The 51,826-nt window shown below is 70.4% G+C and carries 39 protein-coding genes, 1 tRNA gene and 2 pseudogenes (1 of these 42 running past the window's edge); 25 read left to right on the forward strand and 17 right to left on the reverse strand.

All coding sequences use genetic code 11. The features are described from left to right. From ACYVD1_RS10810 to ACYVD1_RS10840, 7 genes are all read left to right on the forward strand, one after another. On the forward strand, window positions 1-33 hold the final stretch of the coding sequence (locus ACYVD1_RS10810; protein ID WP_460770881.1) for a non-heme iron oxygenase ferredoxin subunit. 303 nt of this gene lie to the left of the window's left edge; only the last 33 of its 336 coding nucleotides appear in the window; its start codon lies off the left edge, out of view; it ends in the stop codon at window positions 31-33. Window positions 34-41: 8 nt separating this feature from the next. Beyond that, window positions 42-803: a Fe-S cluster assembly ATPase SufC gene (gene sufC, locus ACYVD1_RS10815; protein ID WP_460770883.1), complete on the forward strand. Its 762-nt coding sequence runs from the start codon at window positions 42-44 to the stop codon at window positions 801-803. A gap of 3 nt (window positions 804-806) precedes the next feature. Continuing rightward, complete coding sequence (locus ACYVD1_RS10820) at window positions 807-2,093, forward strand: aminotransferase class V-fold PLP-dependent enzyme (RefSeq protein ID WP_460747090.1); 1,287 nt, start codon at window positions 807-809, stop codon at window positions 2,091-2,093. Window positions 2,094-2,113: 20 nt separating this feature from the next. Then, window positions 2,114-2,587 carry a Fe-S cluster assembly sulfur transfer protein SufU gene (sufU, locus tag ACYVD1_RS10825; protein WP_460747089.1) on the forward strand — a complete coding sequence of 158 codons (474 nt, stop codon included), beginning with the start codon at window positions 2,114-2,116 and terminating at the stop codon, window positions 2,585-2,587. Then, the gene (locus ACYVD1_RS10830; protein WP_460747088.1) at window positions 2,588-2,965 is read left to right on the forward strand and encodes a metal-sulfur cluster assembly factor; all 378 of its coding nucleotides are present in this window, start codon (window positions 2,588-2,590) and stop codon (window positions 2,963-2,965) included. A gap of 199 nt (window positions 2,966-3,164) precedes the next feature. After that, window positions 3,165-3,581 carry a hypothetical protein gene (locus ACYVD1_RS10835; protein ID WP_460770885.1) on the forward strand — a complete coding sequence of 139 codons (417 nt, stop codon included), beginning with the start codon at window positions 3,165-3,167 and terminating at the stop codon, window positions 3,579-3,581. Between the two features lie 99 nt (window positions 3,582-3,680). Further along, entirely contained in the window at window positions 3,681-4,079 is a 399-nt protein-coding gene (locus ACYVD1_RS10840) for a TMEM45 family protein (RefSeq protein ID WP_460770887.1), read from the forward strand. A gap of 21 nt (window positions 4,080-4,100) precedes the next feature. Here the strand turns inward: ACYVD1_RS10840 and ACYVD1_RS10845 are convergent, their stop codons facing one another. Beyond that, the gene (locus ACYVD1_RS10845) at window positions 4,101-4,850 is read right to left on the reverse strand and encodes a DUF2470 domain-containing protein (RefSeq protein ID WP_460770890.1); all 750 of its coding nucleotides are present in this window, start codon (window positions 4,848-4,850) and stop codon (window positions 4,101-4,103) included. Between the two features lie 173 nt (window positions 4,851-5,023). Beyond that, window positions 5,024-7,372: a hypothetical protein gene (locus ACYVD1_RS10850; RefSeq protein ID WP_460770892.1), complete on the reverse strand. Its 2,349-nt coding sequence runs from the start codon at window positions 7,370-7,372 to the stop codon at window positions 5,024-5,026. A gap of 695 nt (window positions 7,373-8,067) precedes the next feature. Here ACYVD1_RS10850 and ACYVD1_RS10855 point away from each other — a divergent pair. Next, window positions 8,068-9,009 carry an SGNH/GDSL hydrolase family protein gene (locus ACYVD1_RS10855; protein ID WP_460770894.1) on the forward strand — a complete coding sequence of 314 codons (942 nt, stop codon included), beginning with the start codon at window positions 8,068-8,070 and terminating at the stop codon, window positions 9,007-9,009. Between the two features lie 117 nt (window positions 9,010-9,126). On the opposite strand, the gene ACYVD1_RS10860 is transcribed toward ACYVD1_RS10855, so the two are convergent. The 5 genes from ACYVD1_RS10860 to ACYVD1_RS10880 all read right to left on the reverse strand — a co-directional run bounded on the left by ACYVD1_RS10860 (window position 9,127) and on the right by ACYVD1_RS10880 (window position 14,183). Next, the gene (locus ACYVD1_RS10860; protein WP_460770968.1) at window positions 9,127-10,299 is read right to left on the reverse strand and encodes an EAL domain-containing protein; all 1,173 of its coding nucleotides are present in this window, start codon (window positions 10,297-10,299) and stop codon (window positions 9,127-9,129) included. A 242-nt stretch (window positions 10,300-10,541) separates the two neighbouring features. Then, entirely contained in the window at window positions 10,542-11,780 is a 1,239-nt protein-coding gene (fabF, locus tag ACYVD1_RS10865) for a beta-ketoacyl-ACP synthase II (protein ID WP_460770896.1), read from the reverse strand. 131 nt (window positions 11,781-11,911) lie between these two features. Beyond that, complete coding sequence (locus ACYVD1_RS10870) at window positions 11,912-12,151, reverse strand: acyl carrier protein (RefSeq protein ID WP_460747081.1); 240 nt, start codon at window positions 12,149-12,151, stop codon at window positions 11,912-11,914. An 89-nt stretch (window positions 12,152-12,240) separates the two neighbouring features. Further along, entirely contained in the window at window positions 12,241-13,197 is a 957-nt protein-coding gene (locus ACYVD1_RS10875; RefSeq protein WP_460770898.1) for a beta-ketoacyl-ACP synthase III, read from the reverse strand. A 2-nt stretch (window positions 13,198-13,199) separates the two neighbouring features. Further along, window positions 13,200-14,183 carry an ACP S-malonyltransferase gene (locus tag ACYVD1_RS10880; protein ID WP_460770900.1) on the reverse strand — a complete coding sequence of 328 codons (984 nt, stop codon included), beginning with the start codon at window positions 14,181-14,183 and terminating at the stop codon, window positions 13,200-13,202. A 313-nt stretch (window positions 14,184-14,496) separates the two neighbouring features. On the opposite strand from ACYVD1_RS10880, the gene ACYVD1_RS10885 reads away from it, so the two are divergent. Both ACYVD1_RS10885 and ACYVD1_RS10890 read left to right on the forward strand, forming a co-directional pair. Further along, the gene (locus ACYVD1_RS10885; RefSeq protein WP_460770902.1) at window positions 14,497-15,738 is read left to right on the forward strand and encodes a PucR family transcriptional regulator; all 1,242 of its coding nucleotides are present in this window, start codon (window positions 14,497-14,499) and stop codon (window positions 15,736-15,738) included. A 302-nt stretch (window positions 15,739-16,040) separates the two neighbouring features. Next, window positions 16,041-16,979, forward strand: a complete 939-nt coding sequence (locus tag ACYVD1_RS10890; protein WP_460770905.1) for a hypothetical protein — start codon at window positions 16,041-16,043, stop codon at window positions 16,977-16,979. A gap of 68 nt (window positions 16,980-17,047) precedes the next feature. On the opposite strand, the gene ACYVD1_RS10895 is transcribed toward ACYVD1_RS10890, so the two are convergent. The 3 genes from ACYVD1_RS10895 to ACYVD1_RS10905 form a co-directional block, all read right to left on the reverse strand. Next, window positions 17,048-17,920: a lysostaphin resistance A-like protein gene (locus ACYVD1_RS10895; RefSeq protein WP_460770908.1), complete on the reverse strand. Its 873-nt coding sequence runs from the start codon at window positions 17,918-17,920 to the stop codon at window positions 17,048-17,050. A 109-nt stretch (window positions 17,921-18,029) separates the two neighbouring features. Next, window positions 18,030-19,037, reverse strand: a complete 1,008-nt coding sequence (locus ACYVD1_RS10900) for a phosphotransferase family protein (RefSeq protein WP_460770910.1) — start codon at window positions 19,035-19,037, stop codon at window positions 18,030-18,032. Between the two features lie 122 nt (window positions 19,038-19,159). After that, the gene (locus ACYVD1_RS10905; protein WP_460770914.1) at window positions 19,160-20,854 is read right to left on the reverse strand and encodes an alkaline phosphatase D family protein; all 1,695 of its coding nucleotides are present in this window, start codon (window positions 20,852-20,854) and stop codon (window positions 19,160-19,162) included. Between the two features lie 128 nt (window positions 20,855-20,982). On the opposite strand from ACYVD1_RS10905, the gene ACYVD1_RS10910 reads away from it, so the two are divergent. From ACYVD1_RS10910 to ACYVD1_RS10925, 4 genes are all read left to right on the forward strand, one after another. Next, entirely contained in the window at window positions 20,983-21,393 is a 411-nt protein-coding gene (locus ACYVD1_RS10910; RefSeq protein WP_460770917.1) for a secondary thiamine-phosphate synthase enzyme YjbQ, read from the forward strand. A gap of 179 nt (window positions 21,394-21,572) precedes the next feature. Next, a complete protein-coding gene (locus ACYVD1_RS10915; protein ID WP_460747070.1) occupies window positions 21,573-21,998 on the forward strand; it encodes a DUF3052 domain-containing protein in 426 nt (141 codons plus the stop codon). A gap of 132 nt (window positions 21,999-22,130) precedes the next feature. Next, window positions 22,131-22,598, forward strand: a complete 468-nt coding sequence (locus ACYVD1_RS10920) for a peroxiredoxin (protein ID WP_460770919.1) — start codon at window positions 22,131-22,133, stop codon at window positions 22,596-22,598. A gap of 49 nt (window positions 22,599-22,647) precedes the next feature. Further along, window positions 22,648-22,721 (forward strand) — tRNA-Val (locus ACYVD1_RS10925). Window positions 22,722-22,911: 190 nt separating this feature from the next. Here the strand turns inward: ACYVD1_RS10925 and ACYVD1_RS10930 are convergent. After that, window positions 22,912-25,362 (reverse strand): M14 family metallopeptidase, encoded by a 2,451-nt coding sequence (locus tag ACYVD1_RS10930; protein ID WP_460770922.1) that lies wholly within the window; start codon window positions 25,360-25,362, stop codon window positions 22,912-22,914. A 544-nt stretch (window positions 25,363-25,906) separates the two neighbouring features. On the opposite strand from ACYVD1_RS10930, the pseudogene ACYVD1_RS10935 reads away from it, so the two are divergent. From ACYVD1_RS10935 to ACYVD1_RS10975, 9 genes and pseudogenes are all read left to right on the forward strand, one after another. Beyond that, window positions 25,907-27,568, forward strand: a pseudogene (locus tag ACYVD1_RS10935) (ABC-F family ATP-binding cassette domain-containing protein); the annotation flags it as partial. A 177-nt stretch (window positions 27,569-27,745) separates the two neighbouring features. After that, window positions 27,746-28,567 carry a transporter substrate-binding domain-containing protein gene (locus tag ACYVD1_RS10940; protein ID WP_460770924.1) on the forward strand — a complete coding sequence of 274 codons (822 nt, stop codon included), beginning with the start codon at window positions 27,746-27,748 and terminating at the stop codon, window positions 28,565-28,567. Then, window positions 28,564-29,316 carry a 5-formyltetrahydrofolate cyclo-ligase gene (locus ACYVD1_RS10945; protein WP_460770926.1) on the forward strand — a complete coding sequence of 251 codons (753 nt, stop codon included), beginning with the start codon at window positions 28,564-28,566 and terminating at the stop codon, window positions 29,314-29,316. The genes ACYVD1_RS10940 and ACYVD1_RS10945 overlap by 4 nt, the downstream gene beginning before the upstream one ends. A 277-nt stretch (window positions 29,317-29,593) precedes the next feature. Continuing rightward, on the forward strand, window positions 29,594-35,116 hold the full coding sequence (locus ACYVD1_RS10950; RefSeq protein WP_460770929.1) for an ATP-binding protein: 5,523 nt from the start codon (window positions 29,594-29,596) through the stop codon (window positions 35,114-35,116). 119 nt (window positions 35,117-35,235) lie between these two features. Continuing rightward, the gene (locus ACYVD1_RS10955; RefSeq protein WP_460770932.1) at window positions 35,236-36,021 is read left to right on the forward strand and encodes a metallophosphoesterase family protein; all 786 of its coding nucleotides are present in this window, start codon (window positions 35,236-35,238) and stop codon (window positions 36,019-36,021) included. A gap of 283 nt (window positions 36,022-36,304) precedes the next feature. Beyond that, window positions 36,305-37,747, forward strand: a complete 1,443-nt coding sequence (gene rox, locus ACYVD1_RS10960) for a rifampin monooxygenase (protein WP_460770934.1) — start codon at window positions 36,305-36,307, stop codon at window positions 37,745-37,747. A gap of 98 nt (window positions 37,748-37,845) precedes the next feature. Beyond that, on the forward strand, window positions 37,846-38,847 hold the full coding sequence (locus ACYVD1_RS10965; protein WP_460770936.1) for a bile acid:sodium symporter family protein: 1,002 nt from the start codon (window positions 37,846-37,848) through the stop codon (window positions 38,845-38,847). Between the two features lie 146 nt (window positions 38,848-38,993). Further along, window positions 38,994-40,511 (forward strand): aldehyde dehydrogenase family protein, encoded by a 1,518-nt coding sequence (locus ACYVD1_RS10970; protein ID WP_460770938.1) that lies wholly within the window; start codon window positions 38,994-38,996, stop codon window positions 40,509-40,511. Next, window positions 40,508-41,344, forward strand: coding sequence for an SDR family NAD(P)-dependent oxidoreductase (locus ACYVD1_RS10975; RefSeq protein ID WP_460770940.1), 837 nt, complete (start codon window positions 40,508-40,510; stop codon window positions 41,342-41,344). Before ACYVD1_RS10970 ends, ACYVD1_RS10975 begins: the two co-directional genes overlap by 4 nt. 55 nt (window positions 41,345-41,399) lie before the next feature. Here the strand turns inward: ACYVD1_RS10975 and ACYVD1_RS10980 are convergent, their stop codons facing one another. Genes ACYVD1_RS10980 through ACYVD1_RS11000 form a run of 5 tightly spaced genes read right to left on the reverse strand, consistent with a single transcriptional unit; the run spans window position 41,400 to window position 47,979 of the window. Then, window positions 41,400-42,833 (reverse strand): amidase, encoded by a 1,434-nt coding sequence (locus ACYVD1_RS10980; RefSeq protein WP_460770942.1) that lies wholly within the window; start codon window positions 42,831-42,833, stop codon window positions 41,400-41,402. Between the two features lie 56 nt (window positions 42,834-42,889). Next, the gene (locus tag ACYVD1_RS10985; RefSeq protein ID WP_460770944.1) at window positions 42,890-44,590 is read right to left on the reverse strand and encodes a dipeptide ABC transporter ATP-binding protein; all 1,701 of its coding nucleotides are present in this window, start codon (window positions 44,588-44,590) and stop codon (window positions 42,890-42,892) included. Then, window positions 44,587-45,480, reverse strand: coding sequence for an ABC transporter permease (locus ACYVD1_RS10990; RefSeq protein WP_460770947.1), 894 nt, complete (start codon window positions 45,478-45,480; stop codon window positions 44,587-44,589). Before ACYVD1_RS10990 ends, ACYVD1_RS10985 begins: the two co-directional genes overlap by 4 nt. 4 nt (window positions 45,481-45,484) lie before the next feature. Continuing rightward, window positions 45,485-46,432 carry an ABC transporter permease gene (locus ACYVD1_RS10995; protein ID WP_460770950.1) on the reverse strand — a complete coding sequence of 316 codons (948 nt, stop codon included), beginning with the start codon at window positions 46,430-46,432 and terminating at the stop codon, window positions 45,485-45,487. Next, on the reverse strand, window positions 46,429-47,979 hold the full coding sequence (locus ACYVD1_RS11000; protein WP_460770952.1) for an ABC transporter substrate-binding protein: 1,551 nt from the start codon (window positions 47,977-47,979) through the stop codon (window positions 46,429-46,431). The genes ACYVD1_RS10995 and ACYVD1_RS11000 overlap by 4 nt, the downstream gene beginning before the upstream one ends. Window positions 47,980-48,149: 170 nt before the next feature. On the opposite strand from ACYVD1_RS11000, the gene ACYVD1_RS11005 reads away from it, so the two are divergent. Beyond that, entirely contained in the window at window positions 48,150-48,938 is a 789-nt protein-coding gene (locus ACYVD1_RS11005; RefSeq protein WP_460770956.1) for a FadR/GntR family transcriptional regulator, read from the forward strand. 798 nt (window positions 48,939-49,736) lie between these two features. Further along, entirely contained in the window at window positions 49,737-51,173 is a 1,437-nt protein-coding gene (locus tag ACYVD1_RS11010; RefSeq protein ID WP_460770959.1) for an HNH endonuclease signature motif containing protein, read from the forward strand. Window positions 51,174-51,563: 390 nt separating this feature from the next. On the opposite strand, the pseudogene ACYVD1_RS11015 reads toward ACYVD1_RS11010, so the two are convergent. Beyond that, window positions 51,564-51,826 (reverse strand): annotated as a pseudogene (locus ACYVD1_RS11015) (hypothetical protein); the annotation flags it as partial.

Genomic DNA, 51,826 nt, shown 5'->3' on the forward strand with positions numbered 1-51,826 from the left:
GTGCTCGTGTCGCTGGATGAGAAGAATTCCTGAGGCCTGAAATGACGAAGTTCGAAATCCGCGGTCTGCGCGCCGACGTCCTCATCGGTGAGGACGAGCGGCAGGAGATCCTCAAGGGCGTCGACCTCACCATCAACTCCGGTGAGACCCACGCCATCATGGGCCCCAACGGCTCCGGCAAGTCCACCCTCGCCTACGCGATCTCCGGCCACCCGCGCTACGAGATCACCGAGGGCGAGGTCCTCCTCGACGGCGAGAACGTCCTGGACATGGAGGTGGACGAGCGGGCCCGCGCCGGCGTCTTCCTGGCCATGCAGTACCCGGTCGAGGTGCCCGGCGTGTCCATGTCCAACTTCCTCCGCAGCTCGGTCACGGCCGTGCGCGGCGAGGCCCCCAAGCTCCGCCACTTCTCCAAGGAGCTGCAGGGCGCGATGAAGGGCCTGTCCATCGACTCGGCCTTCGCCGCCCGCGGCGTCAACGAGGGCTTCTCCGGCGGTGAGAAGAAGCGCCACGAGATCCTCCAGCTGGAGCTGCTCAAGCCGAAGATCGCCATCCTGGACGAGACCGACTCCGGTCTGGACGTCGACGCGCTCAAGATCGTCTCCGAGGGCATCAACCGCGCCCAGGCCGACAACGACCTGGGTGTCATGCTCATCACGCACTACACCCGCATCCTCAATCACGTGAAGCCGGACTACGTGCACGTCTTCTCCGAGGGACGTATCGCCGAGTCCGGTGGTGCGGAGCTGGCCGACGCCCTCGAGGCCGACGGCTACGAGCGGTTCGTGAAGGCGGGCGCATAACACATGAGTGATCGCGAGCTGGGACAGCTCGACGTCGCGGCGATCCGGGGGGATTTCGAGATCCTCTCCCGGACCGTCCGTGACGAGCGCCCGTTGGTGTACCTGGACTCCGGGGCGACCTCGCAGAAGCCGCGTTCGGTGCTGGACGCCGAGCGCGGGTTCTACGAGCGCCACAACGCTGCGGTGCACCGTGGGGCGCACCAGCTCGCGGAGGAGGCCACCGACGCCTACGAGGCCGCGCGGGAGACCATCGCCCGATTCATCGGCGCCGACTCCGACGAGGTGGTGTTCACCAAGAACGCCACCGAGGCGGTGAACCTGGTCGCGTACGCGATGAGCAACGCGGCCACCGCGGAACAGGCGCTGAGCGGTTTCCAGGTGGGTCCGGGCGACGAGATCGTCGTCACCGAGATGGAGCACCACGCCAACCTGGTGCCCTGGCAGCAGCTCTGCCAGCGCACCGGTGCGACGCTCCGCTGGTTCCCGGTGACCGACGAGGGTCGTCTGGACCTGTCGGACATCGAGGAGCTGGTCAACGAGCGCACCAAGCTGGTGGCCTTCGCGCACCAGTCCAACGTGCTCGGCACCGTGAACCCGGTCGACACGATCACCGCCCGGGCCCGGGCGGTCGGCGCGATGGTGCTGCTGGACGCCTGCCAGTCGGTGCCGCACATGCCGGTCGACGTCGCCGCACTGGACGTCGACTTCCTGGCCTTCTCGGGGCACAAGATGCTCGGTCCCAACGGGATCGGGGTGCTCTGGGGGCGCCGGGAGCTGCTCGCCGCCATGCCGCCGTTCATCAGTGGCGGATCCATGATCGGCGTGGTGCACATGAGCCACTCCACGTGGGCGGACCCGCCGCAGCGCTTCGAGGCTGGTGTGCCGATGGCTCCGCAGGCCGTCGGTCTGGCCGCGGCCTGTGACTACCTGTCGAAGGTGGGCATGGACCGGGTCGCCGCGCACGAGCACGCACTCACCGAATACGCCCTCAAGCACGTGGGCGCGATCGAGGGTGTGCGGATCGTGGGCCCGACCGAGGCAGTGGACCGGGGAGGGGCGGTGTCGTTCGTCGTGGACGACATCCACCCGCACGACCTGGGCCAGGTCCTGGACGACAAGGGTGTCGAGGTCCGGGTGGGCCACCACTGTGCCTGGCCGTTGCACCGCAAGCTCGGTATCGTCGCGACCACGCGCGCGTCCTTCTACCTGTACAACACCTTCGAGGACGTGGACGCGCTCGTGGAGGCCATCCGGGCCGCCCAGAAGTTCTTCGAACGCCCTGGGCTCTAGTACGAGGATTCTGCCTGACCATGCAGTTGGACGCGATGTACCAGGAAATCATCCTGGACCACTACCGGAACCCGCACCACAAGGGGCTGCGGGATCCGCACAACGCCGAGGCACACCACATCAACCCCACCTGCGGGGACGAGGTGACGCTCCGGGTCACGTTGACCCCCGCCACAGGTTCGGAGCTGGACGAGAAGGCGGTCGTCAGCGACGTCTCCTACGATGGGATGGGCTGCTCGATCAGCCAGGCCAGCACCTCGGTGCTCACCGAACTGCTCATCGGCAAGACGGTGGCTGAGGGTATGACGACCCTGGACGCGTTCACCGAGCTGATGCAGTCCAGGGGGCAAGGCGAGCCCGACGAGGACGTGCTGGAGGACGCCGTGGCGTTCGTCGGCGTGTCCAAGTACCCGGCTCGGATCAAGTGCGCCCTACTGGGGTGGATGGCTTGGAAGGACGCGGTGTCGCAGTCCTTGGAGAAGGAAGGCGCCTGAATGAGCGACAACGAGAGCACGACGACCGAGACGGTTGAGAAGCCTGAAGCGGCTCCGCTCACCCCTGAGCAGGAGGCGCTGGCCGAGGAGATCGGTGAGGCGCTCAAGGACGTCATCGACCCCGAGCTGGGCATCAACATCGTTGACCTGGGTCTGCTGTACGGGGTGAACCACGACGACGAGTCGATCACCCTGGACATGACCCTGACCAGCGCGGCCTGCCCGCTGACCGACGTGATCGAGGACCAGACCAACAGCGCCCTCGAGGAGTTCGAGCGCGAGGTCAAGATTAATTGGGTCTGGATGCCGCCGTGGGGTCCGGACAAGATCACCGACGACGGTCGGGACCAGCTGCGCATGCTGGGCTTCAACGTCTGATCTGATGTGACGTGCGTACGGGCCGGGCCCTGGAGGGATTCCAGTGGTCCGGCCCTTTCGTGTGGCCGGGCCCGGTACCGACGGGTGGGGCGGACGCGGGATGGCCGATCCCGCATGAACGGGCGCGCTGCTGGCCGGACCCGGCCAACTGAGTACGGGTACTGATGTGCTGGCCGCCTTCACCGGGGACGCTGTTCCCATGAGACCTCACGAATCCTTCCCCAACAGCCCGGCCGCGGCGCCCTACCAGGCACACCACGCCTACCAGGCTCAGGTGGGAACGGGGGACAGGACCTCGCCCTGGTTCATCGTGCTGTGGCTTCTCGTGGCCGTGCCGGTGGTCTTCCTAGGGTTGTACATCTTCGGAGGCGTCGCGCTCTCAGCGGCGATGACCGAGGTTCCGAGTGGGGTCGGTGCGCTCGCGATCTTCTCGATGCTGTTCCTGGCGCTGTTCGGTATCCCCCTGAGCCTGTGGCACTTCGGCCTGGTGTGCTCGCTCCGGCGGAGCCGCGCGCGCAAGTTGCTCCTCACGCTCCAGTCGGTGTACGTCCCCCTGTTCTTCGTCATCGGGTGGGCCCTGATCCAGTACGCGAACCAGTTCCCGGTCTCCACGTAGGGATTCAGGCCTAAGTCCCGGTCAGTAGCGGCGGCCGGGCCCGGTCAACTGAGTACGGGTACTGATGTGCTGGCCGCCTCGTCCGAGGATGCTGGTGCCATGACACTCCACGAATCCTCCCCCAGCAGCCAGGCCGACCTCCCCACCTTCACCTCGGCGGAACCGGGTGAGCGGACCTCCGCCGGGCTCATCGTCGTGTGGCTGCTCCTGGCCGTGCCGGCGGCCCTCTCCGTGTTCTTTGCCTTCGTCGGCGCCCTGATCTCCATAGGGATGTCCGGCCTGCCCCTCTGGGTCATGCCTGTCGCACTCTGGACGATGCTGGCGGTGGCGCTGTGCGGCATCGTCGTGAGTCTGTGCCACTTCGGGCTGGTGTGCTCGCTTCGGCAGAGCCGCGTGCGCAGCATCCTCGTCAGGGTCCAGTCGGTCTACCTGGCCGTGCTCCTCATCGTCGGGTTCGGCCTGGCCTCGTACGCGGAGAGCGTCCCGCCCGCCCATTAGGGGTGCACGAGTACACCCTGGTCAGCAGCGGTGGTGGAGCCCGGCCATGTCCTGGATCTCGGCGGCGACGTCCTGGGGGGCCCGGGCGGGCCTGCGGAAGGGAATGCGGACGTCGTGGTCGCCGCCGGGGCCCTCCAGGCGCAGGCGCAGGCCGTAGCGGTCGACTCCGAGCGGTCGCGGGCGGCCCTGGGGCAGTGGTGCGGCGCAGCGGGTGACCAGGGCCCAGAGGACGTCGGGGTGGTCCTGTTCCAGGTGGCGCAGCCACGGCCCCTCCCAACGGCCGAAGGGGTCCGGGGCGGCCTCCGAGAACTCGCCGGGGTGCAGCAGGTGGCAGCCCTCCTGGTCGGAGTGGACCAGCAGGTAGGGGGTCAGCGAGACCATCGTGCGGCCGTGTCCGAGGTCGAGCAGGCGTTCGTCGGGGTCGTCGTCCAGGACGTCGAGGGAGCGGGCCCGGGCCTCCGGGAGGGGGAGGACGCACAGAGTCCCGCTGATCCAGAGCAGGGAACGCGTGGGGTCCCGAAGGTCGACCGGTGCGGTGTCGGTGAACTCGACGGTCGCCTCCAGGTCCCCGCTGCCGATCTCGGCCAGAACGCGGTGCTGGTCGGGTACCAGCAGGGTGACCTCGTCATCGGCTCCGGTGTGGCAGGCGGCACCGGTGAGGTGGAGCGAGAGCTCCGCGGTCGTGACCGTGGCGGGGTTGGGGCGGGACAGGACGGAGCGCGCCCGCTCGGCGGGGGAGGGCGTGTGCTGTGGCGGATGCAGGAGGACCACCTCAAATCTATTAGGTAAGCCTAACCTACATCTTCCATGTGGATTTGGCATCCCCCGATACGCAGAAGCAGAAACGGCACTCCGACCCGGCCCGCGCACACGACTAGGCCCCCGGGATCCGGGGGCCTAGTCATGAGCTGTGTGCGATGGTGCGGCAGCAGGCGGGCGGCGGGCTAGTGGGTGGCGAACATGCCCGCGCGCAGCTCTCCGGCGATGTCGTCGTCCCCGCGCAGGGCCAGCATGTCCAGCAGGGCTTGGGGATCGGCGAGCGACTCGTCGCCGTTGTCGGTGATCCGCCGGGACATGATCTTGAGCGCCTCGTCCGTGGCGGCCGGGGCGGTGTAACCGATCAGATGCAGTGCCCTGGCCGCGGGCGGGTACCCGCTCAGGTCCCCGGAGGGGAGCTTGCGCGCGTCCAGGCGGTCGCCGGAGACGGTGATGAACACCCGGTCTCCCGGCTGTGCGGCCTGACGGCGAAGCAGCGGACGCAGGGAGTCGAAGGCCGGCTGGTCGCGCCAGACGAGCACCAGCAGGTCGGCGCCGGGCGCCGTGAGGCACAGTAGGCGTCCGGGCTGCAGGCCCAAGTGGGTCGCGTAGCCGGTGGGCACTGCTACGGGGGCGCCGTTGAGGTGGTCGGCGGTGATGTCGATGCGGTGCCACCAGCGCCCGTCGGGGGCGCGGAAGCATCGGGCCGACATGGCCGGGTCGCTCGCCCCGGGGTGGCCGGGTGCGCTGTGCGCCACCGCAGGGGCAGGCCCCGGGCCCTGCTGCGGCTGCTGCTGCGGCATCGGGGGAGCGCCGTGACCTGGCTGGAAGGATCCCTGGTCCGGTCCGGGTCTCTGCTGGTATTCCTGCTCGGGCCGGTTGGGGGGCGGGTCCGTGGGGGCCGATGAGTGCTGCCCGTCGGGCCGACGGCGGATCGGGAGCCCGTTCTCGGTCGTGGCGCCCCCCGGAGTGTCGGGGGAGTGCCCGCCGGGTGCCTCCATGGGGATGGTCTGGTCCACGAACACGTATCCGTCGCGCAGACTCACCCCGGGGGTGCTCAGCAGCCAGGCGCGCAGGTCCTGCTGGCGGATGCCGATCCGGCCCAGCCGGATCCCCGCTTCGGTGAGGTTGGGCGCGTCACCCAGAAGTTCACGGGTCTGCCAGCGCAACCGGTTCGGGTCGTCCGCGATGAGCCAGCCGTTGTGCATGCGCCGGTCGGTGAACAGGGTGATGATCACGCGCCACAGCGGGGTGTTCAACGTGGGGACGTCCGCCGGGTGGTCCGGGTGCGCGTTGATGAGCCGGTCGATCGTGGTCGCCGAACCGAGCTGCTCGGAGAGCTCGCGCAGGTGCTTGGTGATGGCCGCGCCCTCGGGGGAACCCAGCCAGCGCAGGAGGCGCTCCTCCACCTTGCGCTGCGCGCCGCGGATGTCGGTGACGTCCACCGCGATCTGCTCCGACAGCACGCGGATGCTGATGGGGTCGGTGGCGAAGAGCCGTTCGGCGGCCACCGTGCGTTCCAGGTCGGGCCAGGAACGGAACATCTCCTCGACCTGGTCCACCAGGGGGTGCTGCCCGAGAACGGGTGCGGCGGGGTGCTCGTCGGCCTGTTCTGCGCGCGGCGCCTTGGGCCTGCTGAAGCTGGGGCGGCGCAGAGTGCGGCCGGGGCCGAGAAGGGAACTGCGGAACTGGGAGCGCAGGTCGCCCACGCCGTCGGTCCCGGTGGCCTGCTGTTCCTCTCCGCCCGGGACCATGGCCGAATCGGGCAGCATCGCCGCGGAGCTGACCATGCCGCCCGCGGCGGGCTCGTGCGGGGTCTCGGGGGACGACCCCCTGTCGGGCTGGGTCGGCTGCGGTGAATGCAGCTCCTGGTCCCTCTGGGCGCGCAGCGCCCGAAGGGTCCGGATAGCTCGGGTAGCCGGGGTCTGGGGCGGTGCCGGTTCGGCCGCGCCGTCCTGGGAGGCCTCGGCTGTACAGCTCGCGCCAGAGGCGCTGTTGAGGTAGTCGAGCGCGTTGCGCACGTGTTCGGGTGCCGATTCGGGGAGCCAGTGCGCGATGGTGCGCACGGCTTCCAACATCAGTGCGGGCGAGGGGGTGGGGCCCGTGGGGAGCTCGCAGCAGGGCTGAAGCGCCCGCCAGGAGACCGTGCTCACGATGTCGAGGACTCCGCAGCCCTGAAGGTGCCATTCGCACAGGTCCTGGGGCGAGGCGCTGATGAGGCGCTCCCAGTCGCCGGCGGTGGCGACCACGGCGCCGCGGACGGGCTCGGAAAGCTCTGCGCAGTCCACCGGCTGGGTGCGCAGGCTCGGCAGGAACTCCGCGAGGGGCACGTGTCCCCACTGTTCCACCGCCAGGCGGGCCAGTCCGTTGGCCAGCCACGGCGGTCCCGCGATGTCCAGGACACGGGCGACCGGCAGCGAGTGCCACCAGCCGTCGATCAGGCGGTCATGGTGGAGCAGGGGTGCCACGTCCGGCGACCTCGACCACCGCAGGGCGGGAGCGAGGTCGACGAGGCAGATCGGAGAGACGGCGTTCATCCGCTGGGGACCTCGACCTCCTGGTGTCTGCACGTGAATTGGGGAGGAACCGCACGGGCCTTCGGTTCGGTGCTCTACAGTACGCGCCCTGGACCCGGAGGGGGACGGGTCGGAATCCGGCTCGGCCTGTTCCGCACGGGGGTGCGGCGAGCCGAGGGGCAGAGGTGCCGTGAGCACTTCTCCGAGATCGTACGTGGCTGGGGGCCACATGGGTAGCCCCAGGCCGTCCTGGTCCACCGGTTCAGGGGTGTGAGCACAGGGTGTGATGGCGGTGACTGAGGGATTCAGGAGATGTGAGTGGAAACAGATGTGATCTACCGCATAGTGGGCATGCGGCTCGTCACGCGACCCCCGGGCGTTGTTCGTCCCGTGTGCCCTTCGTGTTTCGCCTCGAGCCCGGCGGAACGGCTGTGCTGTGCGGGGGGACGACGGGTGGGTGAATCCGGAGTGTCGGGACACCACCAAGTCCGGCGCGCGGGAGCCGGTCACGGGTATGCTTGGAGGGCACTGTCCTCGCCCGAGCGCCCTTCGGCCGGGTGGTCGCAGCGCGGCCCGCCCCGGGGCCGACGGTGCTCGGACATTCACGGGACCGCGGCCCGCCGCGGCCCGCCAAGACTTCCGTTCCCGCGCACCCCGGCGCATGGCAGGCTCGGGACGGTCGATCCGGATGATTGGTTGACGTGACAGACCTTGAGATGAATCCCCCAGCCGCCGCGCCCGCGGCCGGGCCGGAACTGATCCGGTCCTACGTGGCGATCGGCGACAGCATCACGGAGGGGATGGAGGACGACAGTGGCCCGGGTGGCGAATACCGGGGTTTCGCGGATCGCTTTGCGGAGCACCTCGGTACGCTCTCGCCGGACTTCCGCTACGCCAACCTCGGTGTGCGCGGACGCAGGATGAAGCACATCTTCGGTGAACAGCTCGAACAGGTTCTCGAGTGGAAGCCGGACCTGGTGACCGTTCTCGCCGGAGGCAACGACGTCCTGCGCCCCGGGGGCGACCTGGACGCGCTGGCCGAGAAGTTCGAGTGGGGGGTGCGGCAGCTGCGCGACGCCGGAATCCGGGTCGTGATCCTCGCCGGACACGACACCGGGTGGATCCCCGTCCTGCGCCTCTACCGCGGCCGCATCGCCGTTTTCAGCATGCACATGCGCGCCGTGGCCGAACGGACCGGTACCGAGATCGTCGACCTGTGGGCGCTCAACGCCCTCAATGACCCGCGTGCCTGGAGCGACGACCGGCTGCACCTCAACGGTGCCGGACACCAGATCGTCGCCGCCCGGGTGGCCGACCTGATCGGCCACCCGATGGGCCCGCGGGAATCGTGGGCCGACCCCTGGGCGACTCCGCCCCAGCAGCTCCCGCGGATCCTGCGTCGCCGTGAGAACCGCCGTTGGGCCCGTCAGTACCTCGTCCCGTGGCTGCGCCGCCGGGCGATGGGCCGCTCCTCCGGTGACGGCCGGATGGCCCGGCGTCCGAAGCTGGACTACCTGCACGACGAGGAGACCCGCGCGGCCCTCCGCCAGCAGCTGCGGGAGGTCGGTGCGGACACGCACTACAACGACTACGCCGCGGACGACACGCCCCCGACCAGCAGCCCCTCGGGCACGAAGGGCCCCGAACCCCTGCGCTGAGCCGGGAGGCACCGTCTTCGAGGACCCCGTCGGGCCCCGCACCGGAGCCGTTCCGGTACGGGCCCGCTTCGTGTTCCGAGGCGCGCCGGAGGCGGGGGTGCTGCCGGGGCAGGGGCGTCAATGCCGGGACAGGGACTGGATGAGGTCGCTGACGTGCACGACCCCCATGCACTGGCCGTACGGGTTGGTCACGATCAGGTCGTCGTAGACGCGCTCGCGGTCCTGTCCGGCCACGCGCAGCGCCGAGATCGCCGACATCCACGCCGGAACCGTCCGCGGTGACTCGGCAAGGCGCAGCGCCGGGCGTTTGGCGTGCAGCGCGTGTCCGTAGCGCCCCGTCACCGACAGAAGGAACCTGGTCCGGTCGATCACGCCGATCGGGCGCTCCCGGTGGTCGATGAGCACCACGCTGTTGAGGGCGGTGTCCCCGGTGAAGGCCTCCAGTATTTGGTCCCCGGTGGACTCGGCGTCGAAGTCCACCGGCGGCACCATGAACTCGGTGACCCGAGGGCCGGTGTCGGCGTCGTCCAGGGCGGCGGCGGTCGGCTCTGGTACCGCCGTCACCTTCTCCCCGGGGCGCCAGTGCGGTTCGGCGAAGAACGCGCCACTGCCCAGCCGCACACCGCACTGGCGCAAGCAGACGATCTCCGCACCCCGGGTCACCCCCGTGGCCAGCGCGTACACACCGCTGCTCCGACCGACCCGGGCCAGCCCTTCGACGATCCCCCGGTGGCGGTGGTCGCCGTCGATACCCGACACGAGTGCGGGGTCCAAACGGCTCAGGAAGGGGGCGGCTTCCACCACCATGTCCGGCCGGGCCGTCGCGGTTCCGAAACCGCACCGGAACCCGACCGCGCGCAGGTCCGCGACGCCCGCGAGCACGGTGGACCTGGGCAGGTCCACCAAGTCGGGTGAGAGCATGAGGGTGACGTCGCGCGGTCGTCGTCCCGTACGGCGCAGCGCGCTCTCGACCAGCGTCGGAAGGTCCGCCCCTTCGGCGAGGACGGCGGCGGGCAGCGGTAGGACCAGCGGGAGCAGGCTCTCGGCCCCGCCTCCGGCACGCACCAGGGAGGCCAGCCACTCCGCCGCGAGCGCGGCTCCGTGACCACGTCCCCCCGGGCGGCCCATGCCTTCCGGGACGGGGGCGACGACCTCCACTGCCACGACGGCACCGGAGTCCAGGTCCACGACGGGACGGAAGGACGGGCCCCGGCGTGGACGCGGCGCGTGTTCGTCCGCGCCGACGGCCGGGTGTGTTTGCTGGGGATACGGGGTGGACACGCGTTCCATGGTGGCGCGCGGGGAGCGCTGACCTGAAGACCCGTCCACCGATGTTCAACACACCTTCACGGTGTGTTGAGCGCACCGCTCCCCGCGCACGCGAACGGCCCGGGCCTCAGCGCTTCCACACATTCACCCTCGTGCACCGCTCCCCGCGCACGCGAACGGCCCCCACACGCGGTGGGGGCCGTTCGGGAGCTGCGGGGCCGCAGGGAGGCCTCCGAGGCCGCGGTGTGCTCCGGGGCGGGTTCTCAGGCGCGGCGGAAGGCCAGGGCGATGTTGTGGCCGCCGAACCCGAAGGACTCGTTGATGGCGGCGATGTCACCGTCCGGCAGCTCCCGCGGCTTGTCGCGGACGATGTCCACGGCCACCTCGGGGTCGAGTTCTTCGATGTTGATGGTCGGCGGGATCCGGCCCTCGTGCAGTGCCAGGATCGTCGCGATCGACTCCACCGCGCCCGCGCCGCCCAGGAGATGGCCGGTCATGGACTTGGTGGAGGTCACGGCGACCTGGTCGGCCGCGGCGTCGCCCAGGGCCGCGCGGATCGCCCGGGTCTCCCCGACGTCTCCGGCGGGGGTGGACGTGGCGTGCGCGTTGACGTGCGCGATGTCGCTGGGCTTGAGGTCGCCGTCGGCCAGCGCCTGGTGGATGGCGCGCGCCTGGCCGGCGCCCTCGGGGTCGGGCATGACGATGTCGTGGGCGTCATCGGTGTAACCGGAACCCGCGGCGCGGGCGTATACCTTGGCGCCGCGCTTGGCGGCGTGCTCGGCCGATTCCAGGATCACGATGCCGGCGCCCTCGCCCATGACGAAGCCGTCGCGCTCGGCGTCCCAGGGGCGGGAGGCCCCCTTCGGGTCGTCGTTGCGCGTGGACAGGGCGCGCATGGAGGCGAAGGACGCGATGTTCAGCGGGTGGATCGCGGCTTCGGTGCCTCCCGCGATCACGATGTCGGCCCGACCTGCGCGGATCATGTCCATGGCGTTGCCGATGGCCTCGGCGCTGGAGGCGCAGGCGCTGACCGGTGCGTGGGCACCGGCACGCGCGGTGAACTCCAGGGCGACGGCCGCCGCCGGGCTGTTGGGCATGAGCATGGGCACGGTGAACGGCGAGACCCGCTTCCAGCCCTTCTCACGGAAGGTGTCGTACTGCTCCAAGATGGTGAGGATGCCGCCGATTCCGCTGGAGACCACCACCCCGAGGCGGACGGGGTCGATCTCCGGGGCGCCCGCGTGGTCCCATGCCTCCTGCGCGGCGATGAGGGCGAACTGCTGGGTCCGGTCCAGGCGGCGCAGCCGCGGGCGCGGCAGCTTCTCGGAGGGCTCCTGCGCCACCTGCCCGGCGAAGTGCACCGGAAGCTTCTCGTGCCAGTCCTCCGGCAGCATGCTGATACCGGAGCGGCCGTCGAGGAGCGCGGACCATGTGGTCGCGACGTCACCCCCGAGGGGGGTGGTGGCGCCGAGGCCGGTGACGACGACATCGGTCTTGGACATGATCCAATCGCCCTTCTCGTGGGTCGTTCCCGACTCTGTGCGCCGGGGGTGGCGGGATTGTTGGTCTGGGCGTCCATGGTGCGGACGGGCGGGCCGCCGGAACGGGGACCCGATCCGGCGGCCCCACAGGCCTACTTCTGGATGAAGTTGATGACGTCCTGGACCGTCTTGAGGTCCTTGAGCTGGTCATCGGGGATCTCCACGCCGAACTTGTCCTGCGCGGCGACGGCGATCTCCACCATGGACAGCGAGTCGATGTCCAGGTCGTCCACGAAGCTCTTCTCAGGCGTGACCTCGGAAGGCTCGGTGCCGACGATCTCCTCGATGATCTCGCCGAGGCCGGCCAGGATCTCCTGCTCGCTGTGAGCCATGTCTTGTATCTCCTTGATTGACGATTGTGGTGTCGGGCAAACCGCCCCGTTCGGGGCGGGCGGAACCGTGCTCGGTTCCTGGATCTGGTTCAGGGGATGCGGATCACCTGTGCGGCGTAGACCAAACCCGCACCGAATCCCAGGGTGAGCACGGTGCTCCCCGACGGCAGTTCTCCTCGCTCGACCATGCGCGAGAGCGCGAGAGGGATCGAGGCTGAGGAGGTGTTGCCAGCGGTGACGATATCGCGGGCCACAAGTGCCTGGGGTGCCCCCAGCTTGCGCGCGATGGACTCGACGATCCGCAGGTTGGCCTGGTGGGGTACGAAGGCGGTGAGCTCGGCGGGCTCCACGCCCGCCCGCTCCAGAGCCTCCAGGGCCACCCGGTGCAGCTCGGTGGTGGTCCACCGGAAGACGGCCTGGCCCTCCTGGTACAGGTACTTGCCCTCACGCAGGTAGATCTTGTCGGCGCGGTCCCCGGAGGAACCCCACACGATCGGTCCGATGCCGTGGTCCTCGGAGGCCGAGACCACGGCGGCCCCGGCTCCGTCGGCGAAGATCACGCAGGTGGACCGGTCCTCCCAGTCCACCCAGTCGGTGAGCTTCTCTGCCCCGATGACCAGGACGTTCTGTGAGCTGCCGACGCGGACGGAGTCCGAGGCCAGTCCCAAGGCGTAGCAGAACCCCGCGCAGGCGGCGTTGACGTCGAAGGCGCCGGGGGCGACGATGCCCAGCTTGGCGGCGACGGTGGCCGCGGCGTTGGGGATCTGCTCCTGCGCGGTGCAGGTGGCCACGATCACCAGGTCGATGTCCTCGGGGGAGAGCCCGCTGGTGGCCAGGGCCTTGCCCCCGGCTGCCACGGACATGCTCACCACGGTGTCGTCGGGGCCCGCGATGCGGCGCTCCTTGATGCCCACGCGGCTCTGGATCCACTCGTCGGTGGTGTCGACGCGGGCTTCCAGGTCGGCGTTGGTCACGACCTGGGAGGGCTGGTACTCGCCGAAGGAGCGGATCGCGGCGCCGCCGAGCGTGCTCGGGGAGTTGAACATGGTCACCCTTCCCGCTGGGAGCTCGCGGAGGAGGGGGTGCCCGCGTGCTCCTTGATGAGGGCGCCTGCGCGCTCGAGGTCGTCGGGGGTCTTCACCGCGAGGAGCTCGACACCGCGCAGTGCGCGCTTGGCCAGGCCGGTGAGCGTGCCCGCCGGGGTCAACTCGATGAGTCCGGTGACGCCGAGGTCGGCGAGCGTCTGCGTGCACGCGTCCCAGCGCACCGGCGAGGAGATCTGGGCGACCAAGCGGTCCAGGTACTCGGCACCGGTGTCCACCACGGCGCCGTCGTTGTTGGACAGCAGACGCACCGAGGGGTCGCCGGTCGTCAGGTCCTGGGCGGCGGCCCGCACCCGCTCCACGGCCGGGGCCATGTGCACGGTGTGGAAGGCTCCGGCGACGGGCAGGGGGCGCAACCTGGCGCGCTCGGGCGGGTTCTCGGCGAAGGCGGCCAGCTGTTCCATGGTGCCGGCGGCCACGACCTGGCCGGAGCCGTTGTCGTTGGCCGGGGTCAGCCCGGCCGCCTCGACGGCGGCCAGGACTTCCTCGCGCTTGCCGCCGAGGACCGCGGTCATACCGGTCCCGGTCTGGGCGGCGGCGTCGGCCATCCCCCGACCGCGTTCGGCGACCAGCGCCATCGCGGCGTGGGGGGAGAGCACGCCGGCGAGCGCCGCGGCGGTGAACTCACCGACGCTGTGGCCCGCGACGGCGTCCACGAGCGAGGGTTCGACGGGCAGCGGGGACTCGGGGCTGGAGAGCGAGCCGAGCATGGCGGAAGCCGCCGCGAGGCCGGCGCCCACCAGCAGGGGTTGGGCGACGGCGGTGTCACGGATCTCTTCCGCGTCCGCTGTGGTGCCGTAGCGCACCAGGTCGAGGCCGGTCACCTCGGACCACGAGGCGAACGTCTCGGCGATGCCGGGGAGTTCGAGCCACGGGGAGAGGAAACCGGGAACCTGGGCACCTTGGCCGGGAGCAACGATTACAAGCACAACAACAACCTTGCCCTGTAGGAGATCACCAGTTGGATGGGGAGAGACACGAAGTTGCCGGGACGTCGTTTGTAGGTACCCCACAAAAAGCTGTCCGCAATGTGTCCCGAAGCCCTGAACGGGTGGAGGAGATCACTCTCTGACGGTACGCGTAGGCCCGGATCCATCGCCCAGGGTGCCCCCGCGAGGACGGTTGACCACGGCTGCGGCGACCGCTGAGAGACAGTGGACCCAGGCGCATTGACCGGGGAACGGACCCAGGAGCGGGGTGGCGGGTCCTCAGCGGGGGAGGTGGGGATGCGAACCTAGAAGAGTGAGCACCGAACCCCAACCGACCGAGGACGACGCGGCCGCGCCCACCGGGGCCGACAGCCCTGAGGACCTGATCCGCGCCGAGACCGTCCGCCGCCTTGAACGCTCCATGGGAGTGCTGGGCACCGCGGCCGTCAGCCGTATGGAGGAGCGGCTCGGCTGGTTCCGCCGGATGTCGGCGCAGGACCGTTCGTGGATCGGGCTGGTGGCCCAGTCCGGGGTCGCCGCCTTCGTGGACTGGTTCCGCGACCCGGGTCGGGGCCGTCCGGCGATCACGGTGGAGGTCTTCGGCACCGCACCCCGCGAACTCACCCGCTCGGTCTCCCTGCAGCAGACCGTCGACATGATCCGCGTGGTCATCGAGGTGGTCGAGAACCAGGTCGAGGACCTCGCCGCGCCCGGCGGAGAGCAGCAGCTCCGCGAGGCCATGCTCCGCTACACCCGCGAAGTGGCCTTCAGCTCAGCCAAGGTCTACGCCCGTGCCGCCGAGTCCCGCGGCGCCTGGGACGCGCGGTTGGAGGCGATGGTCGTCGACGCGCTGCTGAACGGCGACCGGGAGGACGGCCTGCAGTCATGGGGCTCGGCGCTGGGCTGGTCCCACACCTCCGTGCTGGCGCTGGCCGGCGAGGCGGGCGAGGAGAACGGAAACAAGGTCATGGACGACCTGCGCTCCGCGGCCCGGCGCCTGCGCCACGACGTCATCGCCGGAATGCAGGGGCGCCAGGTGATCGTGGTGGTCGGGGTGGGCGACCGCTATCCACCCGACGACCTTCCGGCCGCCGCCGCTGAGCCTCTCGCCGGCCTGTTCGGCCCGGGTCCCGTAGTGGTGGGGCCGGTGGTGGCCGACCTGCACTCCGCGGGGGCCTCCGTGCGGGCGGCCGTACGGGGGCTGCGGTCAGCCGTGGCCTGGCCCGACGCGCCAAGGCCGGTACTCGCGGACGACCTCCTGCCCGAACGCGCCTTGGAGGGTGACACCGAAGCCCGGAAACAGCTCGTGACGGAGGTGTACCTGCCGTTGCGCGGTGCGGGTTCCCCCCTCCTGGACACGCTGTCCGTGTACCTCGAACACGCGTCGTCCTTGGAAGCGACAGCGCGCATGCTCTTCGTGCATCCGAACACCGTGCGCTACCGCCTCAGTCGAATCTCGGAGCTCACCGGACACATCCCCTCGGACGGGCGCGGTTCGTTCGTGCTCCGCGTGGCGGTGGCGCTGGGCAGGTTGTCCGAAACCCGAGACGGATGACCCGGATGGGCGGTATCACCGTGGGAGTGGCGAGGATCTCAGGCGCTTCGTAACCTGATCGTTGCCTGTCATATCGGCTCTCTTATGGAAGTTTCACCAGCGTCGGGTATGTCTGTGACTGACCGTGTGCGCCCGGGGACCACGCGAGAAGAGATAGCTTTGATACGGGCAGTGTGCTGGTGGAGCCGTGAGGCGACGAAAACCCTCGGGCGTCGCTCCCCGCACCGCCCCGTCACGACGTTCTTGGGGGGTCCAACGCTGTGGTCGAGCGACCGAGGAAGAGGTTCCGGATACTACGCCCGGTGATCGATTTCGTACTTCAGCCCACGCAGGAAGGCGAACTGCGCAGACGCGTGCTGTTCTGGCTTCCCGCACCGATCCCGGTCATAGGGCTGGTCTACCTCCTGGTGGGCGGGGCGTTCTCCGCCGCCGGGTGGACGATCCTGCTGGCCGCGAGTGTCGGAGTGGGCACACTGCTGCTCGCGATGATCGTGCAGCCCACACCGCTGCCGGAGGGGCTCGCCCCGCCGGTCTCGGCCCGCCGCTCCCTGCACCGCTTCCGGCAGTTCACCCAGCTGCGGGTGGCGCTGTCGCTGGTGCCGATGGTCATCGGCGCGTCCGCCGCGCTCATCGGCGGCGGCATGTATCCGCTGTTCGCCTCGCTGGCTCTGGCCTGGCCGCAGCTGCTGATGGCCATGCCCACCTTCTTCACCATCACCAGGGCACGACGTGCCATGGAGGCCTGGGGCACCACGGCCTACCTGTGGCACGCGCTCTCCCGTCCGGCCAAGGTCACGTGGCCGATCGCCACTCCGCTGGCCCGCTCCTACCGCTCCTGGAAGGCCGACCGCGCCCGGCGCCTGGCCCAGCAGAAGGAGCAGGACCAGCAGCAGGAAAAGGCGTGGAAGGAAGCCGTCCGGGAGGAGAAGGCCAACCCGACCGAGGCCTCGGCGCCAGCGGACGAGCCCGCACCGGACGCGGAGCCCTCGCTCGAACGCACCCGCAAGCTCCAGGCGCTGCCGGAGGAGAACGCGGACCAGGACAACGAGCCCACCGCGCTCATCCGCAAGCCCGAGCCGCTCGGGACCGAGGGCGCACCGTCCACGGCCACCGGCCCCCAGGGCTCGGTGAACCGGGCCGCCCGCCAGATCCTGGAACGGGGTGGCGCGCTCGGCCTGGGCGTACGCCAGAGACGGCGTGGCGGCCAGTCCAACCGTCGACCGCACTCCAACAAACCCTGATCGCCCCGGCGGTGCCTCGGCGCCGCCGAGGCGGTTCCTGGCCGCAGGGCAGCGGGCACTCGGGTGGGTCAGCTGAGGAGAACGGGCACGATGAGGGCGGACAGGTTGATCCCGCTGTGCGCCGCCATCGCGGGCAGGATGCTGCCCGAGCGGATCCGGATCCAACCCAGGGCCAGGCCCGCGATCCCGGAGAAGGCGAACAGGGGCACGTCCACCGTCAGCGACAGGTGCGCGTCCAACACCAGCCCGTGGATGAGGGCGAAACCCAGAGTGCTGACGAGCAGCGCCCACCCCTGGCCTCCGAACCGTCGTGTGTGGGGCAGGGCCTGGAGGAGGAACGCCCACAGGATTCCGCGCCAGACGACTTCCTCTTCCAGGCTGGGCATGGTCGCTTGGAAGAGGAGGGCCTCGGCGGCGACGTTCAGGGGCGGATCCTCGGAGGTGGCGGCTGCCCAGAAGAGCGCGGCCGCGCCGGTGACCAGCAGCGCGGGCCACCACCCGGCCCATCCCGGAACCGTGAACCCTACGCCTCGCCGGGACAGCCCGGGCCACAGCGCCACGAAGACCAGCATGACCGCGAGGGCCACGATCTTGCCCTGCCAGTTGAACTCCAGGGAGGCGTGAACCGCGAGGTTCGGCGCGTTCAGCAGGAGCAGGTCGGCCAGCAGGACCAGGGCCGCGACGACGAGCGGTGCTGACTGTATCCGGGCGGAGCTCTCGGACACGGGGCCGAGCGCGGGTGCGTGACTCGCCGCGCGACGGTCGGCCAGCCACAGCAGTGGGCCGACCAGCATGACGACGATGAGGACGTAACCGAGCCACATCAGAGTGCCGCTCGCGAGAAACCACGAGCCCGCGGCCAGGGTTCGCCACAACAGATAGGCGAGTGCTAGGGAGAGCAGGGACAGGAGGCCGGGGCCAAGCGTCTTTTCGGGGGACACGGTCCCAAGCTACGGAGTCGGCGGCGGCAGGGAAATCCTGCTGACACGACGTTTCCGTTCGTGGGTACCGGCCGCCCCCGGTGGTGTTGGCACGAGGCCGCGGCGGTGTTCAGGCGGGTAGGGCGCCCGGGGCGGGCCATCCGCCGTCCAGGAGGCGCCTCAGGCGGCGCCCTGAGTGGGTCACCGGCAGCTCGGACCACGGGCGTGAGGGTCGGAGGAGGGCCACCTGCCGCAGGGCGCACAGGAGTGAGTACAGGCGCAGCAGGTCTAGGAGCCGGGGTGCGTCGAACAGTTCGGGGTAGTGCTCGGCCAGTCCGCGCAACACCTCGGGATACGGCCCTCCACCGGTCAGCACGTCGTTGTCGGCCTGATCCACCATGTCCTGGAGATCAAGAGAGGGCGGCCCGAAACGTACCCATTCCCAGTCCATCAGTGTCAGAGCGCCCCCGTGCCACCACAGGTTGGCCATGTGGCCGTCACCGTGGACGAGCCCGTGCCTGGCCGGATCGTCCACGGCCGGTTCCAGCGCGCGCAGCTCCTCGACCGCTTTGACGGCCTCCGTGACCAGCCCGGTGTCGGCGCCGGGGAGTTGGGCGGCGTACCCTCCCAGCGCCCGACCCCGGTCCACGGGAAGTGGCACGATGTCCGCGCCGATCAAAGCTGTGAGAGATCCCTCCACCAGCGCGGGGCGGGTGGTCACCAGGTCGGCGACCTCCGTCGGAGGGCTCCAGTCGTGTAGGGCGCGCAGGGCCTCGGCGTACTGCCGCAGCGCCGAGCTGCGCTCCGCCGCCCCGAGTACGGGCCAGGCCTCGCTCAGCGGCCGTCCTGGAAGGCGACGTGACACCGAGTACGAGAGACGGGCCCCGCCCGCGTCGAGGTGGCCGTGTTCGAGGACCTCCGGGTGTGGAACGTCGTCGGGCAGGTGCCGGCACACGGCCGACTCCCGGTCCGTTCTGGCCAGGTCCCCGCGCCAGCCCACCCGCAGCACCACGGAACCGAGCCGGGGGTGGTCCAGCAGCCAGACGTCGTTGGAGTCGCTCACTACCGGGGCGGGCGGGGAGAGCGGCCTGATCCCGGACGCCGCGCACACGTGCCGCAACCGCTCGGCGCTTTCCACGGGCACTCCACCCCTCGACCTCGACGGTGCGACGGGATAGGTCCTATCAGGGTGAGGGGTGGGGAAGCGACGCGTTTTCCGCGTGGGCCCCGCCTCCCTTGGTCGCCGTGGCCCTGGAGCGGTCAGACCCGGGCGCGGCGGCGGACCTCGGGCAGGGCGGCGTCGCCGCCCTGGGGGCAGTGGTACCAGCGGGCCTCGGCCTCGCGCCCGTCGAAGGCCACCTCCCCGATGGTGTTGCCGAAGTAGGGCCGCTCGGCCATCCGCCAGCCCAGCGGGCTCCGGCGTACCCGGGCCATCCGGGTCATGATCCGCCCGGCCGCGTGGAAGGGCCAGCTCGCGGAGAGCGCCGCGGCACGGCGGAAGTTCGGCGGGAGCTGGTTGCACAGGGCCGAGGAGACCAGCTGGGTCACCCGGGAGGTCGTCTCACCCGCCCGGGCCCGGGCCCGGGCCAGATAGGAGAAGTGGACGTCCCCGCTGAGCAGCAGCACGGTGGCGGGTGCCGGGCCGCGCTCGCCTCGGGCCACCTCCAGCACCGCGTCGGCGAGGCGGTGGAAGGAGTACTGGAAGGCGCCCCAGTGCTCCAGGTCGAGGGCCTGCCTGAGCTTCTCCGCGGGGCCGCGCGCCGCCGAACCCCAGGCGCCGCCGCACACGGCCTCGTTCCAGGCCTCCAGGTGGTGCACTGACGGGGGTAGCAGCACTGGGACTGTGGAGGCCACCACGAGGTGTTCCGGGCCGCCGGTGAGGTGCTCGTCGAGCCACTCGTGCCCTTCGGGGCCCAGGATGGACCGGGAGCCGTCAGAGGGGTCTCCTTCGCCCAGGGCACGGGCGCAGCGGGTGTCCGTCACGAGGATCCGCACACCGCCGACGTCGTGGCGGTGGCTCCACCGGTAGGAGGAGGGTTCGCTGTGCGCCTGCCACGCGAAGGAGTCGAGGGTGTCGCCTGCGTCGGCGTCCCGTTCGATGTGGTCGCGGAGCTCGGCCCACAGGGGGTCCTTAGCACGTGCGTCGGGGGAGAGGTTTCCCACGTGCTGGTACACCCAGTACGCGCCGAGTCCGCTGGTCACCCTGGTGCGCCACCACGGGTGCTCGTCCATGGCGCGCCGCCAGGCGGCGGAGGTGTTCCAGTCGTCGCGGATGTCGTGGTCGTCGAAGACCATCAGCGTGGGAACGGTCGACAACAGCCACCGGACCTGGGGGTCGGACCAGGCCTGCCGGTAGAGCTCGGCGTACTCGTCGTAGCGCACGACCTCGTCCTCGGGGGCGTCATCCCCGTGGTCGCTCCGCCGCACCTGCCGGAGCCGTGCTTGCTGGAGGTAGGCGCGCATGGGTTCCTGGATCTCGTCGGCGTAGACCTGGTCGCCGATCAGTAGGAGCACCAGGTTGCCGTCCGCACCCTTGCCCTCGATCCCCTCCTGGGCCAGTCGACGGGCGGTGGCGCGGAGCATGTCGGGGCCGTAGCGGACCAGGCCCTCGGGAGTGTCGCCGGTGGGCGTGTGGCAGGACCCGTAGAGGAGGCGGGTGGGCGCCTCGGAGTCCAGTGTGCGCAGGACGCTGGGCGGCAGAGGGCTGTCGGGTTCGGGCCAGACCCGGTCCTCACCGAGGAACACCTCGTAGGGGAGCGCGGCACCGGAGGGCAGGCCCTCGATTTCGCACACGGCGTAGTGGTGCCCGTGGACCGTGAAGGTCGGGGCGGCCGATACCGCCCCGCCGTCCACGCGGATCCGGACGTCACAGGGGGCGTCCGTCTCCACCCACACGGTCGCCGTGGTGGGTCCGACGTGCCGCAGCAGCGGCCCCAAACGTAACGAGACAGTCACCCTTTCCCCTTCTTTTCTTCAGTTTCACACATGCTGCCGTCGAGTATGGACCCTTTCGGGCCCGCCTGTCGTCCACAGGTCGAGGGCGGATGGTTGCACCGGGGGCCCGGCTGCGCGATGGTGGCGCTATGCGGACACAGATCCTCGAGCTGCACACCGGCGGATCGGAGAGCATCACCGACATCACCGGACAGTGCGGCGACTTCGTCGCCAGGAGCGGCGGTGACGGCCTGCTCAACGTCTTCGTCCCGCACGCGACCGCGGGTGTGGCGATCATCGAGCTGGGCGCGGGGTCCGACGACGACCTCCTCGCCTCCCTGGACGACCTGCTACCCGCCGACGACCGGTGGCGGCACAAGCACGGATCCCAGGGCCACGGGCGTTCGCACGTCATGCCGGCGTACGTCGCTCCCCAGACCACGGTGCCGGTGCTGTCCGGCAGACTCGAACTGGGGACGTGGCAGTCCATCGCGATCGTCGACCTGAACATCGACAACCCGGAGCGGCAGGTACGCCTGTCCTTCCTGGACTCGGCATGAGAAGACCCGGAGCGTGGCTGGTTCGGCCGCGCGTTGACGGGATGTGCCACTACCGTGTGAACTAGGCCATCAGCGATGGTTACGGACCCACGTGACGGGCGACGAGAAGCCCGGCATCGTTGTGACAACTGCTTCGTGCAGGCAAGATTGAGAAAAACCATCTGTGGAGGAGAACTTTCGTGAGCGCGACCGCGGGCCAGGCACAGAGCGAACGCGGCTTGGCTGACCGACTCGGATTCAAGCCGGGTCAGGTGGTGCAGGAATTCGGCTTCGACGACGACGTTGATGAGGGACTGCGCGCATCCATCGCCGAACTCACCGGCGAGGCGCTGGTCGACGAGGATTTCGACGGGGACGTCGATGCGGCACTGCTGTGGTGGCGGTCCGATGAGGAAGGCGACCTCACCGACGCCCTGATGGACACCGTGACTCTGATCGCCGACGGCGGGACCATCCTGGTCCTCACGCCGAAGGCCGGACGTGAGCTACACGTGTCCCCCAACGACGTCGCCGAGGCTTCCAACACCTCTGGGCTGTCCCAGACCAGTGCGGTCAGCATCGGCGCCGACTGGTCGGGTACCCGCCTGGTCGTTCCCAAGCGGTAACGGTCAGCACCCGCACAGGGTGAGACGTCCGGTGCCGCGCGCCGCGGAGGACACGGCGCGCGGCTCTGTAGGGCGCCCGCTGACTGGCGGGCGCCGATTCCGGCCTGTGTGCCGACGAACACGAACGCGAGTATGACCGAGACCCCCACCGTGGGCGCCATCGCGCCCGAGATCGCCCTCCAGGACCAGTACGGCCAGGACACCGTCCTGAGCGCCCACCGCGGCGGCCCCGTCCTCGTGGTCTTCTACCCGCTGGCCTTCTCCGGCGTGTGCTCCGGCGAACTCGCAGACCTGAAGGAACAGCACGCCGAGCTCAAGGAGCTGGGCGTCACCGTCCTCGCGGTGTCCGTGGACTCCACTTTCGCCCTGCGTACCTGGTCCGACCGCGAGGACTTCCCGTTCGCGCTGCTGTCGGACTTCTGGCCGCACGGCGCGACCGCACAGGCCTACGGGGTCTTCGATGACCAGCGCGGCGTGGCCCGACGGGGCACCTTCCTCATCGACTCCGCGGGCGTCGTACGATGGTCGGTGCAGACCCCCATCGGTGAACCCAGGGATGTCGCCGAGTATGTCCACCAGGCCCGGCGCCTGACCGGATAATTCAGGCGCGACGACCTCCCGGAAGCGGTATGATCTCTCGCGACGCACCGGGCGCGTAGCTCAGTTGGTTAGAGCAATTGCCTTACAAGCAATAGGCCAGGGGTTCGAGTCCCTTCGCGCCCACTCCACTCCGGAACGACCTTGCTCGGGGGCCTTCGGCCGCCTCGCCGGGTCGTTCCGTCGTTTCTTCTGGGGGACGACCCCCAGACCCCCGATGTGGGGCTTCGCCCCGCTGGGGAAGGATGTAGTGACGCTTCCGGATGCCGGGGCGCGGACGGTGCTCCGCCCGCGCCCCGGGACCCGCACAAGTGCGTCAGTCCGTGATCGTCCAGGTGCCCCTGCGGTGGTTGCGGGCGTCACTGTCGGGGTCGTAGTTGCCCTCGGTGTTGCCCGCGATGTCCACGGAGAACCAGTGGACGGTGGTGGTCTCCTCGATCAGCAGGGTCTCCAGGTCCCCGCGCACCCCCGTCAGCTCCAGCTTGGGGGAGTCGAAGGTCGGGCGGCTGCCGTCGAGGGTGTAGTGGATCTCCGCGGGTTCGGTGGTCTCGAAGGCGATCTCCACCGGCCCGGAGTGCTCGCCCGCGCGCGGGGAGACGTCGGAGCGCGGCCGGACCTGGTCGTCCTGGTACTCCAGGGCCACCTCCAGCATGTTGTACAGCCCGTTGGAGTACTCCATGCCCTGGGCGTGGGCCTCCTCCCACGGCGGCTGGAACCCTTCCTGGCCCAGCTCGAAGTTCCACGCGAAGATGTCGTGCCCGTACCAGAGGTGGTCGCCGGAGTTGCCCGCCGCGGAGTAGAGCACGTCGATGATCGGGCCGGTGCGGGCCGGGGTCACCACCGTGTCGCGGTGCTCCCTGATCGCGCCGAGGATGCTTTCCGAGGACTGCCAGAAGTAGGCCTCCTCCATCGCCGTGGGCCTCGGGGTGGGTTCGCGGTCCTCGGCGATGTAGGCGCCCGGGGACCACATGAAGTAGTCGCCGGAGGAGTGGATGTTCATCGAGAAGTCGATGTTGTCGTAGGTGTCGGCCAGCCACTCCAGGTTCTGGTTCTCCGGCTGCGAGAGCGGGCCCTCCTCCTCGGGCCCGGCGTAGGTCTGGCTGGTGCAGTCGAAGGAGGCCCCGGAGTAGCCGTCCCACAGGGTGTACTCGCCGTAGTTGCGGTTGTTGTCCACGCCCCACTGCGCGCCCTGTTCCACGGCCCACTGGTCGCGGGGGCCGTCGGTGTCGCAGTAGTTGGTCATGTTCTTGCGGTGCATCGGCTCGTCGTAGAATGAGTAGTTGGCGCCGTCGGGGTTGAACGAGGGCATCAGGAAGATGTCCAGCTCGTCCACCAGGTCGGTGGTGGTGTCGTGTAGGCCGTAGTTCTGCACCAGGCGCTCGGCGGTCTCGATCGCCACCAGCGGCGTCTGCCACTCGCGTGCGTGCTCCTGGGAGTAGCCGAGTACACCGGTGCCGGAACCGTCCCGGTCGGCGCCGATCCGCAGCGCGTAGACCGTCGCCGGGTCGCGGGACACGTCGTCCGGGGCGTTGAGGAAGTCACTGGCCTGCACTGTTTCGGCCTGCACCACCCCGTCTCCGGCGTTGTCGCGGAAGGTGAAGGCCCGGACCAGGTCGTCGGCCTCGGCATTGATCGCTTCCACGGTCTCCGCTGCGGTGGTGGTGATCGCGCCGCTGCCGTCGGTGGCCAGGCTGACGGCGATCTCGTCGCCCTCCACACCCACTGAAAGCTCGGCGTCGGGCGTGTAGGGGTCGACCAGGTCCACCACGATGTCGTTGCCGCCCTCGTGGCCGTAGTCCAGCGACTCCACGACCACTCCGCGGTCGGCGTTCTCGCCGTCGATCGCCACACCGAGGATCGCCTGCGAGTGCCGGCGGTAGCCGTTGGTCTGGTTGGGCAGTTCGATGACCTCGGCGATGTCGGGGTAGTCGTCCGCGATCTGGTGGATCCGGTCGTAGAGCTCGTCCGGGGTCATGTACGCGTTGAGGAAGTCGGTGTGGGGCAACGGGTCCCCGGGCCCGTCTGGATCGGGCAGCCACTCGGTCACGTCCGCCTCGGCGGTGCCGCCGTTGGGGCTGGTGACCCGGATACGTCCGGGCTGGTCCTCCACCTCGTCCTGGCCGCGGTGGTACATGTACACCCCGACGTCGACGAAGGGACTCAGCTCCTGCGTGCCGCCGTCACCGATCTCCGTGCCCGGGCCGGCGTCGCGCTCCACGGTGAGCTCGAAGTCCTCGTCCTGGCCGAAACTGGAGTTGACCTCCACGGACAGGAAGTCCCCGTCGCGGCCCTCGAAGTAGTCCGCGCGCAGGATCTCCAGTTCGTCGGTGTCGGACTGGGTCCCCGGCCCGCCTTCGGGTTCGTTCTCGGCGTTCAACCGCGCGATGGTCGCCTCGCGCTCTTCGACGCGCTCTTCCGCGTCGGCCTCGGTGTAGAGCACCTCACCGAAGGTGAACCCGGCGTCCTCATAGGAGTCCGTGTCGAAGGGTGCGATCACGACCTGGGCGACGAATCCGTCGTCGTCGCCGTTCTCGTCGGCCGGGTCCAACTGGGCGATGTCGCCGCCCAGTTCGACGAGCCGGTCCAGGTCGTCGCGGTCCTCCAGGAAGACCTCCACCACTGCCGTCTCGTCCAGTTCCAGGTCCGCGGCGGTGGTCTCGGCCACGGTGGGTACGGCTGTCGGTATCAGCAGCGCGAGGGCCGCACCGGTGACGATCCCGGTCCGGCGGGCACCCCGCGAGCCGGGCGATATCACTGACTGTCCCATCCCGATCCTTCTGCTCAGCACGGACTGGGCCGGTCGGCCGTTGGTCCGCGACGCTTGGCGCCGCCACCGTTCGGGCGGCGGCGGAGAGCGGGCACGGTCGGGTCGGCCGCGGAACCACTGGACAGCACTCACACCGTCGGGCTTCTCGTGCTCAGTGATGGGGGGACATGGGGGTCGGGGGATGCGGGGGAAGTGCCTGGGTGGACGGCGCGGCCACCGTCGCGTACCCGAATCTGGCTGTTCGTCAGAGGCTTCCGTGTTGCCGTGGTCGCGTCAAGGACGGTAATGCGAAAAACTTTGACTACTCGGTCCGAGCGCTGCTTCCGGTGCCGAATTCCACCGGAGTTATCGCTGTTCAGGGTGGTATCATGCCCATGTGCATCTACCTCTGTACCTCTGATTCGAGCCTGAGCGCCCGCCACCACGCCACCGTGGCCGCGGGTGCCTGACGTATGCACTGGCCCGATCCGGGCCGTCCGTCAGCTCGAAGAGCTCCCGCACACCCGTCGCGAACCCGCCGGGCGGAGCTCTGTTCGGAGGAACTTTGGCTACCCTCGACCCCAAGTCCGCCCTGCCCGCCGGAGAGCGAGCCCAACTCACCGCGAACGGCCTCCATATCGACCGCGGCGGCCGCACGGTCCTGTCCGGTGTCGACATGACCGTTACACCCCGCTCCCGCTGGGGCGTCGTAGGCGAGAACGGCCGCGGCAAGTCCACGCTGCTGCACATCCTGGCCGGGGCGCTCGAACCCGACGCCGGGAGCGTGCGCCGCATCGGCACCTTCGGCGTCGCCGAGCAGGAGATGCGGGCCACCGACGGCCGCACCGTCGGGGACCTGGTCGACATCGAACTCGCCGACGCCCGCACCGCGCTGGACGCGCTCGACGCCGGCGCCGAAGGGCTCGCCTCCGGTGATCCCGAGGCCGCGGAGAGGTACGAGGCGGCGCTGCGCACCGCGGAGGTGCTCGACGCGTGGGACGCCGACCGCCGCGTGGACCTCGCACTCGAGAACCTGGGCGCCGTCACCGACCGGTCGCGGCCGCTGGCGGAGCTGTCCGTCGGGCAGCGCTACCGCGTCCGACTCGCCTGCCTCCTGGGCGCATCGCACGACTTCCTTCTCTTGGACGAGCCCACCAACCACCTGGACGCCGCCGGGCTCGACTACCTGACCAGGCGGCTGCGCGGCCACCGGAACGGTGTGGTGCTGGTCAGCCACGACCGAGCCCTGCTGTCGGACGTGGCCACGACCATGCTCGACCTCGACCCGAGCCGGGACGGCGGTCCCCGTGTCTACGGCGGGGGTTTCGCCGGGTACCAGGAGGGGCGGCGGGCCGAACGCGAACGCTGGGCCGCCGAGTACGAACAGCAGCGGGCCGAGCACGCCCGTCTCACCCAGGACCTGTCCGAGGCGCAGAACCGTCTGGTCAGTGGATGGCGCCCCGACAAGGGCACCGGCAAGCACCAGCGGGCGACCCGCGCGCCCGGGCTCGTCCGTTCCGTCCACCGGCGGCGCGACGACCTCGAGGCGCACGCGGTCACCATGCCACCGCCCCCGATGCGGTTCCGCATGCCGGAGCTGCCGACGCGGCCCGGGGTGACCCTGCTCAGGGCCGAGGAGGTCACCGTCGCGGGGCGCCTGACCGAACCGGCCACGTTCGACCTCGACTCCGGTTCGCGGCTGGTGGTCACCGGACCCAACGGTGCGGGCAAGTCCACGCTCCTGGCAGTGCTCGCCGGGCGGATCGCCCCGACCGGGGGGAGCGTGCGCACCGCGCGCACCGCCCGGGTGCGCCTGCTGGCCCAGGAGTCGCCGCGCGCCGGTGCGCGGCGGGCCCGTGAGGTGTTCGCCGCGCACATGGGACGGCTCGTCAGCGAGGGGGTGCTCCCGGAGGGGGCGACGGCCTCCCTGAGCTCCCTCGGGCTGCTCTCGTCGGCCGATGCCAACAGGCCGCTGCGCGACCTGTCCATGGGGCAGCAGCGCAGGCTCGACCTCGCCTTGGCGCTGGCGTCCCGGCCGCACGTGCTGTTGCTCGACGAGCCGACCAACCACCTCTCGATCGCCCTCGTCGACGAGCTCAGCGAAGGGCTCGAAGCCACCGGGGCTGCGGTGGTGCTCGCCACCCACGACCGGCAGCTCCAGAGGGACGTCCGTTCCTGGGACCGGCTGGAGTTGGACCCAGCCGCACCCGCAGCACAGTTGGCGGGCCAGGCAGCGTCCAACGGAGGCGGTGCCTGCCCCCGAGGGCCCATCGATAGAGACCGGGGAGGACGGGGCGGCCAAAACGGGAGGATCCGACGTGTGTAGCATGACCCGCGTCACACCAGGGTCCGACCCTTGGCCACCGCCCGGCCCGCCGGTGGAACCGACCCCCGTGGAGGTCCCGTGAAGGCACGCACCACCGCCCTCGCCGCCCTGTCAGCCGCCCTTCTCGTCGCGGGTTGTTCCGGCGCAGACGAGGGGGAGGAGCCCGGAGACGCCGTTCAGGGGGAGAGCAGACTCGACGATGTCCTCGACAGCGGCACACTCCGTGTGTGCACGACCGGCGACTACCAGCCCTTCACCTACCTGGACCCGGAAGACGACGAGTTCACCGGTATCGACGTCGACCTGGCACGTGACCTGGCCGAAGACATGGGTGTGGAGATCGAGTGGGTCCAGACCAGCTGGGACGACCTGATGGAGGACTTCCTCGCGGACTGCGACATCGCGGTGGGCGGTATCTCGATCAGCACCGAACGCGCGCAGCAGGTCTACTTCTCCGCGCCGACCATGGAGGACGGGAAGACGCCCGTCACCCTGTGCGAGAACGTCGACGACTACCGGACGATCGAGCAGATCAACCAGCCGGGCGTGCGCTCCATCATGCCCAGCGGGGGGACCAACGAGGTCTTCGCGGAGGAGCACTACCCCGAGGGTGAACTCATCCGCCACGACAACAACACCATCTTCGACGAGATCGTTGCAGGCAACGCCGACGTCATGACCACCGACGCCTCGGAGACACTGTGGGTCGCCAACGAGTACGAGGAGCTCTGCGCGGTCAACCCCGACGAGCCCTTCGACTACTTCGAGAACGGCTACATGCTGCCCCGCGGCGATGACGTCCTGAAGCACTACGTCGACCAGTGGTTGAACATCGCCCTCAACGATGGGACCCGCGACGAGATCGCGGAGCCGTGGTTCGGTGAGGACGTGGACTTTTGACCCGTCCCAGGACCGCCACCCCCAAGGACCGGCTCAGGCACCGGGTCTGGGACCTGCTCGACACACACGGTGCGGGCAGGTCCGGACCGGTACACGGCGAGATCCCGGACTTCCACGGGGCGGACCGGGCCGCCGCGCAGGTGGCCGGACACCCGCGCTGGGCCGCGGCCCGGGTGGTCAAGGCCAACCCGGACCGGGCACAGGCCGAGGTCCGCCTCCTCTCCCTGCGAGGTGGGAAGACCGTGTACACGGCGGTGCCCAGGATCGCCGCCCCCGAGCCCTTCTACGAGATCGACCCCGCAGTCCTCACCACGGACCCCGAGGTCCTCGCCACGGGCCGGGGCGCCGCGCAGCACGCGCCCCGTACCCCGATCGAACGGATGCGGCCGGTCGACGCCGTCGTCTGCGGCAGTGTGGCCGTCAACCGTCAAGGCGTGCGCATCGGCAAGGGCGCCGGGTACAGCGACATCGAGATGGCCCTGCTCGCCCAAGCCGGGCTGATCGACGAGCGCACACTCATCGTCACCACCGTGCACGCACTCCAAGTGGTCGACGAGGCCATCCCCGAGGCGGCGTACGACGTGAGCGTGGACCTGATCGTCACCCCCGAGGAAACCATCGAGTGTCCTCCCCGACGACGCCCTGCGGGGATCGCCTGGCAGGAGCTGGGGGAGGAGAAGATCGCGGCCGTCCCCGTCCTCCGGAACCTCCAGCGTGCCCTCCGGGGCGGGGAGCACGGCACACGGTGAGTCCGCTCCCGCGGTCGCCGGGTACCGGATGTGGCAGGGCACCCTGAACGGTGGCCCCTGAACGGGCCGATTGTGGCAAACCTCGCCCTGAAGGGTGACGGACCGGGGTGGGGCGGGGTGCCTTTTGTGGAGATCCCACAAAGCGGCGGCGCTGGTGTGAGCAATTCAGGACATTGGTGTTCCAGGGGGTCATCGACCAGGCTGGAGAGTAGGTGCAGGCGGCGCTCCGGGACGCGGACGCCGCCTGCTGTGCGTCAATACGTGGGGAGCTCAGTCGGTGTTCAGTCGTGTCGCCATCGTCAACCGTGGTGAGGCCGCAATGCGGCTCATCCACGCCGTCCGGGACCTGTCCGCGGAAACCGGTACGCACATCGAGACGGTCGCCCTCTTCACCGACGCCGACCGCGACGCGACCTTCGTCCGCGAGGCCGACATCACCTACCCGCTGGGTCCGGCCTCGGCCCGCCCCTACCTGGACCTCGCCGTTTTGGAACAGGCCCTGGTGGAGACCGAGGCCGACGCCGCCTGGGTCGGCTGGGGCTTCGTCGCCGAGGACCCGGCCTTCGCCGACCTGTGCGAGAAGATCGGCGTCACCTTCGTCGGCCCTAGCGGTGAAGCCATGCGCAAGCTCGGCGACAAGATCGGCGCGAAGCTGATCGCCGAGGAGGTCGGTGTCCCGGTCGCCCCGTGGAGCCGCGGTGAGGTCTCCAACCTCGAGGACGCCCTGCGCGCCGGGGACGAGATCGGCTATCCGCTGATGCTCAAGGCCACCGCCGGCGGCGGCGGGCGCGGGATCCGCATGGTCGCCTCGGGCGAAGACCTGGCCGAAGCCTACGAGCGCACCAGCCAGGAGGCGCTGCGCGCCTTCGGCTCCGGCGTAGTATTCCTGGAGCGCCTCGTCACCGGTGCCCGCCACGTCGAGGTGCAGGTCATCTCGGACGGCCAGGGCACCGCCTGGGCCCTGGGCGTGCGCGACTGCTCGGTGCAGCGCCGCAACCAGAAGATCATCGAGGAGTCCGCCTCCCCGCTCCTCGACTCCGAACAGACCGACGAGCTCAAGGCCTCCGCCGAGCGGCTCGCCGTGGCCGTCGGCTACCGGGGCGCCTGCACCGTCGAGTTCCTCTACCACCCCGGCGAGAAGCTCTTCGCCTTCCTCGAGGTCAACACCCGGCTCCAGGTCGAGCACCCCATCACCGAGGCCACCACCGGTACCGACCTGGTCCGGCTCCAGCTGCACGTGGCGGGCGGGGGCAAGCTGGACGGCTTCCAACCCGCCGAGGTCGGCCACGCCGTCGAGGCCCGGCTCAACGCCGAGGACCCCGACCGCGACTTCGCACCCGCCCCGGGACGTATCGCGCGACTGCGGCTGCCCGTCGGTCCCGGTATCCGCGTGGACACCGGTGTCCGTGAGGGTGACAGCATTCCGGCCGACTTCGACTCGATGATCGCCAAGGTCATCGCGTACGGCCGCGACCGCGACCAGGCGCTGGCCCGGCTGCGCCGCGCGATGGCCGAGACCACGGTGATCATCGAGGGCGGGGCCACCAACAAGGGCTTCGTGCTCGACCTCCTCGACCAGCCCGAGGTGATCGGCGCCAGTGCCGACACCGGCTGGATCGACCGGGTGCGCGCCGAAGGCCGCCTGGTCAACGACCGGCACTCCGCGATCGCCCTGGCCACCGCCGCCATCGAGGCCTACGAGGACGAGGAGGAGGTGAGCCGCCAGCAGCTGCTCTCCACCGCGCGCGGCGGCCGTCCCCAGGTACGCCACGACCCGGGCCGTCCGCTGGACCTCAAACTCCGCGGTGTCGGCTACCGGGTGCACGTGGCCCGCGTGGGGCAGCGCGGTTTCCGGATCGGCATCTCCGGCGGCGGTGACGTGCACCCGGCCGACGTCGAGGTGGAGCGCTTCGACGGGCACACCGGCCGGATCGTGGTCAACGGCCGCCGGTTCCGGCTGGTCTCGGCCACGCACGGGCCGATCCACCTGGTCGAGGTCGACGGGGTCACCCACCGGATCAGCCGTGATGAGGGCGGCGTCGTCCGTTCCCCTGCTCCCGCGCTGGTGGTCGCCACGCCGCTGTCGGTCGGCGACGAGGTCGAGGCGGGCGCCCCGGTCCTGGTGCTGGAGAGCATGAAGATGGAGACGGTGCTGCGCGCGCCGTTCCGCGCCCGGATCCGTGAGTGCCCGGTGTCGGTGGGCGGCCAGGTCGAGACCGGCGCCCCCCTGATGCGGCTGGAGCCGCTCAGCGACGACGACACCGAGGAGTCGGAGGCCGACGCTCAGACCGTCGAGATCGAGCTCCCGGCCGAGCCCGCGACGGCCTCCGCGGCCGAGCGTGCCGAACGCGGCTTGCGTGACCTGCGCGGTCTACTGCTGGGCTTCGACGCGTACGACAGTGACCGTGTGCTGTCGGACTACCTTTCCGCCCGCCTCGAGATGGGCGGACAGCCGCTCGAGGGTGAGCTGGACCTGCTCACCGTGTTCGCCGACCTGTCCGAGCTGAGCGGCAACCGGCCCGGCGGCCCGATCGAGGCCGAGCCGGACAGCCCGGTGCACAGCTCCCGCGAGTACTTCCACAGCTACCTCCAGAGCCTCGACGTCGAGCGCGCCGGCGTCACCGAGGACTTCCAGGCCAAACTCACCCGAGTCCTCGCGCACTACGGGGTGACCGACCTCGACCGCACGCCGGAGCTGGAGGACGCGGTCTTCCGGATCTTCCTGGCCCAGCAGCGGTCGGGGACCTACGTCGCGATCGTGTCGGCGCTGCTGCGCGAGTGGCTGTCCGGGGCGCCACCGGTCGAGTCGCTCAGCGAGCGCGTCGGGCTCACCCTCGAGCACCTGGTCGAGGCTACGCAGGTGCGCTTCCCCGCGGTGTCCGACCTGGCCCGCGGCGTGGTGTTCCGCTGGTTCACCCAGCCGCTGCTGCGCCGCAACCGCGCCAAGGTCTACGCGGCGGTCCGCGACGACCTGCGCTACCTGGACCGCGAACCCGACGCCCCGGACCGCGCCGAGCGGATCCAGGCCATGGTGGGCAGCTCTGAGCCGCTGGTCCGGCTGATCGGCCAGCGGATCGGTCGGCCCGGCCGCGACCACGCGCCGCTCCTGGAGGTCCTCACCCGCCGCTACTACGGCAACCGCGGGCTCTCCGAGGTCACCGAGCGGGAGACGGCGGGCTGCCCGCTGGTCACCGCCCAGTACACCGGCCCGGAGGGAGTGACCCCGGTGGTCACAACCGCCGTCGACATCGCCGCCCTGCCCGACGCCATCGGTGCCGTCGGCGCCTACGCCGCCGAAACGGTCGCGTCCGACGGGCCCTCCGAGAACGGGACCGCCGAGGGCGCCGACGCCCCCGGGGTGGTCGCCGACCTCTACGTGACGTGGGACGGCCAGCCGGACGCCGGAGCCATTGCGGTGCGACTCAACGAGATCCTGAACGAGAACCCGCTGCCGGCGTCCGTGCGCCGGGTGACCGCCACCGTGGCCGGGACCAGCGGCGCGGTGATGCACCACCACTTCACCTTCCGCCAAGGCGAGGACGGGCTCACCGAGGACCTGCTGATTCGCGGCCTGCACCCGCAGATCGCGCAGCGCCTGCAGCTGGAGCGCCTGCGGGAGTTCGACCTCACCCGGCTGCCGTCCGCGGACGAGGAGATCTACCTGTTCAAGGCTGTGGCGCGCAGCAACCCGTCCGACGAGCGACTGTTCGCGATGGGCCAGGTCCGCGACCTGACGGCGCTGCGTGACGCCGACGGCCGACTGGTCGCGCTGCCCGCCGTGGAGGACACGTTCGCCGGGTGCCTGGACGCCATCCGCAACATCCAGGCGCAGCGGCCGCAGCGCAAGCGGTTCGACACCAACCGCATCCTGATGTACGTCTGGCCGTCCACCGAACTGTCCCTCGACGAACTCGACGGGCTCGTCCAGCGCATCCTGCCGACCACCGAGGGCGCTGGGCTGGAGGAGGCCCAGTTCGTGGCCCGCCAGCGCACCGAGTCGGGCGAACTGACCGAGCTCGCCGTGCGTATCGCCCTCGACCCGGGCAACGGCGCGAGCGTGCACGTCGACAAGCCGTCGACCGAGCCGGTGCTGCCGCTGGACGACTACCGGCAGAAGGTGCTGCGCGCGGCACGCCGCGGGACCGTCTACCCGTACGAGCTGACGACCATGCTCACCGGACCGGACGGCTCCTTCACCGAGTACGACCTCGACGACCAGGGCGTGCTCGCGCCCGTGGACCGGCCCAAGGGCCGCAACTCCGCGGCCATCGTCGCCGGTGTGGTCACCACACCCACCGAACGACACCCCGAGGGCGTCACCCGCGTGGTGCTGCTCGGCGACCCCACCAAGGCGCTCGGAGCGCTGTCGGAGCCGGAGTGCGCCCGGGTGATCGCCGCACTCGACCTGGCCGACCGGATGCGGGTGCCGCTGGAGTGGTTCGCGCTCTCGGCTGGCGCGCGGATCTCGATGACCTCGGGCACCGAGAACATGGACTGGGTCGCGGCCGCCCTCAAGCGGATCGTCGAGTTCACCCAGGACGGCGGCGAGATCAACATCGTGGTCGCCGGGATCAACGTCGGCGCCCAGCCCTACTGGAACGCCGAAGCGACGATGCTCATGCACACCAAGGGCATCCTCGTGATGACACCGGACTCGGCCATGGTGCTCACCGGCAAGCAGTCGCTCGACTTCTCCGGTGGCGTGTCCGCCGAGGACAACTTCGGCATCGGCGGCTACGACCGGGTGATGGGCCCCAACGGCCAGGCACAGTACTGGGCGCCGAACCTCCAGTCCGCCCGGGACGTGCTGATGTCGCACTACGACCACACCTACGTCCTGCCGGGCGAGGAGGCGCCGCGCAAGGCCGGCACGAGCGACCCGGACCACCGTGACGTGACCACCTACCCGCACGAGGTCGAGGGCAGCGACTTCAGCACCGTGGGCGAGATCTTCTCGGCGGAGCACAACCCGGACCGTAAGAAGCCCTTCGACATCCGCACGGTGATGCGTGCCCTGTCCGACCAGGACCACCCGGTGCTGGAGCGCTGGGCGGGCATGGCCGACGCCGACACCTCGGCTGTGCAGGACGCGCACATCGGGGGCTGGCCGGTCTGCCTGATCGGCATCGAGTCCAGGGCCGTGCAGCGCAAGGGTTTCCCGCCCACCGACGGTCCGGACGCCTACACCGCGGGCACGCTGTTCCCGCGCTCGTCCAAGAAGACCGCGCGGGCGATCAACGCGGCTTCGGGCAACCGCCCCCTGGTCGTGCTGGCCAACCTGTCCGGCTTCGACGGCTCGCCCGAGTCCATGCGCAACCTCCAGCTGGAGTTCGGCGCGGAGATCGGCCGGTCGATCGTCAACTTCGACGGCCCGATCATCTTCTGCGTCATCTCCCGCTACCACGGCGGCGCGTTCGTGGTGTTCTCCAAGGCGCTCAACCCGAACATGACGGTCCTGGCGCTGGAGGGCTCCTTCGCCTCCGTCCTCGGCGGTGCCCCCGCCGCGGCGGTGGTGTTCTCCGGTGAGGTGAACAAGCGCACCGCCACCGACCCCAGGATCGTGGAGCTGCAGGCCCGGGTGTCGGAGACCATCGGTGCCGAGCGCGCCGAGCTCAACGCCGAACTCAGCGAGATCCAGGCCTCGGTCCGCGCCGAGAAGCTCGGCGAGGTCGCCGCCGAGTTCGACGGGGTGCACAGCATCCAGCGCGCGGTCGAGGTGGGCTCTGTGGACGCCATCATCAGCGCCGCCGAGATGCGCCCGAAGATCATCGAGGCCATCAGCAAGGGCACGAAGGACTGACCCACACCGCGGTGTACGGCCGGTTCCTTCGGGGCCGACCGTACACGCGTGTCCGGGGTCGCTCTGCTCGCGGAAGAAGCCCCTTCCCAACCGCCCCGCGGTGCTGAAGACTCGCCCCCATGAGCTCTCTCGCGCAGCCCCGGACCGGACCGATCGACTCCGTTGCCGTGCTCTCCGACGTCCACGGTGTCCTACCGGTCCTGGACGCGGTCCTGGCCGAACCCGACGTGCGCGGCGCCGACCTGGTGGTGTTCACCGGCGACCACGCCGCGGGACCGCAGCCGGTCGCGGTACTGGACCGCTTCCGCGAACTGGGGGACCGTGCCGTCCTGGTGCGCGGCAACGCCGACCGGGACCTGGTGGCGCTGGCCCGGGGCGGTTCCACGGACATCCCCGACCCCATCGCCCCTTGGGCCGCCGGCCAGCTGGCCCCACCCGACGTGGAACTGCTCGACAACCTGCCGCACCCGGTGGAACTCGACGTGCGCGGGTTCGGCCCGGTGGTCTTCTGCCACGGCACCCCGCGCGACGACGAGGAGGTCGTGCTGGTGGACTCGTCGCTGGAGCGCTGGGCCGAGGTCCTGTCGGGCCTCGACGACCGGGTCCGCACCGTGGTCATGGGCCACACCCACATGCCGTTCGTCCGGTTGGTGGACCGGCGGGTGTGCCTGAACCCGGGCAGTGTCGGCATGCCCTACGGGCGAGCCGGGGGCTCGTGGGCCCTCCTGAGGGACGGCCAGGTGGAGCTGCGGCACACCCGGGTGGATCTCGACGCGGCGGTCGAGGCAGTCGCGGCCGGCAGCGCCTACGCCGACGCCCGCACCTGGGCCGACACCTATGTGCGCTCCAAGCCCAGTGACGCCGAAGCCCTGCGCCGCATGGGTCCCATGGACGGCCGCAGCTGAGCAGTACCCGACCGGGCCGACCGTCCGCTCCGGAATGGCCGCGACCGTGGGGCCCGCGCGGAACGGAAAGGGGAATTCGCCCGTAACGGGCGGCTGAGGGGCGGAAAATTCTTTTTGCCTCTCCTAATCTATAGCGCACCCCGGGACTTGCGGCAAGACCCTGGTCGTGCCGCAGAATTGTCCACCGTGAGCGGGAGTACGGGCAGCGTGCACACGGAATGCGCGGCGCCGGAACGGGTGCGTCGGCTGGCTCGGATTCCCTTTTCCTTCCACGGGGGCATTCATGATCGACGTGATCGTGGTCGGCGGCGGGCCGACCGGTCTGATGCTGGCGAGCGAATTGAGGCTGCACGGCGTACAAGCGCTCGTGCTGGAAAGGGAGCACGAGCCGACCAAGGTGGTCCGGTCGCTCGGGCTGCACGCGCGCAGTGTCGAGGTCATGGACCAGCGCGGGCTGCTGGAACGGTTCCTCGACCTGGGGACGCAGTACCCGCTGGGTGGCTTCTTCGCCGGGATCAGCAAACCGGCGCCGGAGCGGCTGGACACCGCGCACCCCTACGTCCTCGGCATCCCGCAGACCACCACCGACCGCCTGCTGTACGAGCACGCCACAGCACTGGGTGCCGAGGTCCGGCGCGGCAGCGCCCTGGTCGGGTTGGACCAGGACGGGGACGGGGTGACCGCCGAACTGGCCGACGGCACGCGACTGCGCTCGCGCTACCTCGTCGGCTGTGACGGCGGGCGCAGCACGGTCCGCAAGCTGCTCGGCACCGGTTTCCCCGGTGAGCCCTCCAGAACGGAGACGCTGCTGGGCGAAGTGGAGCTGACCGCGTCACCGGAGACGCTCGCCGCCGTCACGGCCGAAGTCCGCAAGACCCACCTGCGGTTCGGCGCCATGCCCTTGGGGGATGGGCTGTACCGCGTCGTCGCACCCGCCGAGGGCGTGGCCGAGGACCGCACGGCCGCGCCGACCCTGGACGAACTGAAGCGGCAGCTGCGCGAGGTCTCCGGCACCGATTTCGGCGTGCACTCGCCGCGCTGGCTCTCCCGCTTCGGCGACGCCACCCGGCTGGCCGACCGCTACCGGTCCGGCCGCGTGCTGCTGGCTGGCGACGCGGCGCACATCCATCCGCCGGCCGGCGGCCAGGGGCTCAACCTGGGCCTCCAGGACGCGTTCAACCTGGGATGGAAGCTGGCGGCCGAGGTCAACGGCTGGGCACCGGAACACCTGTTGGACAGCTACCAGGAGGAGCGGCGCCCGGTGGCCTCCGACGTCCTGGAGAACACCCGGGCACAGACCGAGCTGATGTCACCCGAACCGGGTCCCCAGGCGGCACGCCGACTGGTGTCGGAACTGATGGACTTCGAGGAGGTGAACCGGTATCTGACCGAGAAGATCATCGCGATCGGGGTCCGCTACGACTTCGGCGCGGGGAGTGAAAGAGCGGGGCACGAACTGCTGGGGAAGCGGTTGCGCGACATCGGTCTGAAGCGGGGCCGCCTCTACGCGCTCATGCACGGCGGTCGCGGACTCCTCCTCGACCAGACCGGTCGGCTTTCGGTGGCGGGCTGGGAAGACCGGGTCGACCACGTCGTCGACAACAGCGAGGAACTGGACGCGCCCGCCGTGCTGCTGCGGCCGGACGGCCATGTGGCTTGGGGCGGGGCTGACCAGCGGGATGTCCGATCCCGTCTGGCACAGTGGTTCGGTGCCCCGGCCAGCTGAGGCCGCAACCGGGTGAGCCCCGGTCGGTACGGAGGCGGCCATCCGCGGCACGGCACACCATCAGACCCGCCCCGTGCAGGCGGGAGGGAGACGCCCTGATGAACCTCCTCAGCAGCATCGCCACCTTTGTCAGTCGCACCTTCGCGGTGTGGATCATCGTGTTCAGCGGGTTGGCCGTCGGGTTCCCCGACGTGTTCGCACCGCTGTCCGAGTACACCGTGCCGCTGCTGGCCGTGGTGATGCTCGGTATGGGCCTCACCCTCCGGTTCGGCGACTTCGCCATGATCGTCCGCCGACCGGTTCCGCTGCTCACCGGCGTGGTCGCCCAGTACCTCGTGATGCCCGCGCTGGCTTGGGCGGTGGCCATGGTCTTCGGCCTGCCGGCCGAGATCGCGCTCGGCCTGATCCTGCTGGGCAGCGTTCCGGGCGGCACCGCCTCCAACGTGGTCGCCTATCTCGCCCGCGGGGACGTGGCCGTGTCGGTCGCGATGACCTCCATCTCCACGGTGGTCTCGATCTTGGTGACGCCGTTCCTCGTCCTGTTCTACGGCGGGCACCTGGTTCCGGTGAACACGGGGGAGATGGTGCTGTCCATCGCGCAGGTCGTGCTCTTGCCGGTGCTGGTCGGTCTGCTGCTGCGCGCTCTCATGCCGAGGACCATCGAGCGGGCCACGCCTCTGGTGCCGACGGTGTCAGTGGTAGCTGTGGTGGTCATCTGCGCCGGTGTGGTGGGCGCCAGCGTCGAAACGCTGCTGACAGCGGGCATGCTGGTCATCCTGGCCGTCGTGGTGCACAACCTGGTCGGTCTTGCCGTCGGCTACGTCGTGGCCAAGCTCATGGGGATGCCCGAAGCGCAGCGCCGGGCGATCTCCTTCGAGGTCGGAATCCAGAACTCGGGGCTGGCGGCCACGCTGGCCGTCGCCCACTTCGGGCCAGCCGCCGCACTCCCCGGGGCGATCGCCGCCGTGTGGGCCAACATCTCCGGACCGATACTGGCCACCTTCTGGGGCGGCCGTCCTCCGAGGGAGGCTGCCGAGGCCGTCGACGGCGAGTCCTCCGGGGCGGCCGGGTCCGATGGCCTGCCGCCTCGGGCGTCCTAACCTCGGCGGTCACCATTCCCTGATCCCCTGAGCGGGGGCATTCCCCGGCAGGTCTATGGAACTGGTCTGACAAGTTGTACGCTGTGACGCATGCTACATCTGTGGCCGCATCCACGCCGCCAGAACTGACCAGAGGAGTGTCTTTCATGCCGGTACGCCGCATGCCCGCGAGGGTGGACGCGGAACTGCCGACCGGGCTTCCCGTCGGACCGGGGTGGCAGGACCCCGCCGGAACGGCGCCGGTCGTGGACGCCTGGACCGGGAAGCACCTGCGCGACGTGCCGGAGGGCACCCCGGTCCTCGCCGCCGAGGCGATGGCACACGCCGAAGAGCTCCGAGCCGCCGCCCGGCGCACCACCTCCGCCACCCGGAAGCGCCTCGTCCGCAGCTGCGCGGACGCGCTGCGCGAGCGGCGCGCCGAGCTGGAGGACCTGCTCGTCCTGGAGACCGGGAAACCGCGCCGCGACTGCCGCGTGGAGGTCGAGCGCACCCTGAGCTGCTGGGAGGCCTCAGCCGAGGAGGTCGGCCGGAACGAGGGAGAGCTCGTGCCCGTCGACCTGCAGAGCGGCGGCGAGGACATGCTCGCCTGGTACAAGCGCCGACCTTTGGGGTCGGTCGTCGCCATCGCGGGCTTCAACTATCCGCTCCTGCTGGCCAGCCACAAGGTCGCCCCGGCACTCGCCGTCGGCACCCCAGCGGTGCTGAAACCGGCCCCGGCCACCGCGCTCTCGGCACTGTGGCTCACCGCCGTCGTGCGGGAGGCGCTCCGGACGGAGGGCTTGGACGAGGGCCTCCTCCAGTGCCTCACCGGCGGCCCCGAGGTGGGCCGCGCCCTCGTCGAGGACGAGCGCGCGGCGATCGTGTCCTTCACCGGTTCGGCCGAGGTCGGACACCGGATCGCGCGCTCCGCCGCGCCCCGGAGGACCGTCCTCGAACTCGGGTCTAACGCGGCGCTGATCGTGTCGGGGTCGGCGGACGTGGAGGAGGCCGTCGCCGCCGTCACCAGGGGCGCGTTCTACGCCAACGGCCAGGCCTGCATCTCCGTCCAGCGTGTGCTGGTCCTGGACGGGGTCGATCCGGGTTTCGAACGCAAGCTCGCCGACGCGCTCGACGGCGTCGTGGTCGGGGACCCGTGGGAGATGACCACCGACGTGGCCGCGCTGATCGACGAGCGGGCGGCGGCGAGGGTGCGCAAGAGCGTCGAGGACGCCCGCGAACGCGGCGCCCGGGTGCTGGGCGAGGCCCCGGTGCCGGAGGGCGGAGTCCCCGCCGGTACGGAGCGGGCCCTGGTCAGCCCCCAGCTGCTGGCTGACGTGCCCGAGGACGAACCGCTGTGGCGCGAGGAAGTGTTCGCCCCGGTGGCGTGTGTGCGCCGGGTACGGGACCTCGACGAGGCCGTGCGCCTGGTCAACGACTCCCGGTACGGGCTCCAGGCCGCGATCTACACCGCGGACCTCGCCGAGGCGCACCGGGCCATCGACGAACTGGAGGTCGGGGGAGTGGTGGTCAACCAGATCCCCGGGTTCCGCTCGGACGTCATGCCCTACGGGGGCGTGAAGGACTCGGGAGTGGGCCGCGAGGGACCGCGTTGGGCGATGGAGGAGTACACCGTGACACGGATGGCTCTCGTACGGATCCCGCAGAGGAAGGGTGAGCGTTCATGACCGTGACCGACTACCGCCGCATGTTCCGGCTGGACGGCCGGACCGCGGTCGTCATCGGCGCCGGTTCGGGCATCGGCCGCGAGACGGCCCAGGGGTTGGCCGCGGCCGGGGCGCGCGTGGTCTGCGCCGACCGCGACGTGCGGGCGGCGGAGAGCACCGCGCGGCTGTGCCGGGAGCAGCAGCGTCCGGACGGCCAGCACCAGGACGACACGCTTCCGGGTCCCGGCGGCGACTCTGTACGGGCCGAGGAGCTCGACGTGACCGACGCGTCCGCCGTCGCCGGAGCCCCGGAACGGTTCGGGCACCCGGAGATCCTGGTCCACACCGCGGCCATGAACGTGCGCCGCCGCATCCTCGACTACACGCCTGAGGAGTTCGACGCCGTCGTGGGGCTGAACCTCGCGGCCACGTTCTCGGTGCTGCGGGCGTTCGGAACCTCTATGACGCGGCACGGCAGGGGGTCGATGGTCTTCCTGTCCTCGATCCGCGCGCGAGTGGTCGAGCCCGGCCAGGGCGTCTACGGAGCTACGAAGGCGGGCCTGGAATCGCTGGTGCGCTCGGCCGCCAGCGAGTTCTCAGCGCAGGGCGTGCGGGTCAACGCCGTCGCACCGGGGGTCGTGACGACACCGCTGACCCAGCAGGTGCGGGACGACCCGGACTGGTACCGCAGGTACGCCGAGCAGTCCGCGATGGGCCGCTGGGCCGAGCCGGGGGAGATGGTCGGCGCGGCGGTGTACCTGTCCTCCCCGGCCGCGAGCTACGTCACCGGAACGGTGCTGGCCGTGGACGGCGGTTGGACGGCGGTCGACGGAGCCGCGGCCCCCACTCCCTGAAGCGGCACGATCTCCTGGGGCGACACGGCCCCGAGGGGCACGCTCCCGGGGGGAGTCACCGCGGTCCGGTGGAGGACCAGGCGCACCCCCGCCAGTCCGGCACGGCCGGTTCCGGGCGCTGGCGTTCCCACCACGCCATCAGGCGCAGGAGCCGTGCGTCGGTGCCGACCGGACCGGCGAACTGCAGGCCGATCCACTTCCCGTCGGCGTCCCGCCCCGCGTTGGCGGTCCCCGCGGGCTGGCCGGACATGTTGTACGGGAGTGTGTAGGAGATGTGCGCCATGGGTTCGCCGGGCTCCGGGTGCGGCATCGGCTGCTCCGCGGGGAAGGCTGTCTGCGGCGTGACCGGTGAGAGCACCAGGTCCAGCCCCCGGGTGGCGCCTCGGGCCTTCGCGCCCAGCTCCGCCAGCGCCTCGTAGTCGTCCAGCGTCGTGACGCCGTCCACGTCGCGGCCGCCGAGACACCAGGCGAGGATGTACTCCAGGACGTACCCGTCCCGCAGGTGGGCGGGCAGCTTCCTGAGGGTGTTCAGCGCGCGGACCCGCCAGAACCGGTCGACGCGGACCAGGAGCTGTTCGGTGGTGATCGGATCCACCTCCACGATGTCGGCGCCGGCGGCGGCGAAGCGTTCCGCCGCGTCGAGGCAGGCAGCGCGTACGGCGGGGGCCAACGGCAGGCCGGGACCCCCGTCCAGCTGGAGGCCCACACGCATCCCCTCAGGGGATGTCTCTCCGGGGGAGAAGTCCGCCGGTGGGAAGGGGTGCGCGGACACGTCGCGGTCGTCCCACCGCGCCGCGGCGCGCATGAGGGGGAAGAGGTCGGCGACGCGGCGCGCCATCGGCCCCGCGGCCCGGCCGACGTAGGGGCTGTTCAGCGGGATGAGACCGGCGGAGGGCTTCAGTGTGGCCAGGGCGTTCCAGGTACCGGGCAGGCGGATCGACCCGCCGATGTCGGTGCCCACGTGGACCGGCCCGTGGGCGGCGGCCGCGGCGACGGCGGCGCCGGACGACGAACCGCCGGTGGTCAGCGAGGGGTCCCACGCGCTCCGAGTGATGCCGTGGCGGGAACTGACGCCGGAGGAGAGCATGCCCCAGTCCGGCATGACCGTGGAGCCGACGATGACCGCCCCCGCCTCGCGGAGGCGGCTGACGACGGTCGAGTCCTCCGCGGGCGTCGGCGAGTCGGGCAGTGCCGTCCCGGACGGCATGGTCACCCCGACCCGCCCGAGGTTCTCCTTGACCGTGACGGGCACGCCGTCCAGCGGCCCCAGCGGCCGCCCCCCGGCGTGGCGCACGTCCGACCCCTCGGCCGCGCGCAGGGCCTCCTCGGCGGTGACCGCGTGGTAGGCGTTGAGCGGAGTATCCCGCGCGATCCTCTCCAGCACCGCGTGCGCGGTGCGGCTCGGTGTGGTCGCTCCGGAGGCGAAGGCCGCGCGGAGCTCGTCCACGGAGGCATCGGCCCAGGAAGCCGATGGCGTCGGTTCGCTCATTACTCTCCTCGGGACTGCGCTGAACGGCGGGTTGAACGGTGGTCGGTGCGGCCCTGCTACTCCTGCTCCCGCTGATCCTCCTGCGCCCGCTTCCCGGCGAGAACGCGGTCGAGGGTCGGGGTCGCTTCGAGCAGGGTCCGGGTGTAGTCCTCCTGCGGGTCGGCGTAGATCCGCGCCGCTGTTCCGGTCTCGACGATCTCACCGTGGCGCATCACCACGACCCGGTCGCAGAGGTGCCGGACGACGGCCAGGTCGTGCGAGACCATCAGCAGGGTCAGCCCGCGTTCGTCCACGAGTCTGTTCAGGAGGTCGAGTACCTGTTCCTGGACGCTCACGTCGAGCGCGCTCACCGGCTCGTCGGCGACCAGGACGTCCGGGTCGGTGATGAGCGCCCGCGCGATGGAGATCCGCTGCCGCTGTCCGCCGGAGAACTGGTGGGGGTAGCGTTCGGCGGCGGAGGCGGGGATCCCCACGGACTCCAGCGACCGTGCCACCTTCTCGTGCCGTTGCGGCCTGGGGGCCGCGCTCCGGTGCCCGAGGAGCGGTTCCTCGACGATCTCCCGCACCGTCATGCGCGGATCGAGCGAACCCATGGGGTCCTGGAAGACCGTCTGCAGCCGTTCGCGGAGTCGGCGCATGGAGCGCTTCGAGGACGTGGTGACGTCGATGCCGCCGACCGACACCGTTCCGGAGGTCGGGCGGTCGAGGCCGGCCAGGATCTTCAGCAGGGTGGTCTTGCCCGAACCGGACTCGCCGACGATACCGAGCCGGTCGCCCGTGCGTACCTCCAAGTCGAAGTTGCGCAGGGCGTGCACCGTGCGGCGCTGCGACCTGAAGGTGCGATGGAGGTCCCGCGCCCGGATCAGCGGTTGATCGGAGGACTCGGCCGGTGCGTTCGCGGCTGTGTCCGACGCGTTCCCCGCGTTCCCCGCATCCGCCGGTGCGAGCCGGGAAGCGCTGAGCAGGTGCCTGGTGTACTCGTGCTGCGGCTCGGTGAGCACGTCCATTACAGGGCCGGACTCCACGATGCGGCCGTGCTGCATGACGAGCACCCGGTCGCAGGTGTCGGCGACGACGGCCAGGTCGTGCGAGACGAACAGCAGGCTGGTGCCGCGGTCCCGGACCGCTTCGTCCAAGAGGTCGAGGACCTGGCGCTGCACGGTCACGTCCAGGGCGGTGGTGGGTTCGTCGCAGATGAGCAGGTCCGGGTCGTTGGCGAAGGCCATGGCCAGCATGACGCGCTGCCGCTGCCCGCCCGAGAGCTGGTGGGGGTAGGCCCGCAGGAGGCTCTCGGGCTCCGGGAGGCGCACCGACGCGAGCAACTCGACCACTCGGGCGCGCACCGCGCGGCGGTTCGGCAGCGTCCGGTGCTGTGCCAGCACTTCGCCGACCTGCTTCCCCACCCGCATCAGCGGGTTCAGGGCGGTCATGGGCTCCTGGAAGACCATCGAGACCCGCCGCCCGCGCAGCGCGCACAGCTCCCGCTCGGGCGCGCTGAGCAGGTCGTCGGAGGCGTCGCGCAGCGCTACCGTGCCGCCGTGCCGCAGCTCGTCGGGAAGCAACCCCATGAGGGACAGGGCGGTGAGCGACTTCCCGGAGCCGGACTCGCCGATGAGCCCCACCCGCTCACCGGCGCGGATGGTCAGGTCCAGGGGATGGACCAGCCGGTCGGTATCGGTGTCGACCCGCAGCCCCGTGACCGTCACCAGAGCGTCGTCGCGGACGGCCTCGGTGCCGTGGTCGGCCGTGGTGGTCATCGCCGTCCTCTCATCTTGGGGTCGAGCACATCGCGGAGCCCGTCACCCAGCAGGTTGAATCCCAGTACCGCCAGCGCGATGGCCAGGCCGGGCCAGACGGTCAGATGCGGTGCGACCGCCAGATAGTCCTGGGCGCCCTGGAGCATGCGCCCCCACGATGGTTCGGGCGGCGGTGTGCCGAGGCCCAGGAAGCTCAGCGCGGCCTCGGCGAGGATCGCCAGGGCGAAGGTGACCGAGGCCTGGATCACCACGAGGTCGAAGATATTGGGCAGGACGTGCCGCCGGGCGATGCGCGCCTCGGGTTGCGAGGCCCCGCGCGCGGCCAGGATGAAGTCCGAGGACATCACCTGGAGGGTCCCCGCCCGGGCGACACGGGCGAAGCCCGGCCCCGCCGCGAGCCCGATGGCGACCATCGCCGACAGTGTGCTCGCCCCCATGACCGCGCTGGCCATGATGGCCAGGAGCAGGGCTGGGAAGGCCAGCATCATGTCGGCGCCGCGCATGATCAGCTCTTCGATCCAACCGCGCCGCATCGCGGCCAGGATGCCCAACGGGGTACCGATGAGCGCCGCGATCGCGACGGCCACGCAGCCCACCATGAGGGTGACCTGCGCTCCCGCCATGAGGATCGAGAGGACGTCGCGGCCGTACCGGTCGGTGCCGAGCGGATGCTGGCCCGTCGACCCGCTGAGCCGGTTCTCCGGGTCCGCCTGCAGCGGGTCGAAGGGTGTCCAGAACAGGGAGACGAGCGCGACAAGCACGATGCCCGCCACGATGACCAGACCGACCTTGCCGGTCGCCGGCAGCCCGCGGATCAGCCTGAGGCGCCCGCCGGACGGGCGTTCCGTATCCGCGGGGGCGCCGACGGCTTCCGGGTCCGTTCCACTCATGTCCTCACCTCCGGACCGCGGTGCGCGGATCGAGCAACAGGTACAGCAGGTCCACCGTGAAGTTGACGGTCAGGGTGATCAGTGCCAGGAGCATGACGATGGACTGCACCGTGAGCAGGTCGCGGGCCGCCACGGCCGCCAACAGCTCCGAGCCGATGCCGGGGATCACGAAGACCTGCTCGATGACGACGGCCCCGATGACCAGTGTCGTCAGCTGGATGCCGCTGACCGTCAGGACCGGGAGCGCGGCGTTGCGCAGACCGTGCCGCCGCAGCGCCTGGAACCGGGAGAGCCCCTTCGCCCGCGCCGTGCGCATCCAGTCCTCGCCCATGACCTCCAGCATGGCCGTGCGGACGTAGCGGGTCATGATGGCCGCCTGGACGGCCGCCAGGGCCACGACCGGCAGGACCAGGTGCGAGGCGAACTGCGGGGCGTCGTAGGCCGGGGGCATCCAGCTGTTGGCGGGGAACCACCCCAGCCCCAGGGAGAAGACCACCACCAGCAGCATGCCGATGAGGAAGTTCGGCACGGCGATACCGAACTGGGTGCCCGCGCTGATCGCGATGCCGTCGGCGCGCCGGTGCCGGGCCGCGGCCCAGGCGCCCAAGGGGACGGCGACCACCAGGGCCAGGGCCATCGCGCAGACCACGAGGATCAGGCTCACGCTCAGCCGGTCCAGCACGATGGGGCTGATGTCCTCCCCGGTGATGAAGGAGACCCCGAAGTCGCCCAACGGGATGCCCGAGACCCAGTCCCAGTACTGCACGACCAGGGGACGGTCGAGACCGAACTCGGCGCGGGTCTGCTCCAGAGCCTCCTCCGTCGCGCCGGTGCCCAGCGCCACCTCGGCGGGATCCCCGGGGAGGACCCGCATGAAGGCGAACACCAGCACGGAGGTGGCGAAGAGGGTGAGGGCGAAGCGCAGGGCCCGCCCTCCCACTGCTCTGATCACGAGTCCTCCCCCTTCACGGCGCCGGCGAGGAGGAGTTCGTCGGTGGGTCGGCTGGCCGGGAGGCCTTGCAGCCCGCGGTGGCGCACGACGATGTTCGGGAAGATGAACAGGGTGTCGGAGGCGGCCTGGTCGACGATGCGCTCTACGGCGGCCCGCATCAGCCCGGTCTGCTCCTCCGGCGGTTCGCGGTCCGCCCGGGCGAGCAGGTCACGCGTCCGCTCGTCGTCGAATCCGAGGTAGTAGTCGGGGTCGCCGAAGAGCACGGGCAGGTCGCGCGCCTCCGCGTGGTCGATGACGCTCATCTGGTAGTCGTGGCGGCCGAAGACCTCGTCGAGCCACAGCGCGGGGAACTCGACGGCCTCGATGGTGGCGGTGATACCGACCTCGCGCAGCAGGGAGACGACGATCTCGCTGATCTGCTGGGCGTAGGGGCGGGTGGGGACCTTGAAGGTGACGTGCAGGTCCTCCTGCCCGGCCTCGCTCAGCAGCTCCCTGGCCTTGTCCGGGTCGTGGGGGTAGCGGGACGACTCGACGTACCAGGGGTCGGTCGGCGGGGCGGGGGCACCGCCTGTGTCGTCGCCGAAGCCGCCCCAAGCGGTGTCGATGATCGCCTGGCGGTCCATCGCGTACATGACCGCCCGCCGGACGCGCAGGTCGTCGAAGGGGGCGACGCGGTTGTTCATCGACAGCAGGATCTGGCCGCTGGTGGCGCCGGTCTCGGTGACGAGGTCGTCGTCCTCCTCCAGGACGGCGGTCAGCTCCGGGGACTGCATGTCGTAGACGGCGTCGACGTCACCGGCCTGCAGGGCGTTGGTGCTCGCGGTCGTGTCGGTGAAGTACTGGATCGTCACCGCGCTGGACGCGGGTGGTTCGCCCCAGTAGTCCGGATTCGCGACGAACCCGAGGGATTGGCCCCGCGCCCATCGGTCCACGGTGAACGGGCCCGTCCCCACCGGATTGGTCGCCAGGTCGTCGACCCCGTCCTCGGTCATCATCGCGCCGATCAGGGTGCCCATGAACCACAGCCACTGGTTGCTGGGCTCGGCGAGTTCGACTCTGAGGACGTGGGTGTCCTCGGCGGTCGCCGACGCGACCACGTCCATGGCGGCGGAGAGCCCGTTGGTCCAGGCCTCGGACTTGACGCGTTCGATGCTGAACACCGCGCTCTCGGCGTCGAACGGCGCCCCGTTCGTGAAGGTGACCCCGGTGCGGAGCGTGAAGGTGTACACGAGACGGTCGTCGGAGACGGTCCAGTCCTTGGCGAGGAGCGGGTCGAGCCCGCCCGAATCGTTGATCCGGACCAGGCCCTCGTAGACGTTGCCCATGAGGACCAGGGGGATGGCGACCCCGTCGGTGCGGGTGAAGTCGAGGCTGGTAGGTGCGCCGGTCAGCGCGAGCACCACCGCGCCCTCGGCGCTCTCCGCGGGGTCGGCGATGGCTGTGTGGCCGGCCCGGCAGGAGGTCAGCAGCAAGGGGAGCCCGAGACCCGCGAGCAGGAGGCCGCGCCGGGACACCTGGGTCGGCGGGGTGATGTGTGGTTCCGGCATGGCCCCTCTCGCACGGTCGTCGTCCGCTTGGCGCATAGTGTGTGGTCCATCTAACAACCGGTGGATCTCTGGACGCAAGACTGGTCCGACCAGTTGTTCTCAGCGATCTACCTGGCACCATGATGGAGTATGTACGGGTCGGTGCCCCCAAACCGGCAGTGGAGGAGAGTATGGCGTCGAGCATCCAGTTCAGTCCTGCCGTCGGCGTCAGAACCTTCGAACGCATCGTCGACCAGGTGGAGAGCGCGCTCCTGAGCGGCCGCCTGGTCCCCGGCGACCACCTGCCGAGCGAGCGCATGCTGATGGACCAGTTCGACGTGAGCCGCTCCACCGTGCGGGAGGCCCTACGGGTCCTGGAGTCGCGCGGCCTCCTCGAACTGCGGCCGGGCGGGCGGTCCGGGCCCCGGATTCTGCGCCCGACGGCGAAGCTGCTGGAACGCGACCTCACCCAGATAGTGCGCCTGGGAAGCAGCGGCTTCGGTGACCTCCTCCAAATGCGGATGGGGCTCGAGGGGACGGCCTGCGCGATCGCCGCCCAGCGCGCCACCGACGAGGACGTCACCGCCCTTCGGGAGAGGCTCGTGGATATGGAGCGCGCCGCCGAGGACGGGGGAGAGAGCTTCGCCCGCGCCGACGCGGCGCTGCACCAGCGCATCTGGAGCATCACGGGCAACCAGCTGCTCATCACCACGGGTCAGGCCATCAGCGAGTCGATCGTCCGGTTGATCGCAGCCGACCTCCTGGAGGAGGACGCTGCCGACAGCGGGGACGGCACTGACGACGGGGGCGACGCCGACGGCACCTGGGATTCGCTGCGTAGGGACCGGATGCTGGTCGACCTGATCGAGTACGGTGACGCGGCCGCGGCGGGGTCCTGGATCCGGAGGAGCCTGTCGGAGCGCTTCGCCCGCCACCTCAGCCCCGAGGAAGCCCGCGTCCTGGAGTCCCTGGTGTCGTGAGGGGCGCCCGTGCCCGCGCGAGACCGTCCACACCGAGGGCGAGTCCGCGGTCAGGCAGTGAGCTAATCCGCGGCAGGTAGTGAGCCAATCCGCGGTCAGCCTGTCAGCCGGTCGAACGCGGCTTCGCCCACGCGCTTCCACGCGAGTTTGCCATCGGCAAGGCTCAGTTACCCGGAACGGCCGTGAATCTCCCCGGGTTGGTTGGAGACTCGCACGTTGTGCTCTGGGGATTGCTGCTGGTTTGGGTTCCCAGTTTGGCTAGGGGTGTCCTCCTTTCCCGCCGCCCGATTGTGGCCGTCTCCGCTGCGCGCGTCAAGGTCGTCGCCATCGAGCGCTTCGCGCGTCAACGGCGCTCCACCTTGACCCGCTCCGCTGCGACGGCGGGTTGGCGGCTATCGGGAAAGGGGGACGGGTGGTCGAGGTCCGTGGCGAATTCGGGCTTCGCCCGAAAAACGGAACCCCCTCGGCCTGGGGGCCGATGCCTACCCCTGCGCCGGAGCGTCGACGGATCGGGGGTCGCGGCCGGTCAATGTGCGCGGCGAGCCCCTTTCGGCGGGCCTTTTCCCGATGATCTTGCTGCCAGTAGCAATTTCGGCGCCGAGATTGACTCTGGGAGCAAGATCATTCCCATACTGGAACACATTTGTCCGCTTTGCACGGGAATGCGAGCAGGGGTGGGCGCGCCGTTCCTGGAAAGCTTCCTTCGGGGAAAAGAAAAGGCGCCCTAGTGTGGCCGGGTAAGTGTTTTATCACCCCTGGGATAGGTCCTTTCTGGGTCTTTCTTGGTATCCTTAGGGTATGACTTCTTCTTTCGGGCAGTGCGGGAACACGACGGGAAACACCCCCGCCGTGGCCGCCATGGGTGCTGCCCGGGGAAAGATCACCGTGGAGATGGCGGAGGTGCCCCCGACCGGAGCAGCTGGCCAGGTCCTGGATGTGATTTCTCAGGTGTTCGAGGACTTCGACCGGGCCCAGCTTGCGATGCTGCTGCGCCTGGCGCAGCTGGAGGCGGCCGGGACCCTATTGGAGGCGGGTGGGCAGAGGTCGGTGCAGAACTGGCTGATCCACTCGGTGGGGATGGCCCCCGTTGAGGCCAACGGGCGCGCCGAGCTGGCGCGGCGGTTGTTCGCCCAGGAGTTGCCCGCCACCCGGGAAGGCTTGGACTCTGGGTTGTTGTCGATCGGGGAGGCGGTGGCGGTGTGCAGGGCCGCTGATAAGGCGGTGGGGGCGCGCAACACTGGCCGCTACCCGGATGCTGGCCTCTTCCGGCGGATGGTGGAGGCCGGGATTCTGGCTTCCAAGGCCAGGGAGCCGTCGATGTCGACCTCCGACATCGCCCGGCTGGGCCGGGAGCTGCTGGCCCAGTACAACCCGGCGGTGGTGGAGGAGCAGTACCAGGCCGCCTTCGACGCCCGTGGTGCGCGCCTGGTGCGGACCTTCGATGGCACTCACCTGTTCGAGGCCTGGGGTCCGGGTGAGCACGCCGAGGAGCTCCAGTGCGTGCTCAAGGCCCACGAGTCGGACTATGACCCTGAGAGGCTGCACGTGTCGGCTTCGGAGCGGATGTATGACGCGTTCATGAACCTGGTCCGGTCCGCGACCAACCCCACCGACCCCACCGACTCCAGCGAGGGCGCTGAGGGTGCCGGGGGTGGGGATGGCAAGGGCAGCAAGGGCGGTCAGGGTCGCAAGCGTGCTGCGGTGGCGATGATCAACATCATGGTGCCCCTGCCCACCTTCCTCGGCCTCCAGGCCGAGGGCGACGGCAAAGCTGCTGGCCCGGCGGTGACCCAGGATGGGCAGGTGGTCTCCATGGCCGCGATCCGTGCCCTGGCCCCCAACAGTGTGCTGCGTCGGATGATCACCTCCCCCAAGGGTGACCGGGTGTTGGACGTGGGCCGCACCCAGCGCGACGCGACGGGTGCTCTGCGGGACGCGGGGATGTTCGGCCACACCACCTGCGCCTGGTACCAGGGCTGCAACTTCCCGGCCAGCGGGTCGGAGGCCGACCACAAGATCAGCTTCTCGGCTGGCGGGTCCACCAGCGCGGACAACATTCAGCCACTCTGCTCAGACCACAACCGGTTGAAGTACCGGAGGGAGACCAACCCGGAGCAGTCCATCTGGCAGGGCCGCCCCTCCCACCGCTACCGGGGAAGCAACAACAAGGACCAGGGCAAGGACTCGGACGCCGACCCAGCCCCAACCCCCACACCCACACCTGAGGAGCGGTGACCACCCGCCAAGGCCCTACCGCCCCACGCCCCGATACCCTGGTGCCCTGACACCCCGGCGCTTTGGCAGTCTCCCGAGGGGGTCGCCGCACACAATGGCCGGCCACGACACCCCCAACCGGTGTGCTCCGGCGGCGTGGCAGGCATCGGCCCCCAGGCCGACCGGGGTCGCAGCCCACAATGACCGGCCGTGACACCGCCAGGCGTCAACGCTCCGGCGCAGGGGCAGGCATCGGCCCCCAGGCCGAGGGGGTTGCCCGGCCGAAGGCCGTGTTGGTCCCGCTCGGACCTCGACCACCCGTCTCCCTTTCCCGATAGCCGCCAACCCGCCGTCGGAGCGGAGCGGGTCAAGGTGGAGCGCCGTTGACGCGCGAAGCGCAAGACCGCGTAGTTAAGGGGTGGGCGTAGTTGTCAACTCTGCTCTCAGCCACTGCGGGGCCAGGGTGTAGCGGCCTCGAGTGATCCGTTGCAGGAACCCTTCCTTGACCCATACCCCCATCTGCGTGGCCAGGCTCCGGTAGTGGGCGTACTCCAAGGCCCGGGCCACTTCGATGGGGCTCCACCCCCGGTGCGGGTCGGTTCTCAGGAGCCGCATCGTCTGTTCCTTGGACCCCTGGGGCCGGATCCCGGGGACCGCTGCTGGGGCGGTCGGCT

The sequence above is a fragment of the Nocardiopsis nanhaiensis genome (assembly GCF_054778635.1).

Bases quoted from the DNA above. Each gene is read 5' to 3' on its own strand.
- ACYVD1_RS11005 (WP_460770956.1), top strand. From the start codon at position 48,150: ATGGCGTCGAGCATCCAGTTCAGTCCTGCCGTCGGCGTCAGAACCTTC.
- sufC (WP_460770883.1), top strand. From the start codon at position 42: ATGACGAAGTTCGAAATCCGCGGTCTGCGCGCCGACGTCCTCATCGGT.
- fabF (WP_460770896.1), bottom strand. From the start codon at position 11,780: ATGTCCAAGACCGATGTCGTCGTCACCGGCCTCGGCGCCACCACCCCC.
- ACYVD1_RS10875 (WP_460770898.1), bottom strand. From the start codon at position 13,197: ATGTTCAACTCCCCGAGCACGCTCGGCGGCGCCGCGATCCGCTCCTTC.
- ACYVD1_RS10985 (WP_460770944.1), bottom strand. From the start codon at position 44,590: ATGACCACCACGGCCGACCACGGCACCGAGGCCGTCCGCGACGACGCT.
- rox (WP_460770934.1), top strand. From the start codon at position 36,305: ATGATCGACGTGATCGTGGTCGGCGGCGGGCCGACCGGTCTGATGCTG.
- ACYVD1_RS10910 (WP_460770917.1), top strand. From the start codon at position 20,983: ATGCGGACACAGATCCTCGAGCTGCACACCGGCGGATCGGAGAGCATC.
- ACYVD1_RS11000 (WP_460770952.1), bottom strand. From the start codon at position 47,979: ATGCCGGAACCACACATCACCCCGCCGACCCAGGTGTCCCGGCGCGGC.
- ACYVD1_RS10850 (WP_460770892.1), bottom strand. From the start codon at position 7,372: ATGAACGCCGTCTCTCCGATCTGCCTCGTCGACCTCGCTCCCGCCCTG.
- ACYVD1_RS10930 (WP_460770922.1), bottom strand. From the start codon at position 25,362: ATGGGACAGTCAGTGATATCGCCCGGCTCGCGGGGTGCCCGCCGGACC.
- ACYVD1_RS10840 (WP_460770887.1), top strand. From the start codon at position 3,681: ATGACACTCCACGAATCCTCCCCCAGCAGCCAGGCCGACCTCCCCACC.
- ACYVD1_RS10975 (WP_460770940.1), top strand. From the start codon at position 40,508: ATGACCGTGACCGACTACCGCCGCATGTTCCGGCTGGACGGCCGGACC.
- ACYVD1_RS10990 (WP_460770947.1), bottom strand. From the start codon at position 45,480: ATGAGTGGAACGGACCCGGAAGCCGTCGGCGCCCCCGCGGATACGGAA.
- ACYVD1_RS10980 (WP_460770942.1), bottom strand. From the start codon at position 42,833: ATGAGCGAACCGACGCCATCGGCTTCCTGGGCCGATGCCTCCGTGGAC.
- ACYVD1_RS10860 (WP_460770968.1), bottom strand. From the start codon at position 10,299: ATGGAACGCGTGTCCACCCCGTATCCCCAGCAAACACACCCGGCCGTC.
- ACYVD1_RS10830 (WP_460747088.1), top strand. From the start codon at position 2,588: ATGAGCGACAACGAGAGCACGACGACCGAGACGGTTGAGAAGCCTGAA.
- ACYVD1_RS10970 (WP_460770938.1), top strand. From the start codon at position 38,994: ATGCCGGTACGCCGCATGCCCGCGAGGGTGGACGCGGAACTGCCGACC.
- ACYVD1_RS11010 (WP_460770959.1), top strand. From the start codon at position 49,737: ATGACTTCTTCTTTCGGGCAGTGCGGGAACACGACGGGAAACACCCCC.
- ACYVD1_RS10820 (WP_460747090.1), top strand. From the start codon at position 807: ATGAGTGATCGCGAGCTGGGACAGCTCGACGTCGCGGCGATCCGGGGG.
- ACYVD1_RS10920 (WP_460770919.1), top strand. From the start codon at position 22,131: ATGACCGAGACCCCCACCGTGGGCGCCATCGCGCCCGAGATCGCCCTC.
- ACYVD1_RS10855 (WP_460770894.1), top strand. From the start codon at position 8,068: ATGAATCCCCCAGCCGCCGCGCCCGCGGCCGGGCCGGAACTGATCCGG.
- ACYVD1_RS10870 (WP_460747081.1), bottom strand. From the start codon at position 12,151: ATGGCTCACAGCGAGCAGGAGATCCTGGCCGGCCTCGGCGAGATCATC.
- ACYVD1_RS10965 (WP_460770936.1), top strand. From the start codon at position 37,846: ATGAACCTCCTCAGCAGCATCGCCACCTTTGTCAGTCGCACCTTCGCG.
- ACYVD1_RS10955 (WP_460770932.1), top strand. From the start codon at position 35,236: ATGAGCTCTCTCGCGCAGCCCCGGACCGGACCGATCGACTCCGTTGCC.
- ACYVD1_RS10835 (WP_460770885.1), top strand. From the start codon at position 3,165: ATGAGACCTCACGAATCCTTCCCCAACAGCCCGGCCGCGGCGCCCTAC.
- sufU (WP_460747089.1), top strand. From the start codon at position 2,114: ATGCAGTTGGACGCGATGTACCAGGAAATCATCCTGGACCACTACCGG.